Origin of the sequence: Pseudoxanthomonas jiangsuensis (genome assembly GCF_010093185.1) — a bacterium.
In the GTDB taxonomy this organism is placed as follows: domain Bacteria; phylum Pseudomonadota; class Gammaproteobacteria; order Xanthomonadales; family Xanthomonadaceae; genus Pseudoxanthomonas; species Pseudoxanthomonas jiangsuensis.
In genome coordinates this window covers 223951-280024 of record NZ_PDWL01000001.1, presented here as the reverse complement: position 1 = coordinate 280024, position 56074 = coordinate 223951, and the positions used below count along the sequence as shown (strand labels likewise).

Here is a 56074-nt window from a genome sequence, read left to right as displayed (position 1 = left end):
TGACCCATGCCCGCAAGGGGCGGCCGCCGGACGGTCCCTTCGAGCCGCAGCTGGCGCGGCTGGGCGAGGCGCCGCCGCAGGGCGAACAGTGGATCCACGAGCTCAAGTGGGATGGATACCGGATCCTGGCGACCGTCGCCGGCGCCGAGGTCCGCCTGTGGTCGCGCAACGCCCTGGAGTGGACCGCCAAGCTCCCGGAGATCCGCGACGCGATCCTGGCGCTGGGGCTGGAATCGGCCGCGCTGGACGGCGAGCTGATCGCCGGCTCCGGCAGGAAGGAGGACTTCAACCTGCTCCAGTCCACCCTGTCCGGCGAGCGCCAGGGCCAGCTGGCGTTCGTGCTGTTCGACCTGCTGCACGTGGATGGAGTCGACATCGCCGGGGCACCCTTGCTCGAACGCAAGGCCCTGCTGCAGGCGGTGCTGGAGGGCGCGCCCGCGCACCTGGCCTTCAGCTCGCACATCGAAGGCGATGGCGAGTCGGCGTTCCGCCTGGCCGGCGAGCGCCACTTCGAAGGCATCATCTCCAAGCGCGCCGACCGCGCCTACCACGGCGGCCGCAGCGACGACTGGCGCAAGACCAAGCAGCTGGCCTCGGACGAGTTCGCGGTGGTGGGCTATACCGCGCCGCGCGGATCGAGAACCGGCTTCGGTTCCCTGCTGCTCGCCCGGCCGGATCCGGAGTACGGGTGGCGCTATTCCGGCCGCGTCGGCACCGGCTTCAACGATGCGCTGATGCGCGAGGTCACGGCCAAGCTGCCCAGGACCGGTTCACGCACGCCGACCGCCCACGTGGGCACGACCGATACCGACCTGCGCACCGCGGTGTGGTTCCAGCCGCGCTTCGTGGTGGAGGTGTTCTATCGCGGCGTGGGACGCCAGCAGCTGCTGCGGCAGCCCTCGCTCAAGGCGGTCCGGGCGGACAAGGCGGTCGCCGACCTGGCCGACAGCGACCGGCCCGACGCAACTGCGCGCGCATCCAGGGCGCGCAAGGCGGCTGGCACGCGCACGCCATCGAAGCCGGCGTCCGCGGCGACCGAACCGTCGCTGCCCAAGCTGTCGAGTCCCGGCAAGATCCTGTTCCCGGAGACCCGGATCACCAAGCAGGAGGTCTGGGACTACTACCTGGCCGTCGCCGGGCACCTGCTGCCAGAGATCGCCGGCCGGCCGCTGTCGATCATGCGCTGTCCCGAAGGCACGCAAAGGCCGTGCTTCTTCCAGAAGCACCATACCGCCGGCCTGGAGCGGGTGTCGTCGGTGCGGCTGAAGGAGGAGGGCGGCAACAACGCCTGGTACCTGATGGTCGAGGATGTCGCCGGGCTGATGGAACTGGTCCAGTTCAACGCGCTCGAGTTCCATCCCTGGGGCGCGCACGCGTCCAATCCGGACGTCGCCGATCGGGTGGTGTTCGACCTGGACCCGGGGCCCGACGTGCCCTTCGCCGAGGTCAGGCGCGCCGCCGTGGACATCCGCAGGCTGCTCGAGCAGCTGGAACTGGAGTCGTTCCTGCGCGCCTCCGGCGGCAAGGGCCTGCACGTCGTGGTGCCGTTGAATCCCGGATGCGACTGGGAGCTGACCCGGCGCTTCGCCCATGGCTTCGCCGATGCACTGGCCCGGTCCGAGCCGGACCGGTTCCTGGCCACCTCGACCAAGAGCCGGCGCAACAAGCGGATCTTCGTGGACTACCTGCGCAACGGCCGCGGCGCCACCGCGGTGGCGTCCTACTCGCTGCGCGCGCGGCCGGGCGCGCCGGTGGCCATGCCGCTGGCCTGGAGCGAGCTGTCGAAACTCACCCGGGCCAACGCCTTTTCCATCAAGGACGTGCCGACGAAGCTGAGGCGGCGGCGCAAGGATCCGTGGGCGGGGATCGAAGCGCTGAAACAGAACCTGGCACGCTGGTCGCGGGAAGACTAGTGCGACAACCACGACGGATTGGCTCCATCCACCACGATTGATACTATACCCCAGTATTGATCATGAGCCGGTCGCCTTGCCGCATAGTCCCCACGAGAAGAAGCGCGTGCTGACCCGCGTGCGCCGCATTCGCGGCCAGGCCGAGGCGTTGGAGCGCGCGCTGGAGGCCGGCGCCGAGTGCGGCGCGGTGCTGCAGCAGATCGCCGCCATTCGTGGCGCGGTCAACGGCCTGATGTCGGAAGTGATGGAGGCCCACATCCGCGAGGAATTCGGCCAGCCGGCCGGTTCCGACGCCCAGCGCCAGGCCCGGGTCGCGGAGATGACCGGGCTGGTGCGTTCCTATCTCAAGTAGCCGCGCGTCGCCGCCTGCGCCGCCGCATTCCCGTTCGTTCGTAGAGGAGTTCCCCCATGAAGTCCCGTGCCGCCGTCGCCTTCGGTCCCGGCCAGCCCCTGCAGATCGTGGAGATCGACGTCGCCCCGCCGAAGGCCGGCGAGGTGCTGGTCCGGATCACCCACACCGGGGTCTGCCACACCGACGCCTTCACCCTGTCGGGCGACGATCCGGAAGGGCTGTTCCCGGTGGTGCTCGGCCACGAGGGCGCCGGGATCGTGGTCGAGGTCGGCGAGGGCGTGACCAGCGTCAAGCCGGGCGACCACGTGATCCCGCTGTACACCGCCGAGTGCGGGCAATGCCTGTTCTGCAAGAGCGGCAAGACCAACCTGTGCGTGGCCGTGCGCGCCACCCAGGGCAAGGGCGTGATGCCCGACGGCACCTCGCGCTTCTCCTACGAGGGCCAGCCGGTCTACCACTACATGGGCTGCTCGACCTTCAGCGAGTACACGGTGGTGGCCGAGGTCTCGCTGGCCAGAATCAACCCGCAGGCCAACCCGGAACACGTCTGCCTGCTCGGCTGCGGCGTGACCACCGGTATCGGAGCGGTGCACAACACCGCCAAGGTCCAGGAAGGCGACAGCGTGGCGGTGTTCGGCCTGGGCGGGATCGGCCTGGCGGTGATCCAGGGCGCGCGCCAGGCCAAGGCCGGGCGGATCATCGCCATCGACACCAATCCGTCCAAGTTCGAACTGGCCCGCCAGTTCGGCGCCACCGACTGCATCAATCCCAAGGACCACGACAAGCCCGTCCAGCAGGTGATCGTGGAGATGACCGGCTGGGGCGTGGACCACAGCTTCGAATGCATCGGCAATGTCAACGTGATGCGCGCGGCGCTGGAATGCGCGCACCGCGGCTGGGGCCAGAGCGTGATCATCGGCGTGGCCGGCGCCGGCCAGGAGATCTCCACCCGTCCCTTCCAGCTGGTCACCGGCCGCACCTGGAAGGGCACCGCGTTCGGCGGGGTCAAGGGCCGCAGCCAGCTGCCGGGCATGGTCGAGGACGCGATGGCCGGCGAGATCGAACTGGCCCCGTTCGTCACCCACACCATGGGCCTGGACGCGATCAACGAGGCCTTCGAGCTGATGCACGAGGGCAAGTCGATCCGCAGTGTGGTGCACTACTGATGCACAGGATCGAACACCGCGCCTGCTTCGGCGGCTGGCAGGACGTGTACCGGCATGCGTCGGAGACGCTCGGCTGCACGATGGATTTCGCCGTGTACCTGCCGCCGCAGGCCGAGGACCGCGAGTTGCCGGTGCTGTACTGGTTGTCCGGGCTGACCTGCACCGAGCAGAACTTCATCACCAAGGCCGGGGCGCAGCGCTACGCTGCCGAGCACGGGGTGATCCTGGTCGCGCCCGACACCAGCCCGCGTGGCGAGGACGTGGCCGATGCCGAGGGCTACGACCTGGGCAAGGGCGCCGGCTTCTACCTCAACGCCACCCGGCAGCCGTGGGCGGCGCACTACCGCATGCACGACTACGTGGTCGAGGAGCTGCCGGCGCTGGTCCAGGCGCACTTCCCGACCAACGGCCTGCGCGCGGTCAGCGGCCATTCGATGGGCGGCCACGGCGCGCTGGTCGCGGCCCTGCGCAACCCGGGGCGCTACCGCAGCGTGTCGGCGTTCTCGCCGATTGTTTCCCCGTCGAAGGTGCCCTGGGGCGAGAAGGCGTTCGCCGCCTACCTGGGCGAGGACCGCGAGGCGTGGAAGGCGTGGGATGCGTGCGAACTGGTCAAGGCCGCGCAGGAGAAGCTGCCGCTGCTGGTCGACCAGGGCGGCGAAGACGAGTTCCTCGACGCCCAGCTGCGGCCGCAGCTGCTGCAGGCCGCCGCGGTCGCGGCCGGGCATCCGCTGCAGCTGCGCATGCGCCCGGGCTACGACCACAGCTACTACTTCGTGGCCAGCTTCATCGGCGAGCACATCGCCCACCACGCCGCGGCCCTGCACGGCGAGGCGAAGGCCCATGCCGGGGTGGCGCCGCACGATCCGCACGACGGCTGCTGCGGGCACTTGTAGGAGCCGGTCTTGCCGGCGACTGTGGAGGCGGAGGCATCATTGGCAGCCGGTTTCATGCAGACGTATCCACCTTGGCGGTCGCCGGCAAGACCGGCTCCTACAGCGGGAACTCAGCCCGGCAGGAAATCGGTGTAGAGGAAGCGGCTGTTGCGCAGCACGGTCTGGCCGCGCTGCAACGACAGCGGCGCGGCGAACATCGGCCCGGCGCAGACGCAGGTGTGGAATTCGCCGTTCTCGCCGCAGGGATCCACGTCCGCCGGCAGGTCCTGCAGCAGGGCGGCGTCGAAGGCGCGGCCGGCGAAGCTCAGGTCCAGCCGTCCGGTGTCCACGCAGCACAGCTGCGCGCGCAGGCCGGCAGCCTGCATCCGTCGTGCCAGGGACGCGGTGTCCTCGCCGAACAGCGGCGTCAGCAGTTCCCAGCCGACGGCCTGCAGGCGCTGTTCGCGCCAGCGGCGGATGTCCTCCAGGAACAGGTCGCCGAAGGCGGCGGTGCGCAGCCCGGACCAGCGCGCGGCGGCCGTGGCCAGGGCATCGGCCATCGCTTCGGCGTAGCGTTCGTCGTCGCACTGCGCCGGGATTTCCGCCTCCAGCAGCGGCAGGCCTGCGGCGGCGGCCTGCGCCCGCAGCACCTCCACCCGCACGCCCTGCATCGAGGCGCGCCCGTATTCGCGGGTGATGGTGGACAGCAGCCCGACCACCTCCACGTCCGCGCGCTGGCGCAGTACGTGCAGGGTCCAGGCCGCGTCCTTGCCGCCGCTCCAGGCCAGCAGTACACGGGTCGGCGATGTCGTCGTCATGGAGCGTCCCTGCCCTTGGCGATGTCAGAAGCGGACGTCGCGCAGTTCCCAGTGGCGGCCGGCCAGCAGCCGCAGCCGCTGCTTGAGGATCTCGCCGGGGATGCGGGTGTCGGCGACCAGGTCCACGTGCAGGTCCTGCTGCGCGCCGCTGACCGTGGCTGATGGGTCGGTTGCGCCCAGGGCCGGATCGACCTCGTCGGGCTCCGGCTGCAGCGCGCGCCAGCGTTCGAACAGGGCCGGGGTGGCCAGCGCCGCCTGCAGCTCCTCGGCGAAGGCGCCGGCGCCGTTGGCGGTGAACGACAGCGACGGCTCATTGCCGCGGGCGTGGGCGGGATCGGGCAGGCGGATCAGGTAACGCGGCATGGCGGACTCCGTAATGGCGGACCAGAATTCTGGCGTCAGTCTGGCGATCCGGGCGCGAACGCGGCGTGGCGGACGTCAGCCGAACTTGTGCGGCTCGGCGGCGAAGGCCACCGCCACCGCGCCCTTGCCGACGTTGACCATGCCGGTCAGGCTCATGACGCTCTCCAGCACCTCGACCCCGTGCTCCTCGCAGGTCCTGCGCAGCTGGGTGTAGCCGGGCAGGGCGCGCAGTTCGGCAAGCTCGCCGCCGTAGCCCAGGGCCAGGGTCGGGGTCATCAGGCCGGCGCGCACGCGCGCGCCGGCGACCTCGAACATCTTCTGCGCCGCCGGCTCGAAGCCCTTGATCTTGGCCACCGGCTCGGTCTGCCCGCGGTACGCGCGCAGCACCGGCTTGATGTCCAGCGCGCTGCCCAGGGCCACGCCGATCAGGCCGACGCTGCGGTCGCCCTTGGTCCGCGCGCGGGCGCGCAGGTAGTACAGGTCGCGCGGGATCATGTAGCCGACGGTGTGCTCGGCCAGCTGCTCCAGGCGGGCGCGGATCTGGGCGACGTTGGCGCCGGCGTCGCGCATGCGCACCGCCTCCACCGCGGTGATCGCCTGGCCGGCGAACAGGTTCAGGGTGTCGATCACCCGCAAAGCGAACGGGCTGTTGTAGCCGGCCGCCTGGCGCACCGGCTTGTAGTCGTTGAGGATCGCGAAGCTGGCCTGCAGGGCGTTGTCGTGGATCTGGCTGCGCAGCTTGGAGATGGTCAGGCAGAACACGTGGTCGTAGTCGATCACCAGCCTTTGCAGGAACAGGTCGCGGATCTGGTTGACGGTGAACGGGGTGGTCTCGGCCTCGTGCCCGCGCTCGGCCACGTGCGCCTGCAGGAAGCTCAGGGTCGCCTCCTCGTCGCGGTGGTCGGCCAGCACCGCCTCGCCGATGCGCACGGTGATCGGCAGCACGACGATGCCGTGCTTGTCGATGTAGTCGGGGGGCAGGTCGCAGGCCGAATCGACCACGATTCCGATGCGCATGGGGTCTCCGCACGGCGCGCTGTTCTCAGGATGTGAACCCTATCGCAAAACCGGTTGCGCTGGCGACCATCGGCGGGGTGCGGAGCGTTGCGTCAGCGCGAGTAGGCCGGCGGCAGCCCGCTCTCGCCGCCGCCGCCCAGGTAGCGGTCGCGCAGCTCGGTCTGGCGCGAGCGCATCGGCATCTCGCGCCCGCCCAGCCATACCTGCCGGGCGGTGTTGATCACGTCCAGCGGATCGCCGCTCCACAGCACCAGGTCGGCGCTCCTGCCGACGGCGATCGTGCCCAGGCGGTCGTCCACGCCCAGCGCCTGGGCGGGGATCCGGGTCAGGCCGGCCAGCCCGGCCTCCCAGGGCAAACCATGAGCTACCGCATTGCCGGCCAGCTGGCGGATCTTGCGCGCGTTGTGCGAGGCGTCGCCGGACTGGCTGAAGCTGACCTCCGCCCCGGCGGCGTGCAGCATCGCCGCGTTGCGCAGGGTCGCGCCGATCTGGTCGAAGTTGGCCGGCAGGTCGGCCAGGGCGTCGACGAACACCGGCACCCGCGCCTGCGCCAGCTGCGGCGCCAGCTGCCAGGCCTCGGCGCCGCCGGCGATCGCGATCTTCAGCTTCTCCCGCGCCGCCCAGCGCAGCAGCTGGCGGATGTCGGCGGCGCGGTCGACCTTGACCACGATCCGGCCCTGGCCGGCCAGGTAGCGGGCCAGCACCGCGCGCCCGGCGGGGGTCAGCAGGGCGTGCGGCGAATCGGCCGGGACCCGGCCGCGGGCCTCGGCCACCATCTGCTCCAGCAGCATCCATTGGGCCGCCCGCGACTTGCCGCTGAGGTCGGCCGCACCGGCGCCCAGGCGCACGAACAGGGCCCGCGGCCCGACCGGGTCGGCCTCGCCGTCCAGGCGCACCACCCCGCCCTGGCCGGCGACGAAGCTGTGGCCGTTGTCGGCCGCGAGCAGGGTGAAGCCCAGGCCTTCCACCCGCGCCACCGGCACCAGCACCGAGGCCGGGTTGTAGGCCAGGGTGACGTCGAACTCCGGGCGCACCGGCTGCTCTTCCAGCTTCAGCTCGCCGTCCACCGTCGGCGCTTCGCCGGAAACCTCCTCCAGGCCGATGTCGGTGATGCCGCCGAACAGGGCCGGGGTCAGCGGCCGGCCCTCGGCCTCGACCACGGTGGCGCCGGCCGGCGCGGCCAGGCCGGGGCCGACGGCGCGGACCAATCCGCCCTGGACCAGCACATCGGCGGCGGCCAGGGTGCCCTGCGGGCCGGCGGTGTGCACGGTGGCGTTGCGGATCAGCAGGGTGCCGCCGTCGGCCGGCTGCGCGGCGGCGGGGCCGGCAGCGGACGCGGCGAAGAGCAGGGCGCTGGCGAGCAGCACGCCGCGCAAGGGCGCGGCCAGGCCACGGAGACCGAGTTGCAAGCGGCGGCTCACGGCGCACCTCCCGGGGCGGCGGCCGGCTGGCCGAGCATGAAGTCCGAGCGCGGCTGCCGTGCCGGATCGTGGCGGTCGTAGACCCGGGCGCCGTCGATGTAGACCTGTTCGGCCAGGGCATAAGAACTGAAGGGATCCCGGTTCCAGACCACCACGTCGGCCAGCTTGCCCGGCTCCAGGCTGCCGGTGCGCGCGGCCACGCCGAGCGCGCGCGCGGCGTTGGAGGTCAGCCAGGCGATCGCGCGCTCGGGCGGGATCTCGATCCCGGCCCGGCGCGCGTTGGCGATCACCTTGGCCGCCTCCTGGTTGAGGCGCTGGATGCCTTCGTCCGAATCCGAGTGCACGATCGCGCAGCCGTTCGCCGGCCGGTCGACCAAAGCGATGTTCTCCTGGATGCCGTCGAAGGCCTCCATCTTGAAGCCCCACCAGTCGGCCCACAGCGCGCTGCAGATGCCCTCGGCCGCCAGCCGGTCGGCGATCTTGTAGGCCTCCACGCCGTGGTGGAAGGCGGCGATCCGGAAGCCGAACTCCTTGGCCAGGTCGATCATGGTGGTCATCTCGTCGGCGCGGTAGCAGTGGATGTGCACCAGGATGTCGCCGTTGATCGCGCCGGCCAGGGTGTCCAGCTTGAGGTCGCGCTTGCCGCCCGAATCGCCGGAACTGTCGCCGGCGCTGTCTTCGCCGTCCGAGGACTGCCACCAGCGCCGCTTCGGCGGATCCTTGGGCTTGCCGCCGCCGTTCTTGCGCAGGTACTCGCTGGCGTCGATGAAGGCGGCGCGGTAGCCCGCGACATTCCCCATCCGGGTCGAGGGCGCGGTGCCCTTGCCGCCGTAGACCCGCTTGGGATTCTCGCCGCAGGCCATCTTCAGGCCCCAGGGCGCGCCGGGGAACTTCATCGCCTGGTAGCTGGTGGCCGGCACGTTGCGCAGGGTCACGCCGCGGCCGCCGACCAGGTTGGCCGAGCCGGGCAGCACCTGCAGGGTGGTGATGCCGCCGGCCAGCGCGGCGGCGAAGCCGGGGTCCTGCGGCCAGACCGAATGCTCGGCCCAGACGTTGGCGGTGACCGGCGCGGTGACCTCGTTGCCGTCGCTGTGCGCGCGCACGCCCGGGCTGGGGTACACGCCCAGGTGCGAGTGCACGTCGATGATGCCGGGGGTGATCCAGCGGCCGCTGGCGTCGACCACCTGGGCGTCGGCCGGCGCCTGCAGCCTGGCCCCGACCGCGGCGACCTTGCCGTCGCGCATCAGCACGTCGGCACCGTCCAGGCGCTGGCCGGTGCCGGTGAGCACGGTGGCGTTGCGCAGCAGCACCGGCGCCGAAGGCAGCGGCCGGTAGGTGCTCGGGTACGGGTCGTCGGTGAAGCGCGCGGCCTGGGCTTCCGAGCCCAGGCACAGCAGCGCCACGCCGGCGAGCAGAAGCGGCCGGTAACGCATCGGAATCCCCTCGGAGACGAACCGTTGCGAACGTAATCGTCCACCGGGTCCCGGCGCAAGCACCGGCGGTCGCCCCTGCGACGGGATTCGCGTCAGTACCAGCAAGCGGGAGCACCGCCAGCCGCGATCACGCCGGGCCCAGGGGCAGGCATGCCATGCTGGCCGCGGTCACGACGGGAGCGGCAAGCGATGGTGGATGCGGGCGAGGTGGTGCGCTTCTGGCGCGAGGCCGGGATCGCGGCCTGGTTCAACGGCGGCGAGGCTTTCGACCGCCAGTGCGAGGCGCGCTTCCTCGAGGCCCACCTGGCGGCGGCGCGGCGGGAACTGGAGGACTGGCTGGAGCGGGCCGAGGGCGCGCTGGCGCTGATGGTCCTGCTCGACCAGATCCCGCGCAACGTGTTCCGCGGCAGCGGCCACGCCTTCGCCAGCGACGGCCTCGCCCGGCTGTACGCGGCACGCGCACTGCAGGCCGGCCATGACGCCGCGTTCGAGCCGGCATTGCGGGCGTTCTTCTACCTGCCGTTCGAGCATTCGGAGGATGCGGCCGACCAGCGGCGCTCGGTCGAGCTGTTCCGCACCCTGGGCGACCGCACCTACCTGGACTACGCGCTCGCCCACCAGGAGGCGATCGCGCGCTTCGGCCGCTTCCCGCACCGCAACCGCGCGCTGGGGCGGGAGAGCACGCCGGAGGAGCAGGCCTGGCTGGACGCGGGTGGAGGCTTCTGAGGCGCAGGGCAGGCATAAAAAAGGCGGAGCCCCTGGGCTCCGCCTTCTTCGCAACATGCCAAACGACTCAGTAGCGCGGCACGCTGGCGTCCACTTCCTGCGACCAGCGGTCGATCCCGCCTTCGACGTTGAACACCTGGGTGAAGCCCTTGGCGCGGAACTCCTCCGCGGCCTGGCCGCTGCGGCCGCCGGCATGGCACAGGAACGCCAGCCGGGTGTCCTTCGGCAGCGCCTCCAGGTCGGCGCGGCCGCCGTCGTCGAAGATGCGGTGCGTCACCGCGACACTGGCCTGCAGGCGCTCCTCCGGCGGGCGCACGTCCACCAGCACCAGCTCGCCGGCGCGGACCTGGCGGTCGGCCTCGGACGGGGTGATCGCCTGCACGGGCTTGGGTGCGTTCGGGTTGTCGATCGCCAGGCCCTGGCCGCGGAAGTCGTCGACCCAGTCGATGGTGATCCCGTCGGCGCGGCGCGCGCTGGCCGGGTCGAACTGGATCCGCAGGCCGGCGGCCTCCACCGCGATGGCGTTGTCCTGGCGCGGAGCGATCTGGAAGCGCGGCTGGAAGCGCGCGTCGATCGACAGCGACAGGACCGCATTGGGATCGTCGCCCAGCGCGCCGCGCAGCTTTTCGGCGGCGGCCTCGGTGACGGTCACCTGCGGCGGGGTGCGGTCCGGCGGCGGCAGGCCCAGGACCTGCGACAGCTCGCCGCTGGCGGCCAGCTGCTCGATGATGTCGCTGCCGCCGACCAGCTCGGCGTCGATGTACAGCTGCGGGATGGTCGGCCAATTGCCGAAGGCCTTGATGCCCTCGCGGATCTCCGGGTCGGCCAGCACGTTGACGTGGGCGTACTCCACGCCCAGGTCCTCGAGCACGCCGCTGGCCTTGGCCGAGAAGCCGCACTGCGGCATGCCGGGCTGGCCCTTCATGAACAGCACGACGCGGTTGGCTTGCAGCAGCGATTCGATGCGCGAACGCAGGGCGGGATCGAGGGACATGGCGAGCTCGGGAGAGGGGAATCGGGGCCGGCCATTCTACCCCCGTGCCATCATGCGGCGATGAGCGAACCGGCAACACTGCATCGCGTACCGCGCCATCCGCACCGTTGGCTGGCCTGGCTGCTGCTGTCGCAGCTGGCGGTGGCGCTGCTGTGGCGCTGGCTGGGCTGGCATTGGGGCCTGCCGGCGATGCTGGCCTCGCATGCGGCGCTGGTGCTGCCGGTGTTCCTGCCGCGGGCGCGGCTGTACGCGCCGGTGCTGGCGAGGTTGCCGCTGGACGAGCGCGCGGCCTGGCTGACCATCGACGACGGCCCGTCGGACGACACCGCCGCGATCCTGGATGCGCTGGACCGGCACCAGGCCCGCGCGACCTTCTTCCTGGTCGGCGCGCGGGCGCAGGCGCGGCCGGACCTGGTGGCCGCGATCCGCGCCCGCGGCCACGGCATCGGCAACCACAGCCAGACCCATCCGCAGGGCCGCTTCTGGGCCCTGGGGCCGCGGGCGATGGCGGCCCAGGTCGGCCAGGCGCAGCAGGCGCTGGCGGCGGTGGCCGGCACGCCGCCGCGCTGGTTCCGCTCGGTGGTCGGCCACACCAACCCGTTCGTGGCCGCGCCCCTGCGCGCGCACGGCCTGACCCGGGTGGCCTGGAGCGCGCGCGGCTACGACGCGGTCGATGCCGATCCGGTGCGGGTGCTGCAAAGGATCCAGCGCGGCCTGCGCCCCGGCGCGATCGTCCTGCTGCACGAGGGCGCCCCGCACGGACGCAGCGTGGAGATGATCGAAGCCACCCTGTGCCTGCTGGCCGAGCACGGCTACCGCACCGTGCTGCCGGAAGATTGAGGCGTGCGGCCGGGATCTAACGCTCCCGGCACTCGGCGTCGAGGCGTTCGACCTGCTCCTGGAAGGCCTGCCGCATCTGCGGCCAGGCCTCGACCAGGTCTGGCACGGTGCGGGCGATGTAGAACAGGCAGCCGGCGAGGAAGGCCAGGTCGAATGCCTTCGCGGCCCATCCGGCGACGCCCCGGCCCAGCCGCCGGCGCGGACCGCTCACGGACTGCCTCGCACAGTGCCGGCGGCGCCATAGGCGGCCGGTGACCCACCGGTTGCGCCGGAGGTCGCGGCATGGTCCGCCCGTTCGGCCCGGTAGCCTTGCATGAATCCGATAGCCAGATCGGGCAATGCCGGTGCCAGGAACAGGGCGATGGCGGCGGCGAGCATCAGGTTGCGGCCGCGCCGGACGTAGCCGGTGACCAGCAGGACGATGCCGGTGATCAACAGGGCGCGCTGGAGCCAGTCCATGGAGTGTTCTCCTTGTCACGAGGCCTGGATCCTGCCCGCTCGCGCCGGCTGCCGCTATCGGGAAAATCCTACCGCCGTCACTCGGGCGGGATACGTGATCGCGGCGTCCCGGCGCGATGCGGCCGGCAGGCTCAGCGCGGCTCGGCCACGATCCGCCAGTTGTTGAACGGGGTATCGCCCGACAGCGGCGCGAACTCGCTGCGCAGGCCGCGGGCGTCGAACAGCGCGCGCAGCCGCTCGGGATCGGGATAGACCCGCGGGGCCGCGTTCATCCAGCCCAGGAGGCGGGCGAGGACGTCGGTGTGGCGGGTGATCCGGGCGCGGCGGCTGCCGTCGTCCAGGCCGGTGCGGATGACCAGCTTCGCCCCCGGCGCCAGCATGCCGATGGCGGCGTCGACCACGTCCAGCTGGCGCTGCGTGTCGAAGAACTGCAGCACGTCGAGGATGGCGACGCTGCCGCGGTGCGGAGGCAGCGCGCGCGACAGGTCCAGGGTCTCGAAGCCGGCGTCGGCCAGGCCGACCCGGGCGGCGGCGCGGCGGGCGGCGGCGACCTTGCGCGCGTCGTTGTCCACGCCGAAGTAACGCACCCGGATCCCGGCCTCGTGCAGAGCATGGGCCAGCAGGCCCAGGCCGCAGCCCAGGTCGAGCAGGGGCGCGTCGGTGCCGGCCAGGGCCGCGCACACGCCGGGGTACAGGGGATCGCTGCCCAGCTTGGCCCGGGCGTAGTAGTAGTGGTAGCGGCTGCCGAGCAGGGAGCCGGGGAGGAAGGCGCGGGCGATCCGGCGGGCGCGTTCGCGCGGCAGGGGCCGCAAGGCGTCGATGGCGGCCGCCGCCGCGTTCATCGGCGCAGGGCCTCGCGCGCGGCCGGCAGCGCCAGCGCGGCCCACAGCGCGTACATCGCCGCGGACGGGTGCAGGCCGTCGTCGGCCAGCATCGCCGGCTCGGCGCCGCGCTCGCGGCTGACCGGGGCGATGTCGATCCAGTGCGCGCCGGCGCGCGCCGCCTGCTCGCGGCAGACCGCGTTGAAGGCGTCGATCTGCGCGGCGACCAGGCCCGGATCGCGCGCGTGGGCGGCGGCGAACGGGGTCACGCCCCAGTCCGGGATCGCCAGTACCAGCACCCGTGCCGGCTCGCCACCGGCCAAGGCGATGGCGCGCTCCAGCAAAGCGGCGAACTCGCTGCGGAACTCGTCCAGCGGCCGTCCGCGGTACTGGTTGTTGACCCCGACCAGCAGGCTGACCAGCGCATGCCGCTCGCCGAGCGGCGCCTGCGCATGGGCGGCGTCGATCCCGGCATCGAGCTCGTCGGTGGTCCAGCCGGTGGTGGCGACGATCCGCGGCTCACCCGGATCGATGCCTTCGCGCCGCAGCGCGGCGGCCAGCTGCACGGGCCAGCGCCCGGCCGGGTCGACGCCCTCGCCGATGGTGTAGGAGTCACCGAGGGCGAGGAAGCCGCCGGCGGCGGATGCCGGAGCCGGGGTGCCTGGGGTATCCGCCATCCCGTGCCGGCCCGCGCTCAGGCCGCGGCGGTGCGCGCCTTGATCGGCACCACCTTGGTGGCGGCCTCGGCGCGGCGGGCCAGGGCGCGGTCGATGCGCGCGAACACCTCGCGCATCAGCTCGGCCTGCGGCAAAAGGGTGACCCGGAAGTGGTCGCGGTAGGGCACGTTGAAGCTGGAGCCGGGCACGATCAGCACGTCCTCGGTTTCCAGCAGCTCCAGGGCGAACTTGTGGTCGTCGAAGCCGCGCGCGGCCGCGCCCACCACCGAGGGGAAGGCGTACAGGGCGCCCTTGGGCTCGACCAGCTGCAGGTGCTCGCTGGCGGCGCAGGCCTCGACCACCGCGCGCCGGGTCTCGTACAGGCGCCCGCCGGGGGCGCACAGCGCGCTGATGGTGTCTGGGCCGTTGACCGCCGCGGCGATCGCGTACTGGCCGGCCACGTTGGCGCACAGGCGCAGGCCGGAGAGCAGGTCCAGGGCGTTGCGGTAATCGGTGGTGCGCGCCGGCGAACCGGTGAGGATCGCCCAGCCCACCCGCCAGCCGCAGGCGCGGTGGACCTTGCTCAGGCCGGAGAAGGTGATGCAGGGATGGTCGCCGGCGATCGGCGCCAGCGGCTCGAACTTCGCGCCGTCGTACAGCACCTGGTCGTAGATCTCGTCGACCAGCAGAAGCAGGTTGTGGCGCTGGGCGATCGCCACCAGGCGCTCGAGCAGGTCCTTCGGGTAGACCGCGCCGGTGGGGTTGTTGGGGTTGATCAGCACGATCGCGCGGGTGCGCGAGGAGACCAGGCCCTCGACCTCGACCGGGTCGGGCAGGAAGCCGTTGTCCGGCGCGCAGCGGTAGTACACCGGGCGGCCGTCGTTGAGGATGGTGGCGGCCGACCACAAAGGGTAGTCCGGCGAGGGCACCAGCACCTCGTCGCCCGGGTTGAGCAGGGCGCGCAGGGTCATGTCGATCAGCTCGGACACGCCGTTGCCGACGAACACCCGGTCGCTGTCCACGTGCGGCGCATTGCGGGCGCGGTAGGCGCAGGCCAGGGCCTCGCGCGCGGCCGGCAGGCCGAGCTGGTGGGTATAGGGATCGGTGTGGTCGATGTCGTCGACGATCGCGCGCTGCAGGTGCGCCGGGGCGCGGAAGCCGAACGCGCCGGGATTGCCGATGTTGAGCTTGATCAGCTTGCGTCCTTCCGCTTCGAGCGCGTGAGCTCGCCGGTTCAGTTCTCCGCGGATCTCGTAGCGGACTTCTGACAGGCGCTCGCGGACGCTGAGCGGTTTCTCGGTGGACGACATGGCGGCAGGCCCGATGGGCGAGGTGGGGCTTCGCATGGTATCGGAAATATGCGGTGCAAGTGCCTGTCGCAGCTGGGGCTGGCGGGCCGCGATCGGGGGCGGCTCCGTTTCCGGGGAAACGGTCCTGCGCCCGCTCTACAATGCCGGCCATGACCGAAGCCGCCTGCCCCGACTACGCCTCCCTGCGCCGGATCGGCTGGCCATGGGCGGGCGGGCCGGAGGACGTGGCCTGGCAGGCGGCCTTCGCCGCCCATCCCGGGGCGCGGCCGGCGCGGGTCAGCGAACAGCACCGCACCGGCTACGTCCTGGCCGACGCGCCGGACACCGGGTTCCGCGCCGAGTCGCCACCGGAGTGGCAGCGCCGCCCGGTGTTCACCGCCGACGGGGTGCCTTTGCACGAGCGCGCGGCGGTCGGCGACTGGGTGCTGCACGACGGCCGCCGGATCCTGGCCCTGCTGCCGCGGCGCCAGGCGATCAAGCGCGCCGCGGCCGGCGAGCACTACCAGCAGCAGGTGATCGCGGCGAACGTGGACACGGCCTTCGTGGTCTGCGGCCTGGACGCGGACTTCAATCCGCGCCGGATCGAGCGCTACCTGCTGCTGGTCGGCGGCGGCGGGGTGCAGCCAGTGGTCGTGCTGACCAAGGCCGACCGCGCCGGGGCCGATGCCGGCGCCGGGCTGGCTGCGCTGGCCGACCTGCGCGCGCAGGGGGTACCGGTGCTGGCACTCAACGCCAAGGATCCGGACGCGGTGGCGGCGCTGGCGGCCTGGCTGCGGCCGGGGATGAGCGCGGTGCTGGTCGGTTCCTCCGGCGCCGGCAAGTCGACCCTGACCAACTCCCTGCTGGGCGAGCAGCGGATGAAGACCGGCGAGGTGCGCGAGCACGATTCGCGCGGGCGCCACACCACCACCCACCGGGCGCTGATCGCCTTGCCGTCGGGGGCCTGCCTGATCGACACGCCGGGCATGCGCGAACTGAAGCCCACCGGCGAGGAGGAACTGGCCGACGGCGGCTTCGGCGACGTCGAGGCGCTGGCGGCGCAGTGCCGGTTCAACGATTGCGCCCACCAGGGCGAACCGGGCTGCGCGGTTCGCGCGGCGATCGAGGCCGGCGAGCTGGACGCGGCGCGGGTGGCCAACTACCTGAAACTGCGCGACGAGGTCGCCGGCGCGGCCGACCGCCTGGCCACGCGCCTGGCGCAGAAGGCCGACGCCAAGGGCCAGGGTAAGGTCCAGCGCAAGCGTCCGCCCGGGAGGCCTCCGCGGCGCATGTAGGAGCCGGGAGACCGGACATTCGTCCGTGGAAGAGCGCCGGCGACCGCCATGGCGGATGCGTCTGCGTGGAACCGGGTGCCAACGGTGCGTCCGCCTCCACGGTCGCCGGCAAGACCGGCTCCTACACAGGGTGCGGCAACCGCCTCGGACCTTGCGCTATCGTCGCCGGATGGACGCCTCCGCCGACATCGCCCGCCACGCCGCGCTCGACGCGCGCCTGGTCAGGGCAGTGCGCGGGATCAAGCTGCTGAGCCTGGCCAGCTGGCCGGCGACGGTGCAGGTGGAGTTCCTGGCGCGCTGGCGCAGCGGGCGCACGGCGTTGCCGCAGGTCGAGTATCCGAAGCTGGACTTCACCGAGGCGCGGCGGGAGATGGCCGCGATCGTCTCCGAAGCAGACCCGGCGCATCCGCTCGGTGCCTACCTGTGCGATTCGGTCGCCAGCTGGAACCGCGCCGCGTGCCTGCTCGAGTCGCTGGGCACGGCGCAGGCCTGCGCCGAGTCGGTGGCCCTGTTCGGTCGCCCGGACGAGCCCCTGCCGGGCGACGGGCCGACCACGCGCGAGGCGGCGCGCCACTTCATCCAGATCGCCGGCGAGCTGGACCGCGAGCTGCTGGCGCAGGAGGAGCAGGTGCCGGTTTCGGCCACGGCGCTGGCGCTGCAGCTGCAGGCCGACCTGGACGATTTCTTCGACGGCCGGGTGATCGCGGTCGAGTTGGACCCGCAGCTGATCGCCAAGGCCGCCGCCGGCGCCACCCGGATCCGCCTGCGCGCCGGGGCGGCCTTCAGCGACTACGACCGCCGCCAGCTGTTCCATCACGAGGCGCTGGTGCATTCGCTGACCGCGCTCAACGGCCGGATCCAGGCCAACCTGCCCAGCCTGGCGCTGGCCTCGCCGCGGGTCACCGCCACCCAGGAGGGGCTGGCGACCTTCGCCGAGCAGATCACCGGCAGCATCGACATCGAGCGGATGAAGCGGATCAGCCTGCGGATCGAGGCGGTGGCCATGGCCCTGGAGGGCGCCGACTTCCTGCAGGTGTTCCGCTATTTCCTCGGCGCCGGCCAGGATGAGGCCGAGAGCTTCTCCTCGGCGCAGCGGGTGTTCCGCGGGGTGCCGGTGGGCGGCGGCAGCGCCTTCACCAAGGATACGGTCTACCTGCGCGGTCTGATCGGGGTCCACACCTTCTTCCGCCGGGCCTTGCAGCGCGACCGCCTACGCCTGTGCCGCTGGCTGTTCGCCGGGAAGATGACCCTGGAGGACGTGGTCCGCTTCGAGCCGTTGTTCGCCGACGGCAGCCTGGCGGAACCGCGCTGGCTGCCGCCCTGGGTCGAGCGGGCCAGCGGCCTGGCCGGGATGCTGGCGTTCTCGCTGTTCGCCAACCGGATCCGGATGGACCGCCTGGGCGACGGCCCGGGTTGAGCGGACGGGTCGAGGGGAGCGTCAGCGGGTCCCCGGACGCAGCAGGTGCACCACCCCGCCGGCGTCGCCCAGGTCCAGCCGGCCCTGCAGCAGGGCCTCGAGCGCGCCGGCTTCGGCGTCCGCGTCGGCAGCCACACCGACCCAGGTGTCCTTGCCGCTGTGCTTGGCCAGGTACAGGCAGCGGTCGGCCAGGTCCACGCTCTGCTCCCACAGGCCCGCCCGGCCGGCGGCCAGCGGCCAGGGCGCGAAGCCGACCGAGCAGGTCAGGGCCAGCGCGCCGTCGCGCACCGGCAACGGCTGCCCGGCGACCGCCGCGCGCAGGCGCTCGGCCAGGTGGGTCGCGCCCTCGGCCCTTGGCAGCTGCGACACCACCAGGAACTCCTCGCCACCCCAGCGCACCACCAGGTCGTCGTCGCGGCACAGCCGGCGCAGGCGCTCGGCGAACTGGACCAGGACCTCGTCGCCGACGCCATGGCCGTGGCGGTCGTTGACCTGTTTGAAGTCGTCGATGTCGACCATGAAGAAGTACAGCGGCGCGGGCGCCGGGCGGCCCTGCGCCTGCGCGGCGGCCTCGCGCCGGCCCAGCCAGTCGTGCAGGTCGCGGCGGTTGGAGACCCGGGTCAGCGGGTCCAGGCGGGTGTCGGCGTCGAGCGCGGCGTTGGCCTCGCGCAGGCGGCGGTTGGCGTCCTCCAGCTGCACGGTGCGCTCGGCCACCAGCCGGTCCAGGCGTTCGCTGCGCTCGCGCTCGCGGCGGAAGCGGGCGCGGGTCTGCAGGCCGAGCCAGGCCAGCAGGGCGATGCCCGTGGCGAGGTAGGCGGCCAGCGCGGCCGGATGCCGCCACGGCGGCGGGGCCATGTCGATCCGCAGCGTCCGGCTCGGCCCGAACTGGCCGTCGCGGCCGGCCGCCTGCACCTGCAGGGTGTAGCGGCCGGGCGGCAGCTGGCTCAGGGTGAGTTCGGCGTGCGGGGCCGGCGGGTGGACCCAGTCGGCGTGCACGCCGTCGAGCCGGTAGCGCAGCCGCGCCGCGTCCGGGGCGGTGAAGTCCAGCGCCGCCATGGCGATGGTGAACAGGCTGTCGCGATGGTCCAGGGCGATCGCGTCGGCGTAGACGATCCCGGTCTCGCGCAGCCCCTGCACCGGGTCGTCCAGGCGCGAGGGCGTGCGCAGCACGGTCAGCAGGGGCCGCGCCGGCGGGCTGCGCGCGGGCAGCCCGGCCGGGTCGATCACGTCCACCCCGGCGATGCCGCCGAAGTACAGCAGGCCGTCGCGGGTGGCCACCGCCGCGCCGCTGTTGAACTCGGTGTTGCGAAGGCCGTCGCGGCGGCCCAGGGTCTGGACGATGCCGCTGCCCGGATCGAGCACCGACAGGCCGTTGTTGGTGCTCAGCCACAGCCGCCCGGCGGCATCGGGCAGGATCCGGTAGATGGTGTCGTTGGACAGGCCGTCGGCCGTGGTCCAGCGTCGGCTGTGGCCGTTGCCGGTATCGATCCGGTACAGCCCGCCGGAGTAGGTGCCGGCCCACAGGCCGCGGCGGTCGGCGTGCAGGGACCAGACCGAGTCGTGCATGGACGTGCCGGCGGGCCGGAACCGCCGCGGCACGCCGTCGCCGCCGATCCGCCACAGGCCGTCGGCATTGCTGCCGATCCACAGGTCGCCGCCGGCGTCGCGCTGCAGGCTGGTCAGCAGCTGGCCGCGCAGGGGCGCCAGTTCCGGGACGGCGACCGCCACCCCGTGCTCCAGCCGGGCCAGGCCGCCGCGGGTGGCGACCCAGACGGTGCGGCCTTCGACCAGCAGGTCCTCCACCTTCGGATCCGGCAGTCCGGCCACCGCCTCGGCGTGGTCCGCCCCGTCCCAGCGCCACAGGCCGGCATGGGTGCCCACCCACCAGCCGCCGCCGGCCGCCGGCCGCAGCACCCGCACCGACATCCCGGCGAAGGCCGGCACCGGTTCCCAGGGGCCGTCGGCGCGGCCGCGCTTGAGCATCCCGGCGTCGCTGCCGACCAGCTGCGGCAGGCCTTCCAGCCAGAGGCTGCGCAGGCTGCGGCTGGGCCAGTGGGTGGTCGGCTCGAAGCCGGCGCGGACGTCGCCGCGCAGGGCCTGGTTGGCCGCGCGCACGCGGAACAGGCCGGAGGTGTAGGCGCCGATCCAGACCGAGCCGGACGGGCCGACGAAGAACCGGGTGATGGCGCTGTCCGGGCCGTCCTCGAGCCTTTGCGGGCGCAGCACGCCGTATTCGTCGAGCAGGGCGACGCGGCCGTCCTGGTAGCCGACCAGCAGGCGCTCGTCGGGTAGCAGGCCGATCGCGCTCACCGGCGCCTGCAGGCCGCCGGCATGCGGGTCGTGGCGGGCCAGCACCCGGCCATCGGCTGGGTCGATCCGGAACAGGCCGGCGCGGGCGTGGGCGACCCAGGCGCTGGCGGCGGATACGGCCAGGCCGATGCAGCCGCCGGCCTCCGCGCCGGCCGGGGCCGGCGGCGGCTGCAGGGTCGTGGCTGCGGCCCGCCACAGCCGGCAGTCGGCGCCTAGGCCCAGGGCATGGCCCGTATCGCCGGGCAGGGTCTCCAGCGCGACGATCGTGCCGGTGGCGCCCAGCGGCCGGGCGCGCGCCAGGGTCGGTTCGACCCGGTCGATGCCGGCGCCGGTGCCCAGCCAGGCGCCGCCGCGCGGGTCCAGTGCGATCGCCCCGACCTGGCTGTGCGAGAGCCCGGCGCCGGTGCCCAGCCGCCAGTGCCGGCCGCCGGGCAGGTCGACCACTTCCAGGCCGGCGTCGTTGGTGCCCAGCCACAGCCGGCGGTGGCCGGGGTCGAAGGCCATGGCGTCGATGCTGCTGCTGGCCAGGCCGCCGGCCTCGGCCGGGCCCAGGCGCTGGACCTGGAAGCGGTGGCCGTCGAAGCGGTTCAGGCCATCCTGGGTGCCGATCCAGAGCAGGTCCTGGTCGTCGCTGGCCAGGGCGGTGACGGCCGACTGCGACAGGCCGTCGGCGGTGGCGTAGGCGTCCAGCTGCAGCACCCCGTGGCCGGGCAGGTGCATGGCTTCGGCGGCGGCCACCGGCAGTGATGACGGCAGCATGGCCAGCGCCAGCAGTACGGCGGCCGGCCAGGCCTGTCTGGATCGTGTCGCCATCGCGGCGGTGTTTCCCCTTGCAGTGTCCACGCGGCGTGCGACGGAGCCCTGCAAGGATATCGGGTCGCGGGCGCCGGACTGAACCGGGCCGCGTCGAGGGAGTGCGGCGTCAGTCCGCCTTCTTCCAGGCCACGCAGTCGACCTCGACCTTGCAGTCCACCACCATCCGCGACTCGACGCAGGCGCGCGCCGGCGGGTGCTCGCCGAAGTAGTGCTGGAACACCGCGTTGAAGGCGTAGAAGTCGCGGGCGTCGTCCAGCCACACCCCGCAGCGGACCACGTGCTCGGGGCCGTAGCCGGCCTCGGCCAGGATCGCCAGCACGTTCTGGATGACGACGTGGGCCTGTTCGGTGACGTTGCCGGTGACCAGCACGCCGTCGCGCATCGGCACCTGGCCCGACACGTGCAGCCAGCCATCGGCCTGGACCGCGCGCGAGAACGGCATGTGCTGCCGGCCCTGGCCGACGCCGCCCTCGGCGCCGTAACGGATGATGTCGCTCATGGGGACTCCGGGGATCTAAGGATTCAGTGCGGGGCGAGGAAGCGGCCGTGGCCGCGGGCCGCGACCCGGGCGCCGTCGTAGGCGCGGTGGCCGTTGACCCAGACCGCGTGGATCCCGGCCGCCGGCCGGATCGGGTCGCGGAAGTCGGCCACGTCGCGGATGGTGGCCGGGTCGAACAGGACCAGGTCGGCCCAGGCGCCGGCGCGGACCGCGCCGCGGTCGCGCAGGCCGAAGCGCGCGGCAGGCATGCCGGTCATCTTGTGCACGGCGGTGTGCAGCGGGAACAGGCCTTCGTCGCGGGCGTAGTGGCCCAGCACCCGCGGGAAGGTGCCCCACAGCCGCGGATGCGGGCGCGGGTCGCGCGGCAGGCCGTCGGAGCCGATCATGGTCAGACGGTGGGCCAGGATCCGGCGCACGTCGGCCTCGTGCATGCCGTAGTAGACCGCGCCGGCCGGCATCAGCCGGCGCGCGGCCTCGATCAGGTCGGTGCCCCAGTCGGCGGCGACCTCGGCCAGCATCTTCCCGCCCTGTTCCGGGTGCGGGTCCGACCAGGTGACCAGGATGTCGTGGGCGTCGGTGACCTGCTTCAGGTCCAGGGTCGAGGAACTGGCGGCGTAGGGATAGCAGTCGCAGGCCACGTCGTGGCCGTGCGCGGCCCGCTCCAGCGCGGCCAGGACCTCGCCGCTGCGCTGCCAGTTCTCCACCCCGGCGCACTTCAGGTGCGAGACCCGCACCGCCGCGCCGCTGGCGCGGCCGACCTCGAAAGCCTCCTCCATCGCCGGCAGGATCCCGGCGAACTCGTCGCGCAGGTGGGTGGCGTAGAGCCGGCTGGCGGGCAGGTCGCGGGCCAGTTCCAGCACTTCGCTGGATGGGGCCTCGTAGGCCGAGGCGTAGGCCAGGCCCGTGCTCAGGCCGAGCGCGCCGTCGGCCAGGCTCTGCCGCAGCTCGGCGCGCATGGCGGCGATCTCCTCCGCATCGGCGGCGCGGTCGAGCCGGTCCATGTGGTTCTGGCGCAGGGCGGTGTGGCCGACCAGCGCGGCCACGTTCACCGCCGGGCGCATCGCCTCCACCGCGGCGCGATAGTCGGCGAAACGCGGGTAGCGGAACTCCTCGGCGCCGCCCAGCAGGTTCATCGGGTCGGGCACCTCGCCGGCGATCCGCACCGGGCTGGCGCTGATGCCGCAATTGCCGACCACCACCGTGGTCACGCCCTGGGTGATCTTGCAGGGCATGGACGGCTGCCGCAGCACTTCCAGGTCGTCGTGGGTGTGCACGTCGATGAAGCCCGGCGCCAGCGCCAGGCCGGCGGCGTCGACGGTCTCGGCGGCGGCGGACTCGGCGGCGGCATCGCCGATGGCGACGATGCGGCCGTCGCGCACGGCCACGTCGGCCACCTGGCCGGGCCGGTCCTGGCCGTCGAACACCAGCGCGGCGCGGATCAGCAGGTCGCAGGCCAGCGTGCTCATGCGGCCTCCGGACGGATGCGGCGCGGCGATTGCGGGAGCGGGACGCGGACCATGCTCAGTCGCCCAGCGGCAGGCGGTCGTCGCCGCCGCGCGAGGCGTCCAGCGCCAGCTTGATCCGGCGCAGGCGCTCGCGGTTGTCGGTCGGCTGGTGCAGGGCCAGGGTGGTGGCCAGGATGTCGATCGCCAGCATCACCGCGTAGCGCGAGGCCGTGGGCTTGAACACGAAGTCGGTCTCGTCGATCACGATCGGCAGCAGCCAGTCGGCGCGCGCGGCCAGCGGCGTCTCGGCGCGGGTGATCGCCACCACCCGCGCGCCGTAGCTGCGGGCGACCTCGATCGCGGTCAGCAGCTCGGCGGTGATGCCGGTGATGGACAGCGCCAGGACCACGTCCTCCGGGCCGAGGGTGGCGGCGAGCATGCGCATGGCCACCGCGTCGCTGCAGGCGCTGACCGGCCGGCCCAGGCGGCCCAGGCGGTTCTGCACCTCGGCCGCGAACACGGTCGAGGCGCCGCCCATGCCGAACGCGTGGACCATCCGCGCCTTCGCCAGGGCCTCGGCCGCGGCCTGCACCTCCGGCTCCTTGAGGCCGCCGAGGTTGCGCCGCAGGGTGACCTCGATGTCGCTGCAGATCTGCGCGTACAGCGCCGACACCGGCGGCGCGTCGGGTTCGTCCAGGAAGCGCTTGCCGACCGCGCTGGCCTCGGCCAGGCGCGCGCGCAGCTCGCGCACGTTGTCGCAACCCAGCGACTTGGCGAAGCGCGAGATCGCGGCCACGCTGACCTGGGCCCGCGCCGCCAGCTCGGCGATGCCCAGCTGCGAGGCGGCGCTGACGTCGCGCAGGATGGCGTCGGCGATGCGCCGCTCCACCGGGCTGAGCGTGTCCCTGCGCTGGCGCAGGTGGTAGACGATGTCGAACATCGCGTTGTCCTTTTCCGGGGCGGGGCCGTTCACAGCAGCACCGCCAGCAGGGCGGTGAGCGCCAGGGCGACCAGCGAGATCAGTGTTTCCAGCACGGTCCAGGTGCGGAAGGTCTGGGCCACGCTCATGTTGAAGTATTCCTTGACCAGCCAGAAGCCGCCGTCGTTGACGTGCGAGAGCACCAGCGCGCCGGCGCCGGTGGCCAGCACCAGCAGTTCCGGGTGCGGATAGCCGGCGGCCAGCGCGATCGGGGCCACAATTCCGGCGGCGGTGCTCATCGCCACCGTGGCCGAGCCGGTGGCGATCCGCATCAGCGCGGCCACGGTCCAGCCCATCAGCAGCGGCGACAGCTCGAAGCGCTGCGACATCGCGGTGATCTCGGCCGCCACCCCGGTCTTGACCAGGATCCCGTTGAGCCCGCCGCCGGCGCCGACCAGCAGGGTGATGGCCGCGGTCGGGGCCAGGCAGTCCTGGGAGAACTTCAGGATCTGCTCGCGGTTGAAGCCGCGCATCAGTCCCAGGGTGACGAAGCTCATCAGGGTCGCCAGCAGCAGGGCCACCACCGAGTTGCCGATGAAGCGGAACGCGCCGTTGAGCGCGCTGCCCGGCGCGGCCAGCACGTCGGCCCAGCCGCCCAGCAGCATCAGCGCCACCGGCATTAACAAGGTCGCCACGGTGATGCCGAAGCCGGGCAGGGCCGCGTCGGGCACCTGGCCGTGGCCCTCGTCCAGCAGCGCGGCCTCCATCGGGTTGTGCGCCGGCAGGACGATCCGGGGGGCGATGAACTTCGCGAACACCGGCCCGGCCAGGGCCGCGGTCGGCAGCCCGACCAGCAGGGCGAAGAACAGGGTGCGGCCGACGTCGGCCTGGTACTCGTGCACCGCCAGCATCGCCGCGGGATGCGGCGGGACCAGCCCGTGCACCACCGACAGCCCGGCGACCATCGGCAGCCCGACCAGCAACAGGTGGGTGCCGGTGCGGCGGGCCACGTTGAGCACGATCGGGATCAGCAGCACGAAGCCGACCTCGAAGAAGATCGGCAGGCCGATGGCGAACGCCACCAGCATCATCGCCCAGTGCACGTTCTTCGTGCCGAAGCGCGCGACCAGGGTGCGGGCGATCCGCTCGGCGCCGCCGGACTCGGCCATCATCTTGCCGAGCATGGTGCCCAGGGCCACGATCAGGGCGATGTGGCCCAGGGTCCGGCCCACGCCCTGCTCGTAGGCGGCGACGATCTCGCCGGCCGGCATCCCCGCCACCAGCGCCAGGCCCAGCGAGACCAGGGTCAGGGTGATGAAGGGGTTGAGCCGGTAGCGGGCGATCAGCACCACCAGGGCGATGATCGCGATCGCGGCGTAGGCCAGCAGCAGGCTTCCTGCGGTCATGCTGTCAGGGGTCATGCGGTGCGGTCCCGTGCGCTCAGAAGAAGGTGCGGACCGCGCCGGTCACCCGCCAGGCCTCGTCCACCCGCAGCAGGTGCCGCCACTTGTCGAAGGTCAGGCAGGGGTGGCAGATGTCGAAGCACAGCAGGTCGCCGACCCGCAGGTCGTCATCGTCGGCCAGGTCCAGGAACGCGTGCTGGTCCATGATCGCCGACAGCCGCCAGTGCGCCGGCGCCGGCCGCGGTGCGGCATCGCCGGGGCGGTGGTGCAGCACCGGCACGGGCAGGCCGGCATCGAACGCGGCGTCGCGCTTGCCCAGGCCGACGATCGCCCGGCCGGGCTCGGGCCGCGACTGCACGCAGGCCCACAGCTGCAGCGCGGGCCGCAGGCCCTCGGCCATCCGCCGCGCGACCGGGTTGGAAGCGTGGATGCGGGCGTCGGCCTCGCGGTAGGCACCGGCGTCGTGGGTCAGGTAGCAGCCGGGGCGCAGTAGCACCCGCACGCCGGGATCCTTTGCGGCCTCGGCGAACTCCTCGGCGACCACGTCGTACCAGGCCGAGCCGGCGCCGGACAGCAGCGCCCGCGGCTCGGCGAAGGCGCCGTCGGCGCGCAGCTGCCGCAGGATGGCCACGGTGCGCTGGAGCAGCGCACGGATGCCCGCTTCCTCCTTGAGCACGCCCTCGTAGACTTCGACCCCGACCAGGGCCAGCGACTGCGGCCAGCGGGCGATGGCCTCGACCACCCCGCTTGCCTGGGCCTCGTCGCGCACCCCCGTGCGGCCGCCGGCCACGCCGACCTCCAGCAGCAGCCGCAGGCGCTGGCCGCGGTCTGCGAAGAACGCGCCCAGGGCGTCGACGTTGGCGGCCGAATCGACCAGGCAGCAGAACTCGAACCCCGGGTCTTCCAGCAGGGCCGAGACGATCGCCATGTTGCCGCGGTCGGCCAGCTGGTTGGCCATCAGCACCCGGGGCACGCCGTGGCGGTACGCGTCGCGCACCTGCGGCGCGGTGGCCAGGGTGATGCCCCAGGCCCCGGCCTCCAGCTGCATCGCGAACAGTTCCGGGCTCATCGTGGTCTTGCCGTGCGGCGCCAGCTCGACCCCGTAGGCGGCGATGAAGTCGCGCATCCAGGCCAGGTTGTGCTGCAGGGCCGCATCGCGCAGCACCGCCACCGGCAGGCTCACCTCGCCTTCGAGGATCCGCCAGCCCAGGCTGGCGACGTCATCCAGGGCCACCGGGCCGGGCGCGGCGCCCAGGCCCTTGCCGCACAGCGCGGACTCGCCGTGAATCGGATTCTCCGGACGGATCGAAGGCATAGTGCGGTGTGTGGGCTCCCCTATTGGCGCCCATAGTAAGCCCAACCGCACCACTTGGGAAAATTATTTTCATATGCGCCTGTGCCCGGGCTGCGCGGCTTCGCCCAGCCGTGGGCACGAGGGGGCGCGAAGTTACCGGTCACATCGTGGCGGCCTTTCGTCCTGCGCACGCGTCCCTATCCCTAAAACCGGATCGATCCATTCGATTACCCGCCTCCTGTCCCTGCATGAGGGGTCCGGGCGCGGTGCGCGGCGTAGAATCGAATGCCTGCCAACCGCCGTGCCTTCCATGTCCGAACAAGAAGATTTCAAGCAGGCCGCCCTCGACTACCACCGCCACCCGCGCCCCGGAAAGATCAAGGTCGCCCCGACCAAGGCGATGCTCACCCAGCGCGACCTCTCGCTGGCCTACTCCCCGGGCGTGGCCTACGCCTGCGAGGCGATCGTCGAGGACCCGCGCCAGGCCAGCGAGCTGACCGCCCGCGGCAACCTGGTGGCGGTGGTCAGCAACGGCACCGCGGTCCTGGGCCTGGGCAACATCGGCCCGCTGGCCGGCAAGCCGGTCATGGAAGGCAAGGGCGTGCTGTTCAAGAAGTTCGCCGGGATCGACGTGTTCGACATCGAGGTCGACGAGAACGACCCGGACAAGCTGGTCGACATCATCGCCTCGCTGGAGCCGACCTTCGGCGGCATCAACCTGGAGGACATCAAGGCGCCGGAGTGCTTCATCGTCGAGCGCAAGCTGCGCGAGCGGATGAACATCCCGGTCTTCCACGACGACCAGCACGGCACCGCCATTATCGTGGGCGCCGCCGTGGTCAACGCCCTGCACGTGGTCGGCAAGAAGATCGAGGACGTGAAGCTGGCCACGACCGGCATGGGCGCGGCCGGCGTCTCCTGCGTGGACATGCTGGTGTCGCTGGGCTTGAAGAAGGAGAACATCCTGGCCTTCGACCGCGGCGGGGTGATCCACAGCGGCCGCACCGACCTGGACCCGGACAAGCAGCGCTACGCCCGCGACACCGACGCGCGCACCCTGGAGGAGATCGTCAACGGCGCCGACATCTTCCTCGGCCTGTCCGCCGGCGGCGTGCTGAAGGCCGAAATGGTCGCCACGATGGCGCCGAGCCCGATCATCCTGGCCCTGGCCAATCCCTACCCGGAGATCCTGCCGGAGGACGCCAAGGCCGTGCGCCCGGACGCGATCATCGCCACCGGCCGCTCCGACTACCCGAACCAGGTCAACAACGCGCTCTGCTTCCCCTACCTGTTCCGCGGCGCGCTGGACGTGGGCGCCACCGGCATCAACGAGGCGATGAAGGTCGCGGTGGTGCACGCCATCGCCGCCCTGGCCCGGCGCGAGGCCTCCGACCTGGGCAGCGCCTACGGCGACGACATCCCCAGCTTCGGCCCCGAGTATCTGATCCCGCGCCCGTTCGACCCGCGCCTGCTGGTCGAGCTGTCCTCGGCGGTGGCGCAGGCGGCGATGGATTCCGGGATCGCCGAGCGCCCGATCGAGGACATGGCCGCCTACCGCGAGAAGCTGGGCCAGTTCGTCTACCGCACCAGCCTGATGATGAAGCCGGTGTACGACCGCGCCCGCGCCGACAAGAAGCGGGTGGCCTACGCCGAGGGCGAAGAGGAAGTGGTGCTGCGCGCGGTCCAGAACGTGATCGACGAAGGCGTGGCCTTCCCTGTCCTGATCGGCCGCCCCGAGGTGATCGAGGCGCGGATCAAGCGCCTGGGCCTGCGGATGAAGGCCGGGATCGACTTCGAGATCACCAACCAGGACGACGACCCGCGCTTCAACGAGTACTGGCAGCACTACCACGCCATCACCGAGCGCCGCGGCGTGACCGTGGCCGCGGCCAAGAACCTGATGCGCTCGCGCCCGACCCTGATCGGCGCGGTGATGGTGGCCCGCGGCGAGGCCGACGCCCTGCTCACCGGCGTGGTCGGCCGCTTCCACAAGAAGCTCGGCTACGTGCGCAGCGTGATCGGGCTCGATCCCGGCGTGCAGTCCACCGCCGCCATGACCGGGGTGATCAACAACCAGGGCGTGTGGTTCTTCCTCGACACCCACGTCCAGGACGATCCCACTGCCGAGCAGATCGCCGAGGCCACCCTGCAGGCGTCCTACCGGCTGAAGCTGTTCGGGATCGAGCCGCGCATCGCCCTGCTGTCGCATTCCAACTTCGGCAGCCACGAGACCCCGGGCGCGCTGAAGATGCGCCGCGTGCGCGAGCTGCTGCTCAAGCGCGTTCCCAAGCTGAATGTCGACGGCGAGATGCAGGGCGACACCGCCTGGGACGAACTGCTGCGGCAGAAGATCATGCCTAACAGCACCCTCAAGGGCCGCGCCAACCTGTTCGTGCTGCCCAACCTGGACTCGGCCAACATCGCCTACAACATGGTCCGGGTGGTCACCGATGGCGTGGCCATCGGCCCGATCCTGATGGGCATCAGCAAGCCGGTCCACATCCTCACCACCTCCGCCACCCCGCGCCGGGTCCTGAACATGACCGCCATCGCGGCGGTGGATGCGCAGATCAGGCAGCAGATGGAGGAGGGGAAGAGGGGGGCGTAGATCAGGTTAATCTGACAGTTAGATCAGACGCGGAACATTTTCTTAATGTCCGAGACGTGGCATAAGTTGGCTGCGGGCAATGTGCCGGCCTGATCCATGAAGGGTCAGTAACTAGCAAAGGAGTGTCATATGCGCACTATTAGCTCGGATGAGGTCGCTGTTGTTTCTGGCGGCGCGGACCTTAAGTGCAGTGCTTATTTTGGGAAAGATACTAAAGTGGGGTGCGAGGGTAATCTGAGTGATTTCATGGCGATTGGCGTGGCAGCCTTTAGATACATGTCCACCGTGCCTTTTACTGGACCTTGGGCTGTCAACCACGTCTTGCGTATCGCTGTTCGGTGATTTAGAGGGGCGCTTGGCGCCCCTCTTTGTGTCGAGGTCTGAGTGAAAGCTAAGGGCGACCATCTTCTCGCGGCATTCGTGGTGGCATTTGTTGCCTATGCCAGCGTGGGTTCTCTACTCACGTCTTCGGGCGCCTCATACTGGGATGTGCCGCTCAAGACATCGATTATTTTTGCGCTCTATCTGTTGTTCCCAGAGCGTAGCTCTTTAGGGTGGGGTCGGCGAGCATGGATTTTGATGCTTGTGGTGGCTCTATTGTTGTCGGTTATCTGGGTTTTTTACTCGGAACTGCGTGGACGTTCCGTCCCGGATATGGCTATTGATGCTTCGGTAGTGTATCCGCTTGTAAACATCGCTGTTGTCACGCCAGTTTTTGAAGAAAAAATGGTGAGGCATCTCTTATTTATGGCATTCTCTAGTTGGATAAATGGGGTGCTGGCAGCAATTCTTGTGTCGGCTTTGTTTGCACTCTCGCACTACAACGTCTTCTTGTGGGCGTTTATTGCATCAATGGCTCTTTGTTGGATGTTTCGGAAGGTGGGAGCCAACTCGATACAGTGTGCGCTTGTTCACGGTGTTTTGAATCTCGTGGTCATCCTTACCTATCTGCTATGAACCCTCCCCTCCGACAATCTTCCTCTGCATCGCATCCAGATACGCATCCGCCTCGGCTACCGAGGTGAAGATCTCGCCCAGCGGCACGGCCTTGACCATGTCGAAGACCTTCTGGATCTGCGGCTGCGGGTTGACCACCAGGACCTTGCCATTGCGCACGGCCAGCGCCTTGCGCGCCTTGAACACCGAGCGGATGCCGGCGCTGCTGATGTAGTCCAGCCCGGCCAGGTCGAGCACCAGCGAGGTGATCGCCGGGTCGGCCAGCACCGGCGCCAGTGCCTGGTCCAGCTCGGCGTAGGTGTGGGTGTCCAGGCGGCCGCCGACGGCCACCTGCTGGACGCCGTTGTTCGGCGGCGAGATCGCGGTCCTCAACGTGCTCATGGGTTGCGCTCCTTGTCGTGGGCGGCATCCAGCCGCAGGGTGATGCGTAGGACGTTGCGTCCGCCGACGCGTTGGTAGTCGATCCGTTCGGCCAGTTCGCGGACCAGGAAGATGCCCAGGCCGCCGACGCCGCGGGCCCCGATCTCCGCGTCCAGGTCGGGGCAGGCGTGGGCGGTGGGATCGAACGGCGCGCCGCGGTCCTGGAACTGCAGCCACAGCCGGCCGTCTTCCACCCGCGCCTGCAGTTCCAGCGGCGCCTCGGCGGAGGCGGCGTGCTCGATCGCGTTGCAGGCCACTTCCTCCACCACCAGGCGGGCGTCGTGCACCGCGGCCCTGCCGGCGCCATGCGCGGCCAGCAGGATCTCGACCGCGTCGGTCATCCGCAGCACGTCGGCGGACGTGTGCGCCACGCTGGTATGCATCGGCCGGTCCCCGGGCGCATTTCCCTGCATGCCGGCAGGATGCGCCCGGTGTGGGGAAGGTGTCGAGGCGCCGCCCTTGTCCGCCATCGTCCCTGCCTCAGGCGCCTTCGCGCCGGCGGCTGATCGCCAGGATGGTGATGTCGTCGGACTGCGGTGCGTCGCCGGCGAAGCGGCGCACGTCCTCCAGCAGGCGGTGGCAGGCTTCGGCGGCGCTGTCGCCGGCGCGCAGCGCGCGCACCAGCCGCTGGTCGCCATAGGCTTCGTTGCCGGCGTCGAAGGCCTCGGTCACCCCGTCGGTGTAGCCGACCAGGGTGGCGCCGGCGGCGAGCACGCCCTCGTGCGCCCGGTAGGCGTCGCTGGCCTCGAAGCCCAGCGAGGGGCCGCCTTCCAGCGCCAGCAGCGACGCTTCGCCATCGGCCTGCAGCAGCAAAGGCGGCTCGTGCCCGGCGCTGGCCAGCTGGAAGCGGCCGCTGGCCACGTCCAGGCGCCCGCACAGCACGGTGGCGAACATGCAGGTGTCGTTGCCCTCGGCCAGCCGGATCGAGGCGGTGGCCAAGATCTTCGCCGGGTCGCCCGCGTGCCGCCGGGCCAGCTGTTCCAGCACGGTCACCGTGCGCGCCATGAACAGCGCCGCCGGCACGCCCTTGTCGGAGACGTCGCCGATGGCGAACCACAGCACGCCCGGCTCCAGCTCCGAGAACAGGTAGAAGTCGCCGCCCACCGCGGTAGCCGGCTCCAGCAGGGCGTGCGCCTCCACGTGCATGTGCCCGGTGTCGAAGGCGCGCGCGGCCGGCAGCATCGACTGCTGGATGTCGCGCGCGATCGACAGCTCGCTCTCCAGCTTCTGCCGCGCGCTGGCCATCTGCCCGATCTCGTGCAGCTGCTGCTTGATCGAGCCGCGCGCGCTGTCGAAGGCGCGCGCCATCACCCCGACCTCGTCGCTGCGCTGCACGTAGGGCAGGGGATAGTCGAAGTCGCCCTGGCTGAAGTGGCGGGCGCTGTCGGTCAGCTCCTCGATCGGCGAGGCGATCGCGCCGCTGTAGCGTCGCGCCAGCCACAGCGCCGCCATCAGCGCCAGCAGCCCGCCCAGCGCGACCCACAGGGCGATCCGGTTGAGCCGGTGCAGGAAGTAGCGGTCGGAGACGGTCAAGGCGAAGGTCCAGCCGCTGTCGGCCACCGGCAAGACCACCGTGCCCAGGGCGTCGCCTTCGGCGTCGCCGTGCTCGAAGCTCGCCGTCTGGTGGCGTTCGATCGCCGCGGCCAGCGGCTGCCAGCCCTCGCCGCCGGCGGTGCTGGCCAAGTCCGCGGCGCTGGCCCGCATCTGCACCTGCGGATCGGGATGGACCACCGCCAGGCCCTCGGGCGAGAACAGCATCGGCTGCAGGCCGGTGCCACCGTCCGCTCCGCCAACCAGCGCGGCCAGCCGCGCCACCGGGATGTCCAGGCTGACCATGCCCACCGCCGGCGCCCCGGCCGGATCGCCCGGACGCCGCAAGGGCAGGTTGTAGGTGGCGAAGAACTCCCCGGCCGTGGCCGCGTTGGCATAGGGCTCGGACCACCAGGGGCCCGGCGCCGCCACCGTGCGCACGTACCAGGGCATGGTCCGGTAGTCGTAGCCCAGGTCGGCTACCGAGCGCTCGACCAGGCGGGTGCCGTCGCGGCGGATGTACCAGGTGAAACCATCGTCGTCGCCCGGCAGCTGCCCCGGCTCGACGATCACCATCGCCCCGGCGATGTCCGGGTCCCCGGCCAGGCTGGCCACCAGCAGCGAGCGCAGGCTGGACGGCTGCACGCCGACTCCGGTGGCGCTGGCGGCCAGGGTGCGGCCGCTGACCTGGACCGACTCCACGGTCGCCTCCAGGCCGCGCACGGTCTGCCGGGCCAGGCCGTCGGCCTCGGCCCGGGCGTTCTGCACGATCAGCAGCCGGGCGCCGCCGTAGAAGGCCAGCGCGGTCACCAGCAGCAGCCCGGCGTTGAGCAGGCTGGACCACAGCACCATCCGCGTGCGCAGGCTGTCGCGCCAGTGGACCCGGGCGGCGGCGGGCGCCGGGGCCGGGTCGTCCGGGACGGGCAGTTCCTCGGTCTGGCGTGGCGCGATGGCGGCCATCGGCTTCCCGGGCTGGGGGACGGCCGATCATAAACACCTGCCGCCCCGCCCGGCATGAAGCCGGATGTCCCGGGACAGTCGCGCCGACATCGCCGCAGATCGCCGCCTGATCGGTTGCATACGCCACCGTAGCGAGGCGGCCGCCGCGGCCGGTGCGCTAAACTCCCGGGTCCACAAGAACATCGCGGCCGCGTCCCCTACGCGCGGCATAGGGAGTGATATGAACTGGCTGAACGAGGTGCTGCAGAACGATCCGGATCCGGTCGAGACCCGGGAATGGATCGAATCGCTCAAGGCGGTCATCGACCGTGACGGCCCCGAGCGCGCTCACGGCCTGCTGGAGGACATGGTCGAGCTGACCCGCCGCTCCGGCGCGTTCCTGCCGTTCTCCCCGACCACCGAGTACGTCAACACCATCGCTCCGCACCTGGAGGCCAAGAGCCCGGGCAACGCGGACCTGGAATGGCGGATCCGCTCGATCATCCGCTGGAACGCGATGGCCACCGTGGTCCGCGCCAACCGCAAGCCCGGCGACCTCGGCGGCCACATCGCTTCGTTCGCCTCCTCGGCCACCCTGTACGACGTCGGCTTCAACCACTTCTGGCGCGCCCCGTCCGACAGCCACCCGGGCGACCTGCTCTACATCCAGGGTCACAGCTCGCCGGGCATCTATGCCCGCTCGTTCCTGGAAGGCCGGATCAGCGAGAGCCAGCTGGACAACTTCCGCATGGAAGTGGACGGCCGCGGCATCTCCTCCTATCCGCACCCCTGGCTGATGCCGGACTACTGGCAGACCCCGACCGTTTCGATGGGCCTGGGCCCGCTCGGCGCGATCTACCAGGCGCAGTTCATGAAGTACCTGGAGCACCGCGGCCTGATCGAGCCGTCCGACCGCAAGGTCTGGTGCTTCATCGGCGACGGCGAGTCGGACGAACCCGAGACCCTGGGCGCGATCGCCCTGGCCGGGCGCGAGGGCCTGGACAACCTGATCTTCGTGGTCAACTGCAACCTGCAGCGCCTGGACGGCCCGGTGCGCGGCAACGGCAAGATCATCCAGGAACTGGAAGGCGTGTTCCGCGGCGGTGGCTGGAACGTGATCAAGCTGCTGTGGGGCGGCTACTGGGACGCGCTGTTCGCCAAGGACACCCAGGGCGTCCTGAAGAAGCTGATGATGGAGACCGTCGACGGCGAGTACCAGAACTGCAAGGCCTTCGGCGGCGCGTACACCCGCGAGCATTTCTTCGGCAAGTACCCGGAGACCGCGGCCATGGTCGCCGGTCTTTCCGACGAGGACATCTGGCGCCTGAACCGCGGCGGCCACGACCCGCACAAGGTCTACGCCGCCTACCACCAGGCGGTGAACACCAAGGGCATGCCGACCGTGATCCTGGCCAAGACGGTCAAGGGCTACGGCATGGGCTCCTCGGGCGAGTCGCTCAACCCGACCCACCAGACCAAGAAGCTGGACGACGACGCGGTGCGCGCCTTCCGCGACCGCTTCAACATCCCGCTGAGCGACAAGCAGCTGGCCGACGCCGAGCAGATCCCGTTCTACCACCCCGGCGAGGACTCGCCGGAAGTGCAGTACCTGAAGGAGCGCCGCGCCGCCCTCGGCGGCTACCTGCCGCAGCGCCGGCGCAAGGCCAGCAAGTCCTTCGCCGTGCCGACCCTGGACAAGTACGAGCGCCTGCTCAAGGACAGCGGCGAGCGCACCTACTCCACCACCATGGCCTTCGTGCAGACCCTCAACATCGCCCTGCGCGACAAGGACCTGGGCCCGCACCTGGTGCCGATCGTCGCCGACGAGGCGCGCACCTTCGGCATGGAAGGCCTGTTCCGCCAGATCGGCATCTACGCCCCGTTCGGCCAGAAGTACAAGCCGGTCGATTCCGATCAGCTGATGTACTACCGCGAGGACCAGGCCGGCCAGGTGCTGCAGCAGGGCATCAGCGAGCCGGGCGCGATCGCGTCGTGGATGGCCGCCGGCACCAGCTACTCGGTGTCGAACGTGCCGATGCTGCCGTTCTATATCTACTACTCCATGTTCGGCTTCCAGCGCGTGGGCGACATCGCCTGGCAGGCCGCCGACATGCGAACCCGCGGCTTCCTGCTCGGCGGCACCGCCGGCCGCACCACGCTCAATGGCGAGGGCCTGCAGCACGAGGACGGCCACAGCCAGATCCAGGCCGGCTTCATCCCCAACGTGCGCAGCTACGACCCGACCTTCGGCTACGAGGTCACCGTGCTGCTCCAGCACGGTATGAAGGCGATGATGGAGGACCAGGTCGACGAATACTGGTACCTCACCCTGATGAACGAGAACTACACCCATCCGGAAATGCCGGCGGGTGCGGAAGCGGGCATCGTCAAGGGCATGTACCTGCTCAAGGACGCCGGCAAGCCGAAGAAGGGCGAGCTGCGCGTGCAGCTGCTGGGCAGCGGCACCATCCTGCGCGAAGCGATCGCCGCGGCCGAGCTGCTGGACAAGGACTTCGGCGTCACCGCCGACATCTGGTCCTGCCCCAGCTTCAACGAGCTGCGCCGCGACGGCTTCGACGCCGAGCGCTGGAACCGCATGAACCCGGAGGCCAAGGCCCCGCGCAAGGCCTACGTGACCGAGCAGCTGGAAGGCCGCCAGGGCCCGGCGATCGCCGCGACCGACTACGTGCGTGGGTTCGCCGACCAGATCCGCGCCTTCGTGCCGATGCAATACACCGTGCTGGGCACCGACGGCTTCGGCCGCTCGGACACTCGCGCCAACCTGCGGCGGTTCTTCGAGGTGGACCGGTACTACATCGCGCATGCCGCCATCGCCGCGCTGGCGAAGGAAGGGAAGATGACGCCGAAGGATGTGGCCAGGGCGATCAAGCAATACAAGATCGACCCGGAGAAGGCGAATCCGGTCGGGGTTTGAGGTTTGACGAAAGTTGGAACGAAAAAGGCGGCCTGATGGCCGCCTTTTTCGTTGAGGGTGAAGTGAACCTGGCTCCTTTCTTCGACCCCCTTCTTCGTTAAAACGTTCCTCGTTGCTAGGCGCGTTGATCGGCTGGGTGTGGCGCGATTCTCCCGATAGCCTACCTAGTGCAGCGCCTCTTCCAGTTTGAATCGCATGTCGTCGCGCGCATCCAGCGTATCGACCATCATCGAAGCAGCATTAATCAAACGACTGCGATCCTTATGTGGGATGCTCGCCTGATCCTGAAAAACGACGAGCGACTTGAACCGACTCTTAGGGTCGGCGTTAAGGTGCAGCCGCAGGTACTGAATGATGATCGTCGCCAACCTGGCTTTAGCTTGATCGGGCACACCGAATATATAGACAGGCGAGCGTTCGCCATGAACGAATAGATCGATCGGGTAAGCCTCACCCATGGGCACTCCTGGGACGATGTAGTTCTCCACTACCTCACCACCCACGATTTCCTGCACTTGCTCGCGCAGGTCCTCGTAGAAGGTCGATGCAATGCGGGCCTTGTTTAGGAACGTAAGGTCGTGAATGCGGGTGATCGCTTGGCCAAAGCGAACTAGCGACGGGCCAAGCTCCTCGCCCGCCACGTCCACAAAGAATTCGCCATCATCCTGCTGCAGGCCGGCCGTCGCTACGACTTGATCCAACAGTCGTCCGCGCGAGCCGTCCCTAAACTTCGCCAGATCGTTGAGGTAGCTCATACGCATGTAGGTGGTGCCACGATCGGTTATGCGCACGCCCCCAGTAGGCAGAAACTTCAAAAATAGCGAATAGTGATCGCCGTCGCCAAATTCAAAGGGCGTATCAACGAAGAAATAGCCGTCGTTGCGCTCGATAACTCGAACGTCGGCGCAAAGCGACTTGCATACGGCAGATTTCAAATCGTTGATGTTCATTGAACCGGAAACAAGCTGAGAGATTCGGGAGTCGTATCAATCCCACTGATGTTGCATTCGACACATAGCAGATGGAGGGCGCCCTCAATCGACGTGTATCCGTTAGTGACTTCGGCGAAGTGTTCCGGCTCGTAGCCCTTTTCGATGTAGCGCTCGGTTGCCTTGTGAATATGATAGTTCCCGGGCCTGAACCTAGTGCCCTCGATATGATTCTTATGCGGATGACTGGCGCCGTTGCAGCGCATCAGAATGACCGTTTCGCCCGTGGTCGAATGCCATTTCAGACCAGCGGTGAAGTCGTCCAGCATCTCACTATGCTGGCGAACAAAAATGGTGAACTCGTCGCCACCCGGTACGCTCACGGCCTTGTAGTCGCACTTGAGGTGCTTCGCGTCGGGCACCTGTCGAGCCTTTGGGTTGGTGACCCGCTTAGGCATGGCGATAAGTTCGGCGATGCGTTCGTCCGAAAGTGATGTGTCCATTAGCCCCATCCCCCTGTCGCCCCACAATATAAGAGGGGCGGACCAATGGCAAAGCCGGGCCGGGGAGCAATGGTGAGTCTGGTACGTCGCACAGGCTGCGACCCGAAAAAGCGCGGTCATGTTCACTTCTCGGGTGGGCGAAGCGGGTTCCGGCGAAGCAGCGGGTCTTGGCTTCGATCATGGTGGGCAAGGCGTCATGGCCAAGGGGGGAACAGGGGGCAAAGTGCATTTCGCCCGACTTCTTCGCTTTTGCGGTCGGACACCTCCGGGGCCTGCCCGGCACGGCGGGCAGTTAACGCTTGCATAGCCTCGCCGGAGGCAGGGTCAGGTCATCTGACCCGCGAGGCGCCGATTGGCGCGTCCTTTTGCCGCCACACTCCCACTGGCCGCATCCGCACATCCACGGAGGGACCATGAAGATCGCCATCTACCTGATGACCTTGGCCGTTGCGCTGCACGCTTCAGCAGCAGATGTGCAGGCGTTCTGGGGCGGCGCGGCCTACGGGATGGACGTGGCGCAGGTCCAGGCGCGGGTGCCGCAGGCCCGGGTGCCGGACAACCCGGACGAGCTGGCCGGGGGCGAGCGCGAGGGGCTGCGGGTGGAGGGCGTGGCGGTGGCCGGCCACCGTTTCCAGGCTTCGTACTTTTTCGACGGCGGCGCACTGGTGCAGGTGGACCTGGTGCAGGAAGCCCCGCGGGCCGGGCGCGCGGACCTGCAGGTGTTTCAGGACGTGGCCGCGGCGCTGGAGGCCCGGCACGGTGCGCCGGCAGGCAGCACGCAGGAGGACGAGCCCTTCGAGCGACGTCGCGTGCATTGGCAGGTGGCGGAGACGCAGGTGGCGCTGCTGCTGTTCCAGGTTGGCGATGCTTCGCTGGTGAAGGTGGTCTACCAGGTGCAGCGATAACGGGGCCAGGTTCACTTCCTGGATGAGGGTGGGCCTGGCGATCGGTGGGCTGGACGTGCTGCGGCGAAGCGCCGGGCCTTGGCTCCGACGATGGTGCGAAACGCGCGTGACCGGCGGATGGACTGATCCCGCCGCGGGCGCTCAGGCCTCCGGATCCCCGGCCTCACCGCGGGGCTCCAGCGTCGGCGGTACCAGGCGCAGCTTGAAGTCCACGCTGCGCCGCTCGACCTTCCCGGCAGGATGGCCTGTCCATTGGCCGCTCCGGCTCCAGCTGCGGCCGTCCTTGCCGCGCTGCAGGCCGGGCACCACGTTGGAGTCGGGCTCCGCCTCGCCGGTACACAGGGTGAAGCCGTAGTTCTCGATCTGGACACCGCCGTCCACCTCGCGCGCCCAGATGACGGTGGGCTGGCCCACGAAGTGCTCCGGGCCGAGGGGATGGACGGCCTGTTGGCCTCCTTTGCGCGCCACTTCCTTTCCGGACCCGGTCAGCGGGCCCTGGTAGACGAGTGCGATGCAGAACGGATCGTCGGCTTCATGGCGTTCGGGCACGGTATCGACCCACACGGTGTCCAGCGGTCCGGCGTAGTCGATGGTGCCCTCGACGGTGGCGTCGTCGGCGCCCAGCATGCTCCGGCCGTGGATCCGTGCGTGGCCGCTCGAGTCGCCGGGCAGCCGTACCGAGCCTTCGGCTCCTGCGCGATGCAGGTCGTACTGGGTGTTGCCGTAGCGTTCGCGCACGCAGACCAGCTGGCGGAAGCGGCCCTCGATCTCCGCCTCGGCGACCAGGTGGTGGATGCTGCCGGCCGCTCCTTCCTCGCGCTGCGCGTGCAGCTGGAATTCGCCCTCCAGCTGCGCCAGGTAGCCGTCGGGCAATGGCTCGCCGGTACTGCCGTCCAGGGTGGCGCATACGCGGTCGAACGCGCCTTGCTCGGCCCCCGCGTTGTCCTGGTCATCGGCGGGGCTGTCGGTAGGCGCGCACGCGGACAGCAGAAGGGCGAAGGCGAGCGTGCAACCGGAGTGGCATCCATGCGGCATCGTGGACATCCTGGTGAGCGGAAACCGGGGCTAGAGTGTACTTGCCCGCGCATGGGACCCGAATGCGTGCTGGGGGTGGAAGTCGATCCGGTTCCCGGGCGATCATTGCCCAGCGGTGCGCGGCGTCACGGATCGCCGGCACGGAAGCCAACATCCACCCAGGGAAAACACCATGCACCACGCGTTCCAGCGGCTCTGCCTGATCGCCTCCGTATTGCTGCTCGGGGCCTGCCAGGGCCGCGATGCGTCCGACGCGGCGCCGGTGGCGGATGCCGGCCTCGCCCCGACGCAGCCGGCGCCGTCGGCCGCGGCCGGGCCGGAAGCCGCGGCCGCCGCCATCGGCCACTACACCCTCGCCGGGACCACCGTCGCCTTCACCCATGCGCTGCGCCTGCCGGACCAGGACGGCAAGCTGCGGCTGCTGCTCACGCCCGACGTGCTCACGGCCGACGAGCAGGCGACCGTGCTGGGCGAGTCGTGGCCGGGCCTGTCGCTGCTGTCCAAGCGCACGGCGCAGTACGCCGACCGCTATCCGTTCGTGCTGATCGAGCTCCGCACCGAGGGCGAGGTGGCCGCCGCCCAGGTCAGCCACTTCTACGTGATGGCCTCGGGCATCGCCGTGCCCAACCATACCGACAACATCAACCGCTCCGGCCAGAACCACGGCGTGGAGCTGCTCGAGCTCCGCGGCGAACGGGTGCGCCTGCGCGCGTCCGGCCAGGAGGAGATCGGCGGCGAGCTGCGGGACTGGGCGTTCGACCTGGGCTGACGCCGGGCAGCCGCGCGGGGTGAACCCGGCTCCGTTCCGGTGCACAGTAGCCGGGTGCTGCCCCCGGGACCGGAGCCTTCCATGCGTACGCTGCTCGCCTCGCTGATCGCCCTGTTGGGCGTGTCCTCCGCGCCGCAGGCGGAGCCGGTGGTCGCGGTCGTCGTGCTCGACGCGGCGTTCGTGCAGGTCAAGGTGCTTTCCGCGGCCGAATGCGAATCCTTCGGGCGCATGTGGCAGGCCCGCCGCAAGGTCGCCGGCTCGGCCCAGGACGCGGGCGGGACGCACTACAAGCTCGATATCCACGGCCCGCGCGGCAGCCGCCGCCACCTCTACTACACCTCGGGCCGGGTCGCGCTGCTGGCCCACAATCTCCAGCCGACCTACGTCGTGGCCGATCCGCAGGCCTTCAACCGGCTCATCGGGGCAGCCGAGTAGCGGGCGGCCCCCAGCGGTTTCCAGCGGTCCCGGGGATACCGCGCGATGGCGCTGTCCGCAGTCATGCGCATCACCACCTCCGGGTCGCCCGATGCGGCGACCGGGCGACGCGGCACGTGCGCCGACCGAAATTCCGCCGCCTTCCTTTCCGCTGTTACCTTCGCTTGTCGAACACGCCGCCGCTCCCGCATCCTGCCGCGGCCATGCGTCCACGCCTATCCCCCCAACGCGCGGCCATCGTCCTGGTGACGGCGGCCGCGGGCCTGTTCCTGATGCCGAGCCTGCTCTCGCCCCTGTTCGCCGCCCGGTCCGACCCGGCCTATCCGCGCCTGTCGGATAACACCGCGGCCTCGGCGCGCCTGGAGGTGCGCAAGCTGCTGCACGGGCACGTGGACGGCCTGTTCGCCGTGCCCTCCACCGGGCAGGTGATCGCCGCCGCCGGCGGTACCCTGTGGAAGTTCAGCGCGGACGGCCTGCTGCTGGACACCCTGGACGAGCCGGCGCACATGCACGTGTCCGGCATCGCCTTCGGCCCGGAGGGCTACGTGGACTGGGTGTTCACCGGCGAGCACGAACGCCGGGCCTATGCGCCCGCGGTCGATGGCAGCGGGCTGTCGAGGAAGGAACTGGAGGCCGAGCTCGACCGCGCGCAGGTGGTGGCGTTCGGCCGCGACGATGCCCATGCCTGGGCCTGGCTGTGGACCGAGGGTCGCGCCTGGAAGCTGCGCATCGATCCCTACCGCGAGCAGGTGGACACCTGGTGCCGGCAGCGCAGCCATTCCGACGAAGCCCTCGGCTGGCATGCCACCTGCCTGGAGGACTATGCGCCGCAGGCCGAGGCGCTGGTGGAGGTCGAACCGGAGAGTTTCTCGCGCAGCTACGGCGACCTGCCACCGCGGCTGCGCGTGGCCGGCTTCGACCGCCGCAAGTACCACCTGGAGGAAGGCGTGTCCGGGCAGCTGCTGCATGCCACCGTCGGCACGGTGCTCAAGGGCATGGGCGTGCCGGGCGGAGGGCCGGGCCGCTACTGGTTCGGCGACGCCCACGTGCAGCTGGACGTGGGCGGCGAGACGGTGAAGTTCAAGGCCTTCGTCCCGCGCGTGGACGGCGATTACGAATTCCTGCGCAACATGCGCTGGTGGGAACCGGCGCGGGCGATGCCCGGGGCGAGCCCTTGGTTCAGCGTGCACATGCGCGGCTACATGGAGCACCCGGGCGAGCGCGAATTGCTGGAGTACTACCGGGACGACATCGGCCTGTACGTGGTCCGCCCGCGTGGCACCGGCGAGGCGCCCGCCGCGCAGCGCCAGCTGCCGGCTTGGCAGCCGCGCTTCGAGGGCGAGCCGACCCGCTACGACCCGGTCACCGCCACGGTCGAGTTCGCCGACGGCCGCCGGGTCGAGCGCTGGCTGCGGCCGCCACCGCCGCGACTGGCCATCGACACCGTGCCCCAGGTGGTGGTCGAACCGGTGCAGCCGGACCTGTACGCGCTGCCGCGGGCCATGACCGTGACCTGGGGCTCGCCGGGCGATCCGGAGGAACGCGCCGACCTGCGCGTGGACCTGGACCATCCGCAGGTGCGCGAGCTGCTGTCGGCGCCGGCTGCCGGCCCGCGCGAGCTGGTGCTGCGCGTGCCCGACCTCTACGCGCCGACCTCGCGCATGCAGGTGTTGCTGCGCGAGGCCGGGCGCGAGCGGCCGCTGCCCGGGGCACGCCTGGAGGTGCTGCGCCGGCCGGCATTCCGTCCCTACTACCAGGGCACGCCGAGCCGCCACGATCAGCTGCGCGCCAATGTCGCCGCTGCCGCTGGCGGCGATGACACCGCGCTGGACGAGTTCCTGCGCCAGGCCGCTGCGCTGGCGCAGGATCCCGAGCGGGCGGACGACTTCACCCCGGCGGTCACCGCCGCGTACGCCGAGCTGGTCAACGCATCGAACGTGGCCGGCAACACCGCCTCATCCTCGCGCCTGGTCCGCCACTACCTGGCGCAGGTGCATCCCCATGCATCGGCGCACCCGGACCCGAGCGTGGGCTACAACATCGGCGTGATCGCCAGCCAGACCCTGGCGTTCGCGATCAGGCAGCCGACCGAACGCGACCTGGTGGATGCGGTGATGGCGACCCTGATCGGCCCCGACTTCGATCCGGCCGCGCAGACCAACGCCACGCTGGCGTACAACCTGGCCTGCCTCTACGCGCTCGAGGGCGACACCGGGCGCATGCTGCAGGCGGTGGTCGCCGCGCGCCGGCTGGGCAAGCCGGCGTCGCAGTTCATCGCCGACGCGGACTTCCAGGGCTACCGCGAAGACCCGCGGTTCCGCCAAGCGCTGGGCGAGGGCGGATGATCCGGAACCAGCGCGGCATGTCGGCTGTGGCGCGGGCGCCAGGCCGGTTGCACTGCCGGCAGCGTTCCTGCGGAATACACCCACCACGCCAGGAGATGGACATGCGCATGTCGGTTCGCGGGTTCGCGGTCGTGCTGTCGGCGGCGGTGCTCGCCGCCTGCAACGCCATGGGGGGCGGACCATCGGCCGCCGCGACGGCATCCGTTGCGCAGGCGGCGCGGGTGGGCCCGGTCGTGGACACCGGCACGCTCGAGGGGGCGCCGTACCGCATCGACATCCCCACGGACTGGAACGGGGAACTGGTGGTCAACGCACACGGCTACGTGGTCGCCGGCTCGCCCGCGCGGCCGATGGAGGTGCCCGGCGGCATGCAGCCCTTGCTGGATCGCGGCTTCGCGGTGGCATCCAGCGACTACTCGGCCCAGGGCTGGGCGATCGCCGAGGCCGTCGCCGACACGGAGCGGCTGCGCGCGCACTTCGTCGCGCGCCATGGCGCGCCGCGCCGGAGCTGGCTGGTCGGCTGGTCGATGGGCGGGCTGGTCGCGCTGGCCAGCGCGGAGCGGCATCCGCGTGGATGGGACGGCGTGGTCGCCATGTGCGCAGTAGCGACGCCGACCGAGACGATGTTCGCGCGCGCCGCGCTTGCGCCGCTGGCGGCGTTCGATGCGCTGTACCCGGGGGTGCTGCCGCAGGCGCCGGGCGGGCTGGCGGATGCGGCGCTGCCGGACATGCCCGACGGCGATGCGATCGAGGCGGCGCTGGCCGCCGACGAGGCGCGCGCGGCGGCGTTCTCCCGACGCTTCGACCTTCCCCGCGCCGATGCTGCCTCATCGCTGTGGCTGTACTACGTGGCGCTGCGCGAACTGGCGACCCGCGCCGGCGGATTCCCGGTCGCGAGCACCACCGGCGCCGGCGGCACCGACGGCGACGAGGCCGCGCTGGGTGTGCGCATCCGCCGCTACGTGGCCGACCCGGCCGCGCTCGCCTACGTCCGCCGCACCGGCGCGCTGACCGGGGCCGCGCCGGTGCCGGTGGTGCTGCAGCCGAACGCGGTCGATCCCATCGTCACCGCGTCCTTCAGCCGAGGCTATGCGGCACTGGCCGAGGCGGGCGGCCGCGGTGCGCGGGTGCGCACGCTGCCCGGGGTCGGCGAAGGCCACTGCCGCTTCCCGCCGGAGACGGTGGCGACGGCCCTGGAGACGTTGCGCGGGCGTTGACGCAGGGCTTGTTGCCGATGACACAGGCGATACGCCCTGCATGCGACATTCGGCTTCCCTTCCGAGCGCGAGGTGTGCCGATGGCTACGCACGACGAGATCATGGAGCTGGAACGCAGGTTCTGGCGGTCCATGCGGGACATGGACGTCGATGCCGCCGTGGCCCTCCTGGACGAAGAGTCGACGTCGGTCAGTGGCTGGGGCATCCATCATTTCGGTCCCGACGAGTACAGGGCGATGGCGCTGTCCGGAAACGCCCGGATCACCTCGTTCGAGCTGTCCGAGGAGCGGGTGATCTTTCCCCTGCCGGACGTGGCCGTCGCCACCTTCAAGGCCAGGCAGTCGTTCTCGATGGACGGCAAGAGCCACGAGATGGTCGTATACGACACCACCACCTGGGTGAGGAAAGGCGGCCAGTGGCTGGCATGCGCGCACACCGAGACGCCGGAGCAGAAGGCCGCGACGAACGCCTGACCATGCGTCGAGCCGTGGCCACGTCGCGTCCGCGGTGCGGTTCCGCTCACTGGCCAGGCCGACGCTGGGTGTTCCAGTCGGCTCGCCTAGCCAGGACCGGCGCCTGCATACGGCCCTGGCGTGTCCGGCGCGCTGACGAAGGTCCAGGCCATCGCCAGGACGAATGCGGCGGCGAGGATTGCGAACGCGATCAGGATCCGCCGCGGCGTATAGGTGTAGCGCCTCTCCAACGCGGCGACCGCGCGCGGCCGCCTGCGCGGTGGATGCTGCCCCGGCAGGTCCACCAGCGCCGGCGTGGGGACGGAAGGCCTGAGCGCCGGGCGGAAGGCGACCAGGGGCTTGGGGTGGACGAGGCGGCGCCGGATGCGCATGGCGGGACTCCGGATCAGGACGTGGCGTTCGGGCTGGCATCGTCTCCGGAGTGGCGTCACGGCGATGTCGTGGCGTGGCGGTGCCCGGTGAAGGAGCGCCGCGATTCACACCGGGATTCACGCCGCGTTGCAGCGAGTGCCGGCGATGCTCCATGCAGCAGCGGCGTCCCGGACATGCCGCATCGGGCACCGGCCATGAGAGCGAGCGAGGAACATGCATGGAAGACCTGATCGGCTGGGCCGCCTCGGCCGTCCTGCTGGCCACCCTCGTCCGCCAGATCGTCAAGCAGGCACGCGATCCGGACGCCGAAGGCGTATCGACCTGGCTGTTCCTGGGCCAGGCCACCGCGTCGCTGCTGTTCGTCGTGTATTCGGTGCTGGTCGGCAACTGGGTGTTCATCGTCACCAACAGCTGTCTTCTGCTGACGGCCCTGGTGGGGCAGTGGATCAGCTGGCGCAGGCGAGGACGGGCGTAGACTGCCGCCATGGCCTTCGAATCCCCTTCGGGCGGTGGTGACGGTGCACTGATGCACGCGCCGCCGGACGATCCACCGCGGCAATTGGCGCTGCAGGTCCTGCTCGGCCTGTGCGCCGCTGCGGTCCTGGCGTTGGGTCTGCACATGGCCCGGCCGTGGGGCGACAACTACGCCTACCGCGAAGCATCGAGCTATCTCGTGCTCGGTGGCCTTCTGCTGTGGGCGCTGTCGCCGTACGCGGGGCTGGCGCTGGGCGCGCGCCTGTTCCGGCGTTGGAATGTGGCGCGCCGGGTGTTCGCCGCCGGGGCCGCCTGCGTCGGCATGGGCGGCCTGCTGGTCTATGCCGACGTGGCGTTCGTGCATCCGGATGCTCAGGGCGGACTGGCATTCCTGACCGCGCCGGTGGCGCAGTGGGCGGCGACCGCGGGCCTGGCAGCCATCGCTGCGATCCTGGTCGCGTGGCAACACCGCTCGCGCAGGACGTAGCCCGCTTTTCCGGGCGCCAGGCGAGGCATTGGCAGCGGCGCCACGAACGTGAATCCCAGCCGTGCGGGGATGCGGTTTTTCACCCGCGCTTGTTGCAGCGTGCGGAATCCTGCGGGCCTGTCGGATCGAGAAGGAGGCCCACGATGAAGACCTCGAACAGGATCACCGCCCTGGCCTGCGTGCCGCTGGCGCTGGGCATGGCCATGGCCCAGGCGCAGAGCAGCCGGCACTATGGCCCGGAAGACGAGGGCCGCCGTTTCAGCGACGGCAGCCGGGTGGTATGCGAGAAGGTGGAGGTGCAGCGTTCCTCCAGCGACCCCAACCGCGTCGCCGGCACCGCCGCCGGCGCGGTCATCGGCGGCCTGGTCGGCAACCAGATCGGCGACGGCAAGGGCCGCAAGCTGGCTACCGTCGGCGGCGCGGTCGCCGGCGGCGCGATCGGGCGCAAGGTTCAGGGCGACCGCCAGGAGGCCCGCGGCGACCGCGTGATCGAGACCCGCTGCGAGCGCGTCTGGCGCTGAAGGCGGACCTGAGCGCGGGCGGTCGGCGTTCCCGGCGGCCGCCCGCGCAACTCCACCGGGACGATCGCACGGAGACTGATGCCATGGCCGATGCCGCCGAACTCGAGCAGAAATTCTGGAAGGCCCTGAAGTCCGACATGACCCTGATGCTGGGCGTGGACGGGCTGGAGGACGGCCATACCCGGCCGATGACCGCGCAGCTGGAACACGAGGCGCGCGGCCCGATCTGGTTCTTCACCGCGACCGACAACGCGCTGGTGCGCCACGCGGCCACGCCGCGGCGCGCGGTCGCCGCGTTCGCGGCCAAGGGCCATTCGCTGTTCGCCAGCATCGGCGGCCAGCTGAGCGTGGACACCGACCGGACCGTGGTCGAGCGCCTGTGGAATCCGTTCGTGGCCGCCTGGTACGAGGGCAAGGACGATCCCAAGCTGGCCCTGCTGCGGCTGGATCCCGACCAGGGCGAGGTGTGGCTGAACGAGAACAACCTGCTGGCCGGGGTGAAGATGCTGGTGGGCATCGACCCCAAGAAGGACTACCGGGACAAGGTGGCCAAGGTCGACCTGGGATGACCAGGCGCCGGGCTTCATGCGGGGACGATATGAGCAGGATGAACAGGCCCGCGCCTGCCGTAATGCAGGCTATGGCGCGGGCCTGAACCGCTGCCGCCTCAGTAGTCGTCGCCGCCGAAGCCGCGGCTGGATTGCGCCGTGGTCGGCGGCAAGGGCTCGATCTCGTCGGTGTGGATGCGGATCGTGTCGCCATGCGGCGGGGTGCGGCCACCGGTATCGGGCAGCGCATGCGCGTCGGTGCCGACCTTGCGCCGCTGCCAGGCCTGATAGGCGAGGAAGCCGAGCACGCCCACGGCGACGGTTTTCAGGATGCTCATCGGGATCTCCGGTTGGGGGGCGGTGCCAGCGTCGCGCGGCCGCGGTGAGCCGGGCGTGACCTGGCGGTCGATGCGGCGTGGACACGGCAAGGGCGGCCGCCCCGGCGAGGGCGGGCGCGCCGGCGAGCCGCAGCGCGGCCGCGACACCCGGCCGGACTTCGACCAGCGCGGCCACCATGGACGGTCCGGCGGTGTCGCCGCTGCGAAGCGGCAGTTCGACGCGGAGGACGGGGACCGTGTTCCGGACCGGTGCCGGACATCCGACAATGCACTTCCCTCCCGTGAGCCTGCCGCTGCCGTCATGATCCGCCGCCTCTACCTCGCCGGCCCCGACGTGTTCCGTCCCGATGCGCAGGCGCGCGGGCGCGAGCTGAAGGCGCTGTGCGCGCAGGCCGGGTTCGAGGGCCTGTTCCCGCTGGACCAGGACGTGCCGGCGGCGATCAGCGAACCGTCCGAGCAGGCGGCGTGGATCTACCGCGCCAACATCGGCCTGATCGAGCGCGCCGACGCGGTCCTGGCCAACCTGGACTTCTTCCGCGGGCCGGAGCCGGACAGCGGCACCTGCTTCGAGGTCGGCTATGCGGTGGCCAAGGGCAAGCCGGTGTTCGGCTACATCCCCGAGCACGGCAGCTTCGCCCAGCGCATTCGCGCCCGGCATCCCCAGGCGATCGGGGCGGACGGGGTGCTCGACCTGCACGGCTGGAGCATCGAGGAATTCGGCCTGCCGCTGAACCTGATGCTGTCGGTGCCGGCGCCGCTGGTGGTCGGCGACGCCGGCGCGGCGCTGGCGCAGCTGGCGCGCTGGCGGCAGGTGCACGACCGGCCGCGTTGACGGTCGCGCCGCGGGTGCGCCTACGGTGGGCAGCGTCGCCGCCGCCATCATCGGCCACACGGGCCCGGTGGCCGACGACCTCTGGTGGGCCAACGACGGATCGGGCTGATGCCGGGCAGCGACCACGGCCCGTGCACCTTCAGGTACGGCAACGGCCATCCCGGCAACCCGGCATTTGCTGCTGTTGCTGTCGCGGGCCCCGCCGCAGCAGGCCTCAGCGCTTCAGCCCCAGCACGCCGTCCAGCGCCGGTTGCGCGCGGAAGCCGGCCTTCTCCAGGCGCCGCGCCACCTCGCGCGGCACGTCGCGGCCGCTGGTCAGGCGGTTGGGGCTGCCGGTGTAGTGGAACAGCTTGCCGCCGCGGCGCAGCACGCGCGCGAGCTGGTCGTAGAACGCCTGCGAATACAGCTCGCCGGCGATCCCGAAGCGCGGCGGATCGTGCAGCAGCGCATCGACCGAGGCATCGGCCACCGTGGCGACCGCCTGGGCGACGTCGGCATGCGCCAGCTGCAGGCGGCCGCCGCTCTCAGGCGCGTCCGGATCGGGCGACCACGGGTTGAGCGTGCGCAGCCAGAGCACGCTCTCGTTCTTCTCGAACGACAAGATCCGGGACGCGCCGGCCTCCAGGCAGCAGGCGGCGAAGTAGCCCAGCCCGCCGCAGGTGTCGAGCACGACCCTGCCGCGCGGCTCGACCAGGGCGACCTTGCGCCGCGCGTCGTCCAGCGGCGACTCCCTGGCGGTCGGCAGCATCTTGATGCCGTCGATCTCGAAGGTCGGCACGTTCCACTCGGTCGGCACCAGCTTGATCAACGATCCGGCATAGCGCGCAGCCGGCGTCCATGCCTCGCCGTCGAAGTGGTAGATCGTGCGGTCCTTGAGCCGGGTCGGCCACGGAAAGTCCCGTTCCTGCCAGCGCCAGCTCCCGGTGGCCAGCAGTGCCTGGCCGCGGCTGCGGCCCAGGTCCAGCGAACCCTCCCAGCGGAGGGCGCCGGCCTGCAGCGCGGCCTGCATCGCCGATGCGGTCTGCAGGGTCAGCAAGGGGCCGGTGGCATGGGGCACGATGGTCGGCGGATGAGATGGTCGGGCATCGTAACCGTCCGGGCGCAGTTGCGGGGAGGACCCGGCCGATTGCGGGCCGCGGAATGGCGCCGGTGGTTGACGGAGGCGGCCGCATCGGGTGTATTGCGCCGGTGGTGCGATGATGGATGGCCGCGCATGCCACGCACCTGTGATACGGCGGCATGTCCCTGATCCTGGAGCAGGTGTGGACCATCGCCCCTGCCCGCCGGACTCCGGGGGCTGCTCAGTCCCCAGCTGCAGGAAGCCAGGATGACCGAGCGGGAAAACCGGACAGCTCCGCCCGCGCCCAGCGGCCGGGTGGTCGGCGCCCTGTCCTCGCCGGTCTGGGCGGCGCTGGTGCTGCTGGTCGGCCTGCTGCTCACCGCCGAACTGGTACGGCGCGAATGGAGCAACGTGCGTGGCCAGGACGCGACGATGCAGCGCTCCCTGGCCGATGCCGCCGCCGCCCGCCTGCGCGAGCCGCTGGAGGCCGCGGCCCTGGCCCTGCGGGCGATGCAGACGGTGTTCCTGTCCAACGACCGCATGGACCAGGCGCTGTTCGAGCAGTACCAGCGCAACCTGCGCTCGCACGAGCTGGTGTCCGGCTACGTGGTCACCGCCTTCGCCCGCCGCGATCCGGATCCGGCGGCACGGCCGGGCAGCCTCTACCCCTATGTCTTCGTCACTCCGCTGGCGGGCAACGAGTCGCTGGTCGGCTTTGACATCGCCCGTCAGCCGGAGAACCTGCGCGCGCTGGAGCGCGCCCGCGACGGCGACACGCCGTCGGTGTCGGCGCCGTTCCCGTTGCTGCAGTACCGCGACGCCGAGGGCCATGCCGCGCTCGGGATCACCGTGCGCCTGCCGGTGTACTCGCGCGGGCCCACGCCGGCGGACGTGGCGCAAAGGCGCGCGCGCGAGATCGGCGCGCTGGCCATCAGCCTGCGGCTGGAGCCGATGGTGGAGCAGGCCCTGGCCGGGCGGGTGCTCGAGTTCATGCACGTGCGCGTGCTCGACCTGGATGCCGCGCCCGGGCGGCAGCTGGTGTACGAGTCCGGGCGCGAACCGGAGGCTAGTGCTCGGCTGCAGGTGCGGCAGCTGGAATACGGCGGGCGGCGCTGGGAAGTGCGGCTGTGGCCGCGGCCGGCGGCGGTCGGCACCGGCAGGATGGCGCTGATCGCGCTGTCGGGCACGGCGATCAGCGTGCTGCTGGCCCTGCTGTTGTGGTCGCAGAGCACCCTGCACCAGCGCGCGCTGGAACTGGGGCGGCGGATGAGCGCGCGCTTCGGCGAGAGCGAGGCGCGCTTCCGCGTGCTCAACGAACTGCTGCCGGCGCTGGTGCTGATGGCCGACGGCCGCGACGGCCGGATCGTCTACGCCAACCAGGCCGCGCGCCAGCGCCTGGGCGAGGTGGCCGATGCGCCTTTGGTGTCGCTGTTCGCCGATCCCCTGCTGGGCGCCCAGGCGCTGGCCGAGGCCAGCCAGGGGGGAGCCTGGGCCAGCCAGGAGGCGGTGATCGCCGGCGGCAGCGGCGGTGGTTTCTGGGCGAGCCTGTCGCTGGCCCGGATCGAGGTCGACGGCGTCCCGCACCTGCTGCTGGTGGCCACCGACACCAGCGAGCAGCGTGAGCTGACCGAGCGCCTGCGCTACCAGGCCGCGCACGACGGCCTGACCGAACTGCCGAACCGGCGCGAGTTTGAGCACCGCCTGCAGCAGGCGCTGGCCGGCCGCGCCGGGCAGGCCGCGGCGCGGCCGTTCGCCCTGCTGTACATCGACCTGGACCAGTTCAAGCTGATCAACGACCTGTCCGGGCACATGGCCGGCGACCAGCTGCTGGTGCAGCTGGTGCACGTGATCCGCCAGCACCTGCGCGCCGGCGACCTGCTGGCGCGGCTGGGCGGCGACGAGTTCGGCCTGCTCGCCTTCGACGTGGACGCGGCCCAGGCCCTGGCCCTGGCCGAGGATGTGCGGCGCCGGATCGAGGGCGTGATGTTCGCCTGGCACGGCCGAACCTACACCGTCAGCGCCAGCATCGGCATGGTCCTGGTCGACCGCGAGGGCTGTACCCTCAAGGACCTGCTGGCCTGGGCCGACAGTGCCTGCTACCAGGCCAAGGAAGCCGGCCGCAACCGGGTCTGGGCCTACCGCGAGGACGACGATACCACCCGCCGCCACAGCGAGATGGAATGGGCCAACCGCCTGCGCCTGGCGCTGGAGCAGGACCGGCTGCTGCTCGACTACCAGGAGGTGGTGCCGCTGGCCAGCGCCGGCGAGGGCCGGACCCACATCGAACTGCTGTTGCGCCTGCGCGACGAGGAGGGCGGCGTGGTCCTGCCCGGCGCGTTCCTGCCGGCGGCCGAGCGCTACGGGCTGATGCCGGCGTTGGACCGCTGGGTGATCCGCACCGCGCTGGCGAATTTCGCCCGGCTGCATCCGCAGGGGGCCGAGCTGGGCACCTGCTCGATCAACCTGTCCGGGGCCAGCATCGAGGACGACGACCTGGCCGACTTCATCCTGGCCACGATCCAGGCGCACGCGGTGCCGGCGCGCCGGGTATGCCTGGAGATCACCGAGACGGTGGCGGTGCGCAACCTGCTGAAGGTGGTGCGGGTGATCGAGCGCCTGCGCGCGGCCGGCTGCCGGATCGCGCTGGACGACTTCGGCGCCGGCATGTCCTCGTTCGGCTACCTCAAGAACCTGCCGGTGGACGTGATCAAGATCGACGGCAGCTTCGTCCGCGACCTGGGCACCGACCCGATGAGCCGGGCGATCGTCAACGCGGTGGTCCAGATCGGCCACCCCCGCGGGCTGCGGGTGGTGGCCGAGTGGGTGGCCGACGACCATATCCTGGCGGTGCTGCGCGAACTGGGCGTGGACTACGGCCAGGGTTTCGCCCTGCACCGGCCGGAGCGGGTGCTGTTCCAGCGCGCGCCGTAGCGGGAGCTAGCGTCCCTCCAGCGCCGCCTGGGCCGCGTTGGCCAGGAACACGTACTTGGCGGCCAGGTCGATCACGTACTCGTTCTCGCCCCACAGGAACGGCCAGTCGTTCTTGTTCTCCGGGAAGTCGGGCTTGAGCACCAGCACCCCGGGGACCACGCCGCCGGCGATGAAGGTGAAGTCGGCGCGGTTGTTGCCGTAGGCCACGGTCTTGGACTGCGCGCCGACCGCCGAGACGAACGACAGGTTGGAGTCCGGGTGGGTGCCGAACAGGTAGTTCAGCCCCTGCAGCGCGGGTTCCAGGCCGAACAGGTCGGGGAAGGCGCGGTGCAGGTGGTAGTGGGTGATGGCCATGCCTACCACCGCGCCGTTGCCGGCCCAGCCGCCGCGGGTGATCGGCACGCCGTAGGGGTTGTCGGCGACCATCGCCTTGTACTCGTCGCGGAAGCGCGCGGCGCGCGCGTGCAGTTTCTCGCGGAAGCCGGCGTCCATCTTCGGCAGCGCGGCCACCGCGGCGCCGGCGTTGGCGGGGAAGCGGGCGTCGATCGCCGGCCACAGCGCGGCGACCGCCTGCGCGTACTCGGCCTCGCCGGTGGCCAGCAAAAGCTGCACGGCCGCGTCCAGCTTCTCGTCGTCAGGATCGCCGCCGGTGGTGTTGCCGACCCGGAACAGGTTCGGTTTGCGGCCCCGCTCGAACGCCCAGGCCTTGCGCGCGGTGGCCAGGCATTCCTCCGCCAGGGCGTCGTTGTAGCCGCGCAGGGCGCGGCTGGCGGCGGCCAGGGCGGCGGCCGAGCCGAGGTTGAGCGCGGTGGTATTGCTGGTGAAGGCCAGGCGGTCGTCGCCGGGCGAGTCGGGATCGGCCGGGTCATCGACCTTGCCGTCGGTCTTGGTCACCGCGTCGCCCAGGTGGGTGTACTGCTTCAGGTCCGGCTCGACGATGCCGGGGATGGCGTGGCCGAACACCCGGTGCTGGGCGATCAGCATCAAGGTGCCGTGCTCGATCTGCTGCAGCAGGTCGGGCACCCCGTCGGGCGCGTGGATCTCCACGTGCCGGCGCTTCTGGTCGATGCGGGTCTCGTCGCGCTGCGGGCGGAAATGCTCCCACGTATCGACCAGGGCCATCACCGTGGCGTAGTGGGTCTGGGTGCGCAGGTCGAAGTCGCCGGCGTCGAACCAGCCGCCGATGTCCAGTCCCGGGATGTGTTCGCCCGGCTTGAACGGCGAGTCCAGCTCCGGGCCCTGGCCGTAGAGGTCGAAGTGCTCCTTGTTGGGCGCGACCTGGCGCGCATCGTCCATGTGCGAGCGGCCGTGCCAGACCCGGTAGGCCTCGTTCACCGACATGTGGTCCATCTGCACCGCCATGAACACGTCCAGGGTCGGGTGCCAGGCCTCGGCGTAGGCGTCGGCGGCGATCCGGAACGCGGACGTGCGCTGGCCGACGGCCTCGATCCGGTACAGGCCCGGCTCGCGCACGGCGGAGAAGTCGAAGGTGTAGTAGTCGTAGCGCAGGTAGCGGCCCCAGCGCGCGGGGTCGGCGGCCAGCGCCTCGTGCTCGCGGCCGTCGGCATCGATCCGCAGCAGGCGCGCGCGGCCGGGCGCCGGCGCGGCCGGGTCGGTCTCCAAGACCGCGACCTTGGCCTGCGCTGGGTGGTAGCCGACCTGGGAATGGCCGATCACCGGCGCGCGTGTCCAGCCCGGTTCGGTGCTGCCGGTCAGGGTCCACTCGAGCACCGCGCCGGTGCGGCCGGCCGGCAGCAAGGAGCGCACCACGTACCAGCCGTTCTGGGCCTGGTTGCGGCCGTCGTACAGGGCCAGCTCGCCGCCGCGGCCGTCGATGGCGACCCGGCGCTGCGGGTCCTCCGGCGCCAGCACCAGGCGCTGGCCGCGGGCGATCGGCAGGCGCACGGTATTGCCCTGCGCGTCGCGGCCGCTGGGGCCGGCCGGATAGCGCGGCAACTGGCCGTGGCCGGCGTCCGTCGCCCAGGCCTTGCCGAAATAGGCCGAGGGCAGGAATTCCAGGTTGAAGCCGGCGCGGCCCTGCAGCGCCGCCGGCAGGGGCCGCTCGAGCAGCACCCGCACGCGCACGCCCTGGTCGTGCGGCGCCACCTGGATCGCGTAGTCGAACTTCTCCTGCGGATAGCGCAGGCGGGTGGTGATCGTGCCGGTCTTCGCGTCGACCGTGCGGTCGACCAGGACCGGAGTCGCGTCCCACTGCTCGGGCGTGGGCGCCAGGCGCACGTCGCCGTTGGTGGCGGTGCGCACGCCGTGGTGGATCAGTTCCACGCCGGCGATCTTGGCGTCGCTGAACAGGCCGTCGTAGGTATTGCTGAAGACCAGCACGTCCAGCCCGGGGCGGTGGAAGTAGCCGCGCTCGTCCAGGGTCAGGCCCGGGTCGGGCGCTGCCGCGGCCAGGGCGGGTAAGGCGGCTGCCGCCAGCAGGGCGGCGAGCACGGGGCGACGCCTGGAAGCGTGTCGCCGGGTCGGATCGGTCATGGTGCGGGCTCCCCTCGAAGTCGATGTGAACGCTAACATCGAGGCTGCAAGCGAGGCCCGCTGCGGCGCATCACGGCGGCTGTGTACGAAGGCGGTGCCGTCGCTTTTCCGGCAGCGAGGCGGTTTCCGTATGTTCGCGTGCCTCAGTCGCGGTCCGGCGCACCCAGCGGGAAATACCCGCGGAACGGCCGCGCCTCGTCGACTGCACGGGCGAACGACGGGCGCCGCAGCAGGCGGCCGCGATAGGCGCGCACCTGCGGACAGGCCTCTGGGATCGCATGGCTCCAGTCGGCGTAGAACAGGAACGGCGCTGCGCCGCAGTCGGCCAGGCTGAAGTGCTCGCCCGCCGCCCAGGTCCGCCCGTCGGCCAGGTGCCGCTCCAGCCAGGCGTAGGCGGTGTCGAGCAGGCGCCGGGCCTCGGCCACGCCCCGCGGATCGCGTTCGGCTTCCGGCCGCAGCACGTCGAACACCAGCTTCTGCTGCGGGGTGGATACGTAGTTGTCGAAGAAGCGGTCGAGCAGGCGCACCTGCACCGCCTCCAGCGGGTCGTCCGGCAACAGCCGCACCGGACCGGGATGGCGCACCTGCAGGTATTCGACGATCGCGGTGGCCTCGGGCACGGTCAGGTCGCCATCGACCAAGACCGGGAAGCGCTTGAGCGGCCACAGCCGTTCCAGCGCCTGCTGGTGCGCAGGGTCTTCCAGGCTGCGGTACCCGAAGGCGGTGCCGTTCTCGTACAGGGCCACCAGCGCCTTCTGGCAGTACGAGGAAAAGGGGTGGGCGTAGAGGGCCAGGCTCATGGGGTCGGGACCGGTATGGGACTGTGGGGACGACGTGCCAGGGGCGCCAGGTTCGACCCCGGCGTGTCCGCATCCGCCGCCGCCGGCACCGAAGCGGCCGCGCCTGGCGCGTGCCGTTCCAGCTCCGGGTACGTGGCCAGCAGCTTGAGCACCACGCCGTTGGTCCAGCCGAAGCCGTCCTGCAGAGGGTACTCGCCACCGCCTCCGCCCTGCAGTGCACCGTCGGCGTCGTACTTCTCCACCAGCTTGCGGTCGCGTGCGAACAACGCCTGCACATTGCCGACGAAGGCGCGGGCGATGTCGGCGGCCAGCGCGTCCTGGCCATAGCGGCGCAGGCCGTCGACCGCGATCCACTGCAGCGGCGCCCAGACGTTGGGCGCGTCCCACTGCTGGCCGCTGTCGATCCCGGTGGTGACCAGGCCGCCCGGGCGCAGCAGCCGCGCGCGCGCGGATTCGGCGGTGCGGCCGGCACGTGCGGGCGAGGCGATGCCAGCGTGGAGCGGGAACAGCGCCGCGGCGGTCAGGGCGGGCGAGGGCGCGCCGCGGCGGAGGTCGTAGTCCGCGTAGTAGCCCTGCGGGTGCCAGAGGTGGCGTTCGATCGCCGCTGCGCGTGCCCGGGCCCGGGCGCGGTAGTCGCGGGCGCAGGCCGCATCGCCGGCGCGGTCGCAGGTGGCGGCGAT

Annotated in this window: 52 protein-coding genes (2 of these 52 running past the window's edge); 23 read left to right on the top strand and 29 right to left on the bottom strand. The window is 71.1% G+C overall.

Going from position 1 to position 56074, the window contains the following annotated elements; genetic code table 11:
• The 4 genes from ligD to fghA all read left to right on the top strand — a co-directional run.
• Positions 1-1913 carry the 3' portion of a DNA ligase D gene (gene ligD / locus CSC62_RS01345; RefSeq protein WP_162404357.1) on the top strand. 637 nt of this gene lie to the left of the window's left edge, so the window shows 1913 of its 2550 coding nt (coding positions 638-2550); the start codon falls outside the window, past its left edge; it ends in the stop codon at positions 1911-1913.
• Between the two features lie 76 nt (positions 1914-1989).
• Positions 1990-2265: a formaldehyde-responsive transcriptional repressor FrmR gene (gene frmR / locus CSC62_RS01340; RefSeq protein WP_162404356.1), complete on the top strand. Its 276-nt coding sequence runs from the start codon at positions 1990-1992 to the stop codon at positions 2263-2265.
• Between the two features lie 56 nt (positions 2266-2321).
• Entirely contained in the window at positions 2322-3431 is a 1110-nt protein-coding gene (locus tag CSC62_RS01335) for an S-(hydroxymethyl)glutathione dehydrogenase/class III alcohol dehydrogenase (protein ID WP_162404355.1), read from the top strand.
• Positions 3431-4324, top strand: a complete 894-nt coding sequence (gene fghA / locus CSC62_RS01330) for an S-formylglutathione hydrolase (RefSeq protein WP_162404354.1) — start codon at positions 3431-3433, stop codon at positions 4322-4324. The genes CSC62_RS01335 and fghA overlap by 1 nt, the downstream gene beginning before the upstream one ends.
• Before the next feature lie 110 nt (positions 4325-4434).
• On the opposite strand, the gene CSC62_RS01325 is transcribed toward fghA, so the two are convergent.
• From CSC62_RS01325 to CSC62_RS01305, 5 genes are all read right to left on the bottom strand, one after another.
• Positions 4435-5121: a Dph6-related ATP pyrophosphatase gene (locus tag CSC62_RS01325; RefSeq protein ID WP_162404353.1), complete on the bottom strand. Its 687-nt coding sequence runs from the start codon at positions 5119-5121 to the stop codon at positions 4435-4437.
• Between the two features lie 24 nt (positions 5122-5145).
• Complete coding sequence (locus tag CSC62_RS01320) at positions 5146-5484, bottom strand: hypothetical protein (RefSeq protein ID WP_162404352.1); 339 nt, start codon at positions 5482-5484, stop codon at positions 5146-5148.
• A gap of 75 nt (positions 5485-5559) precedes the next feature.
• Positions 5560-6501 (bottom strand): DegV family protein, encoded by a 942-nt coding sequence (locus tag CSC62_RS01315; protein WP_162404351.1) that lies wholly within the window; start codon positions 6499-6501, stop codon positions 5560-5562.
• 92 nt (positions 6502-6593) lie between these two features.
• Positions 6594-7868 carry an amidohydrolase family protein gene (locus CSC62_RS01310; RefSeq protein ID WP_425501975.1) on the bottom strand — a complete coding sequence of 425 codons (1275 nt, stop codon included), beginning with the start codon at positions 7866-7868 and terminating at the stop codon, positions 6594-6596.
• Positions 7869-7918: 50 nt separating this feature from the next.
• Positions 7919-9355, bottom strand: a complete 1437-nt coding sequence (locus CSC62_RS01305; protein WP_162404350.1) for an amidohydrolase — start codon at positions 9353-9355, stop codon at positions 7919-7921.
• Between the two features lie 189 nt (positions 9356-9544).
• Here CSC62_RS01305 and CSC62_RS01300 point away from each other — a divergent pair, with 189 nt between their 5' ends.
• The gene (locus CSC62_RS01300) at positions 9545-10081 is read left to right on the top strand and encodes a DUF924 family protein (RefSeq protein WP_162404349.1); all 537 of its coding nucleotides are present in this window, start codon (positions 9545-9547) and stop codon (positions 10079-10081) included.
• A 67-nt stretch (positions 10082-10148) separates the two neighbouring features.
• Here CSC62_RS01300 and grxD read toward each other — a convergent pair whose 3' ends face one another.
• A complete protein-coding gene (gene grxD, locus CSC62_RS01295) occupies positions 10149-11075 on the bottom strand; it encodes a Grx4 family monothiol glutaredoxin (RefSeq protein WP_162404348.1) in 927 nt (308 codons plus the stop codon).
• Positions 11076-11135: 60 nt separating this feature from the next.
• Between grxD and CSC62_RS01290 the strand changes: the two genes are divergently transcribed.
• Positions 11136-11915 carry a polysaccharide deacetylase family protein gene (locus CSC62_RS01290; RefSeq protein WP_162404347.1) on the top strand — a complete coding sequence of 260 codons (780 nt, stop codon included), beginning with the start codon at positions 11136-11138 and terminating at the stop codon, positions 11913-11915.
• Between the two features lie 16 nt (positions 11916-11931).
• On the opposite strand, the gene CSC62_RS01285 is transcribed toward CSC62_RS01290, so the two are convergent.
• The 5 genes from CSC62_RS01285 to CSC62_RS01265 form a co-directional block, all read right to left on the bottom strand.
• The gene (locus CSC62_RS01285; RefSeq protein ID WP_162404346.1) at positions 11932-12126 is read right to left on the bottom strand and encodes a hypothetical protein; all 195 of its coding nucleotides are present in this window, start codon (positions 12124-12126) and stop codon (positions 11932-11934) included.
• On the bottom strand, positions 12123-12374 hold the full coding sequence (locus CSC62_RS01280; RefSeq protein WP_162404108.1) for a hypothetical protein: 252 nt from the start codon (positions 12372-12374) through the stop codon (positions 12123-12125). Before CSC62_RS01280 ends, CSC62_RS01285 begins: the two co-directional genes overlap by 4 nt.
• A 131-nt stretch (positions 12375-12505) precedes the next feature.
• Positions 12506-13177 carry a methyltransferase domain-containing protein gene (locus CSC62_RS01275; protein ID WP_162404385.1) on the bottom strand — a complete coding sequence of 224 codons (672 nt, stop codon included), beginning with the start codon at positions 13175-13177 and terminating at the stop codon, positions 12506-12508.
• Positions 13178-13212: 35 nt separating this feature from the next.
• Positions 13213-13872 (bottom strand): SGNH/GDSL hydrolase family protein, encoded by a 660-nt coding sequence (locus CSC62_RS01270; RefSeq protein ID WP_162404345.1) that lies wholly within the window; start codon positions 13870-13872, stop codon positions 13213-13215.
• Positions 13873-13889: 17 nt separating this feature from the next.
• Complete coding sequence (locus CSC62_RS01265; RefSeq protein ID WP_162404344.1) at positions 13890-15161, bottom strand: pyridoxal phosphate-dependent aminotransferase; 1272 nt, start codon at positions 15159-15161, stop codon at positions 13890-13892.
• A gap of 149 nt (positions 15162-15310) precedes the next feature.
• On the opposite strand from CSC62_RS01265, the gene rsgA reads away from it, so the two are divergent.
• Both rsgA and CSC62_RS01255 read left to right on the top strand, forming a co-directional pair.
• On the top strand, positions 15311-16435 hold the full coding sequence (gene rsgA, locus CSC62_RS01260; protein ID WP_162404343.1) for a ribosome small subunit-dependent GTPase A: 1125 nt from the start codon (positions 15311-15313) through the stop codon (positions 16433-16435).
• 169 nt (positions 16436-16604) lie between these two features.
• On the top strand, positions 16605-17852 hold the full coding sequence (locus CSC62_RS01255) for a flavohemoglobin expression-modulating QEGLA motif protein (protein ID WP_162404342.1): 1248 nt from the start codon (positions 16605-16607) through the stop codon (positions 17850-17852).
• Positions 17853-17873: 21 nt separating this feature from the next.
• On the opposite strand, the gene CSC62_RS01250 is transcribed toward CSC62_RS01255, so the two are convergent.
• The 6 genes from CSC62_RS01250 to CSC62_RS01225 all read right to left on the bottom strand — a co-directional run bounded on the left by CSC62_RS01250 (position 17874) and on the right by CSC62_RS01225 (position 26559).
• Positions 17874-20975: a ligand-binding sensor domain-containing diguanylate cyclase gene (locus CSC62_RS01250; protein WP_162404341.1), complete on the bottom strand. Its 3102-nt coding sequence runs from the start codon at positions 20973-20975 to the stop codon at positions 17874-17876.
• Between the two features lie 109 nt (positions 20976-21084).
• On the bottom strand, positions 21085-21477 hold the full coding sequence (locus tag CSC62_RS01245; protein WP_162404340.1) for a RidA family protein: 393 nt from the start codon (positions 21475-21477) through the stop codon (positions 21085-21087).
• A 23-nt stretch (positions 21478-21500) separates the two neighbouring features.
• Positions 21501-22943 (bottom strand): N-acyl-D-amino-acid deacylase family protein, encoded by a 1443-nt coding sequence (locus CSC62_RS01240; protein ID WP_162404339.1) that lies wholly within the window; start codon positions 22941-22943, stop codon positions 21501-21503.
• A 55-nt stretch (positions 22944-22998) separates the two neighbouring features.
• Positions 22999-23895, bottom strand: coding sequence for a MurR/RpiR family transcriptional regulator (locus CSC62_RS01235; protein WP_211368894.1), 897 nt, complete (start codon positions 23893-23895; stop codon positions 22999-23001).
• Complete coding sequence (locus CSC62_RS01230; protein ID WP_162404338.1) at positions 23892-25262, bottom strand: GntT/GntP/DsdX family permease; 1371 nt, start codon at positions 25260-25262, stop codon at positions 23892-23894. Before CSC62_RS01230 ends, CSC62_RS01235 begins: the two co-directional genes overlap by 4 nt.
• 19 nt (positions 25263-25281) lie before the next feature.
• Positions 25282-26559, bottom strand: a complete 1278-nt coding sequence (locus tag CSC62_RS01225) for an amino acid deaminase (protein ID WP_162404337.1) — start codon at positions 26557-26559, stop codon at positions 25282-25284.
• A gap of 289 nt (positions 26560-26848) precedes the next feature.
• Here CSC62_RS01225 and CSC62_RS01220 point away from each other — a divergent pair, with 289 nt between their 5' ends.
• Together CSC62_RS01220 and CSC62_RS01215 are read left to right on the top strand one after the other, a co-directional pair.
• On the top strand, positions 26849-29146 hold the full coding sequence (locus CSC62_RS01220) for an NADP-dependent malic enzyme (protein WP_162404336.1): 2298 nt from the start codon (positions 26849-26851) through the stop codon (positions 29144-29146).
• A 384-nt stretch (positions 29147-29530) separates the two neighbouring features.
• Entirely contained in the window at positions 29531-30103 is a 573-nt protein-coding gene (locus CSC62_RS01215; RefSeq protein WP_162404335.1) for a CPBP family intramembrane glutamic endopeptidase, read from the top strand.
• On the opposite strand, the gene CSC62_RS01210 is transcribed toward CSC62_RS01215, so the two are convergent.
• The 3 genes from CSC62_RS01210 to CSC62_RS01200 all read right to left on the bottom strand — a co-directional run bounded on the left by CSC62_RS01210 (position 30098) and on the right by CSC62_RS01200 (position 33013).
• Positions 30098-30484: an STAS domain-containing protein gene (locus tag CSC62_RS01210; RefSeq protein WP_162404334.1), complete on the bottom strand. Its 387-nt coding sequence runs from the start codon at positions 30482-30484 to the stop codon at positions 30098-30100. The two genes, CSC62_RS01215 and CSC62_RS01210, sit on opposite strands and share 6 nt — an antisense overlap.
• Positions 30481-30894 (bottom strand): ATP-binding protein, encoded by a 414-nt coding sequence (locus CSC62_RS01205; RefSeq protein ID WP_162404333.1) that lies wholly within the window; start codon positions 30892-30894, stop codon positions 30481-30483. Before CSC62_RS01205 ends, CSC62_RS01210 begins: the two co-directional genes overlap by 4 nt.
• A 109-nt stretch (positions 30895-31003) precedes the next feature.
• Complete coding sequence (locus CSC62_RS01200) at positions 31004-33013, bottom strand: SpoIIE family protein phosphatase (RefSeq protein WP_246194098.1); 2010 nt, start codon at positions 33011-33013, stop codon at positions 31004-31006.
• Positions 33014-33233: 220 nt separating this feature from the next.
• On the opposite strand from CSC62_RS01200, the gene aceE reads away from it, so the two are divergent.
• On the top strand, positions 33234-35927 hold the full coding sequence (aceE, locus tag CSC62_RS01195) for a pyruvate dehydrogenase (acetyl-transferring), homodimeric type (protein ID WP_162404332.1): 2694 nt from the start codon (positions 33234-33236) through the stop codon (positions 35925-35927).
• A 164-nt stretch (positions 35928-36091) separates the two neighbouring features.
• Here the strand turns inward: aceE and CSC62_RS01190 are convergent, their stop codons facing one another.
• Together CSC62_RS01190 and CSC62_RS01185 are read right to left on the bottom strand one after the other, a co-directional pair.
• A complete protein-coding gene (locus CSC62_RS01190; RefSeq protein ID WP_162404331.1) occupies positions 36092-36877 on the bottom strand; it encodes a DUF1828 domain-containing protein in 786 nt (261 codons plus the stop codon).
• The gene (locus CSC62_RS01185) at positions 36874-37359 is read right to left on the bottom strand and encodes a DUF6978 family protein (RefSeq protein ID WP_162404330.1); all 486 of its coding nucleotides are present in this window, start codon (positions 37357-37359) and stop codon (positions 36874-36876) included. Before CSC62_RS01185 ends, CSC62_RS01190 begins: the two co-directional genes overlap by 4 nt.
• A 413-nt stretch (positions 37360-37772) precedes the next feature.
• On the opposite strand from CSC62_RS01185, the gene CSC62_RS18140 reads away from it, so the two are divergent.
• Positions 37773-38264, top strand: a complete 492-nt coding sequence (locus tag CSC62_RS18140) for a hypothetical protein (protein ID WP_162404329.1) — start codon at positions 37773-37775, stop codon at positions 38262-38264.
• A gap of 141 nt (positions 38265-38405) precedes the next feature.
• Here CSC62_RS18140 and CSC62_RS01175 read toward each other — a convergent pair whose 3' ends face one another.
• On the bottom strand, positions 38406-39299 hold the full coding sequence (locus tag CSC62_RS01175; RefSeq protein ID WP_162404328.1) for a hypothetical protein: 894 nt from the start codon (positions 39297-39299) through the stop codon (positions 38406-38408).
• Between the two features lie 172 nt (positions 39300-39471).
• Here CSC62_RS01175 and CSC62_RS01170 point away from each other — a divergent pair, with 172 nt between their 5' ends.
• From CSC62_RS01170 to CSC62_RS01150, 5 genes are all read left to right on the top strand, one after another.
• Positions 39472-40068, top strand: a complete 597-nt coding sequence (locus CSC62_RS01170; RefSeq protein ID WP_162404327.1) for a hypothetical protein — start codon at positions 39472-39474, stop codon at positions 40066-40068.
• Positions 40069-40149: 81 nt separating this feature from the next.
• Complete coding sequence (locus tag CSC62_RS01165; protein ID WP_162404326.1) at positions 40150-40503, top strand: hypothetical protein; 354 nt, start codon at positions 40150-40152, stop codon at positions 40501-40503.
• Between the two features lie 203 nt (positions 40504-40706).
• Positions 40707-42848 (top strand): TPR end-of-group domain-containing protein, encoded by a 2142-nt coding sequence (locus tag CSC62_RS01160; RefSeq protein ID WP_162404325.1) that lies wholly within the window; start codon positions 40707-40709, stop codon positions 42846-42848.
• Between the two features lie 101 nt (positions 42849-42949).
• Positions 42950-44065, top strand: coding sequence for an alpha/beta hydrolase family protein (locus tag CSC62_RS01155; protein ID WP_162404324.1), 1116 nt, complete (start codon positions 42950-42952; stop codon positions 44063-44065).
• A gap of 80 nt (positions 44066-44145) precedes the next feature.
• A complete protein-coding gene (locus CSC62_RS01150; RefSeq protein ID WP_162404323.1) occupies positions 44146-44538 on the top strand; it encodes a nuclear transport factor 2 family protein in 393 nt (130 codons plus the stop codon).
• 86 nt (positions 44539-44624) lie between these two features.
• On the opposite strand, the gene CSC62_RS01145 is transcribed toward CSC62_RS01150, so the two are convergent.
• Positions 44625-44909 (bottom strand): hypothetical protein, encoded by a 285-nt coding sequence (locus tag CSC62_RS01145; RefSeq protein WP_162404322.1) that lies wholly within the window; start codon positions 44907-44909, stop codon positions 44625-44627.
• 218 nt (positions 44910-45127) lie between these two features.
• Here CSC62_RS01145 and CSC62_RS01140 point away from each other — a divergent pair, with 218 nt between their 5' ends.
• The 4 genes from CSC62_RS01140 to CSC62_RS01125 all read left to right on the top strand — a co-directional run bounded on the left by CSC62_RS01140 (position 45128) and on the right by CSC62_RS01125 (position 46961).
• Positions 45128-45385, top strand: coding sequence for a PQ-loop repeat-containing protein (locus CSC62_RS01140; protein WP_162404321.1), 258 nt, complete (start codon positions 45128-45130; stop codon positions 45383-45385).
• A gap of 9 nt (positions 45386-45394) precedes the next feature.
• Positions 45395-45871, top strand: a complete 477-nt coding sequence (locus CSC62_RS01135) for a hypothetical protein (RefSeq protein ID WP_162404320.1) — start codon at positions 45395-45397, stop codon at positions 45869-45871.
• A 143-nt stretch (positions 45872-46014) separates the two neighbouring features.
• The gene (locus tag CSC62_RS01130) at positions 46015-46392 is read left to right on the top strand and encodes a glycine zipper 2TM domain-containing protein (protein WP_162404319.1); all 378 of its coding nucleotides are present in this window, start codon (positions 46015-46017) and stop codon (positions 46390-46392) included.
• A gap of 83 nt (positions 46393-46475) precedes the next feature.
• Positions 46476-46961: a pyridoxamine 5'-phosphate oxidase family protein gene (locus tag CSC62_RS01125; RefSeq protein ID WP_162404318.1), complete on the top strand. Its 486-nt coding sequence runs from the start codon at positions 46476-46478 to the stop codon at positions 46959-46961.
• A 98-nt stretch (positions 46962-47059) separates the two neighbouring features.
• Here CSC62_RS01125 and CSC62_RS01120 read toward each other — a convergent pair whose 3' ends face one another.
• Positions 47060-47278, bottom strand: a complete 219-nt coding sequence (locus tag CSC62_RS01120) for a hypothetical protein (protein ID WP_162404317.1) — start codon at positions 47276-47278, stop codon at positions 47060-47062.
• Positions 47279-47579: 301 nt separating this feature from the next.
• Here CSC62_RS01120 and CSC62_RS01115 point away from each other — a divergent pair, with 301 nt between their 5' ends.
• Positions 47580-48110, top strand: a complete 531-nt coding sequence (locus tag CSC62_RS01115; protein WP_162404316.1) for a nucleoside 2-deoxyribosyltransferase — start codon at positions 47580-47582, stop codon at positions 48108-48110.
• 214 nt (positions 48111-48324) lie between these two features.
• Here the strand turns inward: CSC62_RS01115 and CSC62_RS01110 are convergent, their stop codons facing one another.
• The gene (locus CSC62_RS01110) at positions 48325-49167 is read right to left on the bottom strand and encodes a class I SAM-dependent methyltransferase (RefSeq protein WP_162404315.1); all 843 of its coding nucleotides are present in this window, start codon (positions 49165-49167) and stop codon (positions 48325-48327) included.
• 270 nt (positions 49168-49437) lie between these two features.
• Between CSC62_RS01110 and CSC62_RS01105 the strand changes: the two genes are divergently transcribed.
• Positions 49438-52101, top strand: coding sequence for a bifunctional diguanylate cyclase/phosphodiesterase (locus tag CSC62_RS01105; protein WP_162404314.1), 2664 nt, complete (start codon positions 49438-49440; stop codon positions 52099-52101).
• Between the two features lie 6 nt (positions 52102-52107).
• On the opposite strand, the gene CSC62_RS01100 is transcribed toward CSC62_RS01105, so the two are convergent.
• From CSC62_RS01100 to treA, 3 genes are all read right to left on the bottom strand, one after another.
• On the bottom strand, positions 52108-54552 hold the full coding sequence (locus CSC62_RS01100) for a glycoside hydrolase family 9 protein (RefSeq protein ID WP_246194095.1): 2445 nt from the start codon (positions 54550-54552) through the stop codon (positions 52108-52110).
• A gap of 185 nt (positions 54553-54737) precedes the next feature.
• Positions 54738-55394 (bottom strand): glutathione S-transferase family protein, encoded by a 657-nt coding sequence (locus CSC62_RS01095; RefSeq protein ID WP_162404312.1) that lies wholly within the window; start codon positions 55392-55394, stop codon positions 54738-54740.
• On the bottom strand, positions 55391-56074 hold the 3' end of the coding sequence (treA, locus tag CSC62_RS01090; RefSeq protein WP_162404311.1) for an alpha,alpha-trehalase TreA. Its footprint extends 1056 nt past the window's final position; only the last 684 of its 1740 coding nucleotides appear in the window; the start codon falls outside the window, past its right edge; its stop codon occupies positions 55391-55393. Before treA ends, CSC62_RS01095 begins: the two co-directional genes overlap by 4 nt.

Coding starts and splice junctions, on each gene's coding strand:
- CSC62_RS01335 (WP_162404355.1), top strand. CDS start 2,322: ATGAAGTCCCGTGCCGCCGTCGCCTTCGGTCCCGGCCAGCCCCTGCAG.
- fghA (WP_162404354.1), top strand. CDS start 3,431: ATGCACAGGATCGAACACCGCGCCTGCTTCGGCGGCTGGCAGGACGTG.
- CSC62_RS01325 (WP_162404353.1), bottom strand. CDS start 5,121: ATGACGACGACATCGCCGACCCGTGTACTGCTGGCCTGGAGCGGCGGC.
- CSC62_RS01320 (WP_162404352.1), bottom strand. CDS start 5,484: ATGCCGCGTTACCTGATCCGCCTGCCCGATCCCGCCCACGCCCGCGGC.
- CSC62_RS01315 (WP_162404351.1), bottom strand. CDS start 6,501: ATGCGCATCGGAATCGTGGTCGATTCGGCCTGCGACCTGCCCCCCGAC.
- CSC62_RS01305 (WP_162404350.1), bottom strand. CDS start 9,355: ATGCGTTACCGGCCGCTTCTGCTCGCCGGCGTGGCGCTGCTGTGCCTG.
- CSC62_RS01300 (WP_162404349.1), top strand. CDS start 9,545: ATGGTGGATGCGGGCGAGGTGGTGCGCTTCTGGCGCGAGGCCGGGATC.
- grxD (WP_162404348.1), bottom strand. CDS start 11,075: ATGTCCCTCGATCCCGCCCTGCGTTCGCGCATCGAATCGCTGCTGCAA.
- CSC62_RS01290 (WP_162404347.1), top strand. CDS start 11,136: ATGAGCGAACCGGCAACACTGCATCGCGTACCGCGCCATCCGCACCGT.
- CSC62_RS01280 (WP_162404108.1), bottom strand. CDS start 12,374: ATGGACTGGCTCCAGCGCGCCCTGTTGATCACCGGCATCGTCCTGCTG.
- CSC62_RS01270 (WP_162404345.1), bottom strand. CDS start 13,872: ATGGCGGATACCCCAGGCACCCCGGCTCCGGCATCCGCCGCCGGCGGC.
- CSC62_RS01265 (WP_162404344.1), bottom strand. CDS start 15,161: ATGTCGTCCACCGAGAAACCGCTCAGCGTCCGCGAGCGCCTGTCAGAA.
- rsgA (WP_162404343.1), top strand. CDS start 15,311: ATGACCGAAGCCGCCTGCCCCGACTACGCCTCCCTGCGCCGGATCGGC.
- CSC62_RS01255 (WP_162404342.1), top strand. CDS start 16,605: ATGGACGCCTCCGCCGACATCGCCCGCCACGCCGCGCTCGACGCGCGC.
- CSC62_RS01250 (WP_162404341.1), bottom strand. CDS start 20,975: ATGGCGACACGATCCAGACAGGCCTGGCCGGCCGCCGTACTGCTGGCG.
- CSC62_RS01245 (WP_162404340.1), bottom strand. CDS start 21,477: ATGAGCGACATCATCCGTTACGGCGCCGAGGGCGGCGTCGGCCAGGGC.
- CSC62_RS01240 (WP_162404339.1), bottom strand. CDS start 22,943: ATGAGCACGCTGGCCTGCGACCTGCTGATCCGCGCCGCGCTGGTGTTC.
- CSC62_RS01230 (WP_162404338.1), bottom strand. CDS start 25,262: ATGACCCCTGACAGCATGACCGCAGGAAGCCTGCTGCTGGCCTACGCC.
- CSC62_RS01225 (WP_162404337.1), bottom strand. CDS start 26,559: ATGCCTTCGATCCGTCCGGAGAATCCGATTCACGGCGAGTCCGCGCTG.
- CSC62_RS01220 (WP_162404336.1), top strand. CDS start 26,849: ATGTCCGAACAAGAAGATTTCAAGCAGGCCGCCCTCGACTACCACCGC.
- CSC62_RS01210 (WP_162404334.1), bottom strand. CDS start 30,484: ATGAGCACGTTGAGGACCGCGATCTCGCCGCCGAACAACGGCGTCCAG.
- CSC62_RS01200 (WP_246194098.1), bottom strand. CDS start 33,013: ATGGCCGCCATCGCGCCACGCCAGACCGAGGAACTGCCCGTCCCGGAC.
- aceE (WP_162404332.1), top strand. CDS start 33,234: ATGAACTGGCTGAACGAGGTGCTGCAGAACGATCCGGATCCGGTCGAG.
- CSC62_RS01190 (WP_162404331.1), bottom strand. CDS start 36,877: ATGAACATCAACGATTTGAAATCTGCCGTATGCAAGTCGCTTTGCGCC.
- CSC62_RS01185 (WP_162404330.1), bottom strand. CDS start 37,359: ATGGACACATCACTTTCGGACGAACGCATCGCCGAACTTATCGCCATG.
- CSC62_RS18140 (WP_162404329.1), top strand. CDS start 37,773: ATGAAGATCGCCATCTACCTGATGACCTTGGCCGTTGCGCTGCACGCT.
- CSC62_RS01175 (WP_162404328.1), bottom strand. CDS start 39,299: ATGCCGCATGGATGCCACTCCGGTTGCACGCTCGCCTTCGCCCTTCTG.
- CSC62_RS01170 (WP_162404327.1), top strand. CDS start 39,472: ATGCACCACGCGTTCCAGCGGCTCTGCCTGATCGCCTCCGTATTGCTG.
- CSC62_RS01165 (WP_162404326.1), top strand. CDS start 40,150: ATGCGTACGCTGCTCGCCTCGCTGATCGCCCTGTTGGGCGTGTCCTCC.
- CSC62_RS01160 (WP_162404325.1), top strand. CDS start 40,707: ATGCGTCCACGCCTATCCCCCCAACGCGCGGCCATCGTCCTGGTGACG.
- CSC62_RS01155 (WP_162404324.1), top strand. CDS start 42,950: ATGCGCATGTCGGTTCGCGGGTTCGCGGTCGTGCTGTCGGCGGCGGTG.
- CSC62_RS01150 (WP_162404323.1), top strand. CDS start 44,146: ATGGCTACGCACGACGAGATCATGGAGCTGGAACGCAGGTTCTGGCGG.
- CSC62_RS01145 (WP_162404322.1), bottom strand. CDS start 44,909: ATGCGCATCCGGCGCCGCCTCGTCCACCCCAAGCCCCTGGTCGCCTTC.
- CSC62_RS01140 (WP_162404321.1), top strand. CDS start 45,128: ATGGAAGACCTGATCGGCTGGGCCGCCTCGGCCGTCCTGCTGGCCACC.
- CSC62_RS01135 (WP_162404320.1), top strand. CDS start 45,395: ATGGCCTTCGAATCCCCTTCGGGCGGTGGTGACGGTGCACTGATGCAC.
- CSC62_RS01130 (WP_162404319.1), top strand. CDS start 46,015: ATGAAGACCTCGAACAGGATCACCGCCCTGGCCTGCGTGCCGCTGGCG.
- CSC62_RS01125 (WP_162404318.1), top strand. CDS start 46,476: ATGGCCGATGCCGCCGAACTCGAGCAGAAATTCTGGAAGGCCCTGAAG.
- CSC62_RS01120 (WP_162404317.1), bottom strand. CDS start 47,278: ATGAGCATCCTGAAAACCGTCGCCGTGGGCGTGCTCGGCTTCCTCGCC.
- CSC62_RS01115 (WP_162404316.1), top strand. CDS start 47,580: ATGATCCGCCGCCTCTACCTCGCCGGCCCCGACGTGTTCCGTCCCGAT.
- CSC62_RS01105 (WP_162404314.1), top strand. CDS start 49,438: ATGACCGAGCGGGAAAACCGGACAGCTCCGCCCGCGCCCAGCGGCCGG.
- CSC62_RS01095 (WP_162404312.1), bottom strand. CDS start 55,394: ATGAGCCTGGCCCTCTACGCCCACCCCTTTTCCTCGTACTGCCAGAAG.